A 54,548-nucleotide genomic window follows, 5' to 3' on the forward strand; every position below is an offset into this window, starting at 1 on the left:
GCTCAGGCTGATCAAGTCCGAGCTCCTGCGCCACGGCGGCAACCCGATCATGCGCTGGATGATCGACAACCTCGCCACCGTGGCCAACCCGGATGGCCTGGTCAAGCCCGACAAGGCCAACTCCGGCGACAAGATCGACGGCGTGTCTGCCCTCCTCAACGCCATGAAGGAGTGCATGGACGCCGAAGCCGCGGCCGCGCCGCCGGCCACTGCGCCGGCCGCCCAGGCCGCTGGGGGAGAGCGCGACCTGTGGCGCCCCACATCCCGACTCGGCATCTGAATGGAGGCTCGATGCGCGTACGGCTCACGCCAGCCGCGATAGGCGACCTGATCGGCGCGACCGGCCTGGTCTGCCTGGTGATCGCCGCTGGCGCCCTGCTGGGCTCCTGGTGGTGGTCGCTGGCCGCCCTGGGCCTGGTGCTGGTCGGCATCTCCTACAGCGTCCACACGCGCGTGACCGCGGGCGGGTCGGCGGCCGGCGACATTGACGCGGTGCTCCGGGCGGTGTCATGAGCTGGCTCTGGCCCGCGCGGCGCGCCGTCGAGGCCACCGCCCAGCAGGTTGCCGTGACCGGCGCGGCGGCCAGCTCGTGGAATCACGACCCCCTCGACGGCGACGCCGGATGGAAGCCCGCCGGCAGCCGCGGCCGCCCCGTGCCCGACTGGACGCTCGAGCGCAGCCGCATGTACTCCGTCGCCGCCTACCGCTGCAACCCGATGGCCCGCGCGATCATCGACACCTACGTGGCCTTCGCGGTCGGCGACTCTGGCGTCACCTTCCAGGCCACGAACACGCAGGTGCGCCAGGTGGTCGAGGAGTTCTGGCGCGACCCGCGCAACCAGATCGCGGAGGGCCAGGAGCTCGGACTCCGGAGCCAGCTCCTGCTGGGGGAGACCATCCGCGAGCTCATGGTCGGCGAGCTCTCCGGTGTGGTCCGCTACAGCCCAATCGATCCGACCGCCGTGGTCGACGTGCGATGCCGCGGCGGCAATCCGCTCTGGCCCGAGGTCCTCGAGCTGCGCGCCGATGCCGTCTCGGTGACACGGCGCGTGGCCGGCGTCGACGACACCACCGGCCTGCGCGACGGCGAGATCATGTTCTGGGCGCCATTCCGCTCGCTCGAGACCGACATCCGGAGCCTGCCCTTCCTCACGCCGGTGCTCGACTGGCTCGACTCCTACGACACCGTCCTGTCCAACCTGATCGACCGCACAGCCCTGGCCCGCTACATGGTGTGGGACGTCACCGTCGAGGGCGACCAGCCCGCCGTCGACAAGTTCGTCCGCGACCGCGGTGGTCTCCACGTCCCGCCATCGGGCAGCGTCGAGGTACACAACAGCGCGGTCAAGTGGGAGGCCAAGAACGCCCAGACCGGCTCGTACGAGGACACCAACGCGGCGCGCTCGGTGCTCACCTCCGTGGCCGCTGGCGCCGGCCTGTCGAAGGTGTGGCTCGCCGAGCCCGAGGACGCCAACCGGGCGACGTCGCTGACGATGGCTGAGCCGGTACGGCGCCGCGTGCAGGGCGTCCAGAAGATCTGGCTGGCCTACCAGACCGAGTTCACGCGCTTCGCCGTCGACCGCGCTGTTGCCGCTGGCCGGCTCCCGCGCACGGTCCAGGCGTCCGATCCGAAGACCGGCGAGTCCTACGAGATCCCGGCCTCGCAGAGCGTCGTGGTCACCGGCCCGGAGATCGCGGCCGCTGACAGCCAGGTCACCGCCCAGGTCCTGCTGAACCTGTCGACCGGCATCGAGCACCTGGTCGCCGTGGGCGCGCTCACCCGTGAAGCGGCCGCGGTGGCCGCACGCAAGGCGTGGGAGGACTACATGGGCATCCCCTACAGCGCCGACCTGGGCAAGCCGGATGCCGACCTAGACGACGTCGCGACGGCCGTCGACGACGCAACCACCACCGCGAAGGCTCAGCTCAAGCTGGCCGCCGTGGGCAACTCGTAAGGAGCGAGGATGAGCAAGGCAGACGACCGGGCGGCCGAGGCGCGGCTCAACGAGCGGCAGCACTACGCCCAGAAGCTCGGCATGAAGGTCTCCGAGATCCTGAGCGTCCAGGTCGACGACGAACGAGCGCTCGTCACCACGCACGACGGCCAGCGCGTCCTGGTCACCGACGACGGGGTCTTCCCCTACGACGACGCCCAGCCCGTCGCCGCGCCGGCGACGGATGAGACCGCCGTCGACAACCCGGCCGGCCCGATCGAGCCGGCCGTCGACGGCGCGATGACGAACGCCGCCGGCAGCCGGTCGGACACGAGCGGATCGTCGCCGGCGGTCGACGGCACGATCGAGCAGATCATGACCTGGGTCGACGGCGACGCCGAGCGCGCCCGCGAGGCCCTGTCCGGCGAGCTGGCCAAGGCCAAGCCGCGCCCCAGCCTGGTCGCCCAGCTGCAGAAGATCCTGGACGGTCAGGAGGACGGCCAGGGCCAGGGTGAGGGGGAGTGACCCAGCACGACCTGAGCACGTGCCCAGGGCCTCCCACGTGCGGCGAATGCGCCCAGCAGGCGTGCACGGAGGCCTTCCAGGAGGTCGCCGGCAGGCCTCCCGTGGGTGAGATCCAGTGCCCCCGCTGCGGCCAGCGGTTCGGGCTCGGTGAGCGCGTCCAGGAGTCCGCGCCGGTCTCTGAGGCGATGATCGACGGCGAGCGCTCATTCGACGACGTCCGCCAGCTGGTGCGCAAGGCCATCGCGGACCGGCTGCAGGGCCAGCTGGGCCTGTCCTACGTGTGGGTCTACATCAGCGACCTCACCGGCGCCGCCGTGGTGTACGCGGCCAACGACGACGACCTCTACCAGTGCGACTACGCGATCGACGCGGCCGGTGTGGTGACGCTCGGCACGCCGGTCAAGGTCGTGCGCACCTATGCCCCCGACCCCGCGGCACCCTCCGAGGCCGCGGGGTCGGGCACCAGCCCCGATGTCGTCGAGACGCGCGTCCAGGTCGCAGCCGGCGCCCGCGTCATCGAGGCGAAGGGCACCGACGCGGACGGCGGCCGGATCTTCCGGACCCGGATCATCGCCTACGGCGACTCGAAGAACGGTCGGCGGTATCCCGAGTCGGTGCTGCGCGCCGCGGCGCCGCTGTACGAGGGCGCGAAGGCCTTCGACCACCACAGGACGGAGGCGGAGCTCGCCAGCGGCACGATCGTGGGGCTGGTCGGGCACTTCCGCGCCGTCGAGGCAGAGGCCGACGGCCTGTATGCCGATCTCCACCTGTTGCCGTCCTGCACCCACGCAGCGGAGGCCCTCGACGCCTCGCTCGGCGCCCAGGCCGACGACCTGGACCCCGTCGTCGGCCTCAGTCACGACGTGATGGCGCTGTTCAAGCCCATCAGCGAGGGCGGCCGCCGTCTCCAGGAGGCGACGGCCATCACTCGCGTGTACTCCGCTGACCTGGTGGCCGACCCGGCCGCCGGCGGCAAGGCCTCCCGCGTGCTCGCAGGAGGCATCGACCCGGGCGCGGACACCGACCTGCCCGACCACACGAAGGAGGAAACCGTGCCCCCGACTCTCAAGGACATCCTGGGTGCCCTGAAGGACGCGACACCGGAGGAGCTCGCGGCCGCCGGCCTCGCCAAGGCCGCGCCGGCGAAGGAGACCGACAAGCCCGAGGAGCCTGCGGTCAAGGCCGTCGAGGTCCAGGAGACCCCGCAGACCAAGGGGAGCTTCCTCGCCGGTCTCATGGTCCGCCAGCTCGTGACCGATGCGGGCCTGCCCGAGTCGGTCGTCGAGGCCGTCACCACCGCCCTTCCCGAGCGCTTCACCGAGGCCGACGTCGCCACGCAGATCGCCGCGATGAAGGCCGGCCTCGCGCTGGTCGAGCGCGCCGGTCTGACCCCGACCGTCAGCGTCCAGGTCACCAAGGAGACCCACGACAAGAAGATCGCGGCGCTCGACGCGATGTTCGATGGCAACTACCGCGAGGGCTACCGTAGCTTCCGCCAGGCCTACGCCGACTTCACCGGCCGCCACCCCAAGGCCTGGGATGAGGACTACAACAGGCAGATCCTGCGCGAGTCCATCGGCGGTTTCTACGACTCGGCGGCGCGCTCGAGCGAATCGATGAACAGCGCCACCTGGGACCAGGTGCTCGGGGACTCCATCACCCGCCGCATGATCCGGATGTACTCCCAGCCGAGCCTGCAGACCTGGCGCCAGATCGTCTCGGAGATCACGCCGGTCTCCGACTTCCGCCAGCAGCGCCGCGAGCGCATCGGCGGCTACGGGCTCCTGCCCGTGGTCGGCGAGGGCGCGCCGTACCAGCCGCTGCAGTCGCCCACCGACGAAGAGGCGACCTTCGCGGTGATCAAGCGCGGTGGTACCGAGGATCTGACGATGGAGATGATCGCCAACGACGACCTGCAGCAGGTCCGCCAGATCCCGCGTCTGCTGGGCCTCGCCGCGGCGATCACCCTCTACCGGTTCGTCTGGGACGTTCTGCAGACCAACCCGGCGACCACATACGACGCCACGGCGCTCTTCCACGTCAACCACGGCAACACCGACTCAGCGGCACTCTCGCAGTCGGCGCTGACCGTGGCGCGGCGCAAGATGCGCAAGCAGGCCGCGTACGGCAACGCGGTCAACATCCTGTCCACCGTGCCCAAGTTCCTGGTCGTGCCGTCCGAGCTGGAAGAGCTCGCCTGGCAGCACAGCGTGTCGCCGAACGCGATCCCCGGCGCCGCCAACGACCCGGCCGACCGGCCGAACCTTCACCGCGGGCTCGAGCCCATCGTGATCGACTACTGGACCGACGCCAACGACTGGTTCGAGGTCGCCGACCCCAACATGTGCCCGACCATCGAGGTCGGTTTCTACCAGGGCCGCGAGGACCCGGAGCTGTTCACCCAGGCGGACCCCAACGTCGGCAGCATGTACAACGCCGACAAGGTCACGTACAAGATCCGGCACATCTACGACCTCGTGGTCCTGGACCACCGCGGTTTCTACCGCGGCACGCAGTGACCCGAGCTCGACCCGCCAGGCCATCCACCCGAGGGCGCCGCGACCACCGCGGCGCCCTTCGCCGTACCAGGAGAGGAACATCATGACCGCGCTGCAGGAGCTGTCCGGCGACCACATCTTCGCCATCCCCGTCGCCGGCCAGGCCACCGCCAGCACCCCCGACGAATTCACCGCGTTCGTTGCCCCCTTCAAGATGAAGATCACCCGCGTGCGGTGGGTGCCCAAGGCGGCCATCACCGCCAACGTGACCAACTACTTCACCCTCACCCTGCGCAACCGCGGCGCCGCCGGCGCCGGCGCAGGCCTGCCCGCCCAGCGCTCCTACGCCGCCGGCAACAGCTCGGCGTTCGTCGGCGAGGACATGACCCTGTCGGGCACCGCCGCCGACCTCCTGCTGGCCGCCGGCGACGTCCTCACCGTCGAGAAACTGGTCGCGGCCAGCGGCCTGGCGATGCCCGCCGGCACCGTCCAGATCTACGCCCAGGCGCGCTGATGGCCGGCGCCATCATCCGCTCCGTCGCGCTCACGGGCTCCGACCAGACCGTCCGCGCCGCGTCGAGCGTCTACCGCGGCATCACCGTGCGCGAGACCGGCGCCGGCGCGGCCACGATCAGGCTGTTCGACCACGCCAGCGCCGCCTCAGGCGTCCTGCTGGAGACCATCGCCCTGGCCCAGGGCGAATCACTCTCGCTGGCGTACCCGGCGGGCGTGTGGGCTGAGAACGGCATCTACGCCGACATCACCGGCAGCGTCGAGGGATCGGTCCGCTACGGATGAGCACCGCCCTGCGCATCCGCCGGACCGCTCCCGCGCTCCTGGCGCACACCTTCTACGAGGGAGAGACCCCGGCCGACGCCGCCGGCGCCGTGGCGGTGACCGTCACCGACGCCGCCGGCGTCAGCGTCGCGACCGGCGACGCCACGCACGCCGGCGCGGGCACCGGCCGGTACACCTTCCATCTGGCTGGCCAGGCTCAGCTGGCACTGCTGACGGTCACCTGGTCGGGGACGATCGGCGGCAGCGCGGTGACCGAGTCGGACCAGGTCGAGATCGTCGGCGGGCACCTGTTCACCCTCGTGGAAGGCCGCGGTTCAGACGAGACCCTGGCCAGCCCGGCCAAGTACTCGACCGCTGACCTGATCGAGGCCCGCCAGGAAGTGGAGGAAGAGCTCGAGAGGATCACCGGCCGATCCTGGACGCCTCGCTACCGGCGGCTGATCCTTCCCGGCACCGGCACCTGGGACCTGGTCCTACCGGACGGGGGAGATGAGTACGTCGCCAGCATGCTCCTTCGAGGCGTGCGGAGCATCCGCTCAGCGGGAATTCAGCACGCCCCGGGCGCGGCCGTGACCCCGCTGAGCGCCGGCGAGCTCGCCGCCCTGGCCGTCGCCGGCGACGGCCAGGTCCGCCGCACCGATGGCCGAACCTGGACCTCCGGCGTCGGCAACGTCGTCATCGAGTACGAGTACGGCTCGGACGCGGCGCCGGCCGACCTCGTCAAGGCCGCCCTGGTGCGCTTCCGCTCGCGGCTCAACATCGCCAGGTCGGGCGTGCCCGACCGAGCGATCTCCTTTCAGGTCACCGAGGGAGGCACCTACCGCCTATCGACGCCATCGGCAGACCGGACCGGTATTCCGGAAGTCGACGCGGTCTACCACCGGTACGCCCGCGGCGCTGGAGGCGGCCAGGGAGGCGGGCCCGCGCCTGCCTCCCGCACCCTCGACTACACCCCCCAGCACCGCAGCCTCTTCCACGGCGGCCACCCATGACCGCCACCAACGCCGTAGTCATCAAGCGCGCCCTGCTGACCCTCATCGAGGGCCTGGCCCTCGGAGACGTGCAGGTCGGGTACGGCCCGCCAGCCAACCCAGAGAGAGACTTCGTCTACCTCGGAGGCCTGCGAGGGCCCCTCACACCGCTGACCTTCCGCGCAGGCGGCCGCCTCCCGCGCGAGGAACAGCTGACCCTCGACCTGCACCTGGTCGTGACCCGCCCAGGCGGCACCGAGGAAGAGACCGAGACAGCCGCCGCCGACCTGATCACGCCCATCCTCGAGGCCGTGTCCGCCGAGCCGACGCTCGGCGCCACCCCCGGCCTGCTGTCCATCGTCCCTTCGCGGCTCGAGCTGCAGTCCGGCCGCGACGACGACGCGTGCAGTACCTGGCTCACCCTGACCTGGACCATCCGCTCCTACGTGAAATGAGGGACTATGTCCGACAAGATCAAATGCAAGGTCGTCGGTACGCAGGAGATCGACGGCGTACCTCCGGGCGAAGAGGTCGAGCTCGACCCGACCATGATCAACGTTCGCGCCCTGGTCTACGCCGGTCTGGTCGAGGTCGTCAGCAAGGGCGTCGACGTCAACGCGCTGCCCGACCCGACCCCCGACCGGCGCGTCCGCCAGGCGGTCCTGACGGCTGAGGAACCGCCGGCGTCTCAGGCGCAGTCGGCGCGCGGAAGCCGTACCGCGAGCGGCTCGAGCTCTGACGCGGGGTCCTGATGGCGCCCACGGTCCTGACAGACGCGTTCTGCTACGTCCAGGGGCACGACTTCACCACCGACACCAACCGGCTCGGCTTCAGCGGGGAGGCCGTCGCTCAGGACCGGTCGACGTTCGGTACAGACGGCTGGACTGCCCTGATCGCCGGCCTGAAGTCGCACACCTTCGACATGGCCGGCTTCTGGGAGTCGGCGGCCGCCGACGCGGTCGACCCGGAGGCCTTCGCCGACATCGGCGTGCCCAACCGCGTGTTCACCTTCGGCCCGATCGAGACCGAGGGATCGCCCGCCTACATCTGTCAGGCCGGCCACTTCAACTACCAGCTCCTGGGCGCTCACGGGGAGATCGCCCCGTTCTCGCTGACCAGCCAGGGCAGCGACGGCGCCGGCATCCTGCGCGGCCAGCTGGCCAAGGCCAAGGGCGCCGTCAACGCCACGGGTGTGCTCGGCAGCGTGCTCGCCCTGGGCAACGTCCCGGCCGGCCAGTACCTCTACGCGACCTTCCACGTGTTCGCCGCCGGCACGACCATCACCGCGCAGCTGCAGTCCGATGACGCGGTGGGATTCGCCTCGCCGACGCTGCGCGCCACCCTGGGCCCGATCACGGCCCGCGGCGGCACCTGGGCCGTGCGCGTCCCCGGCCCGCTGGCCGAGACTCACTACCGGCTCAACATCTCGGCGATCACCGGCAGCTTCACCGTCGCCGGCGCCATCGCCATCGGCAAGTAGTCCTCGCTCGCACCCGCCAGCCCTGGCGGGCCTTCGTCATGCCCTGGAGGTACATCGTGTCCGTGATGGTCCTGTTCAACGCATTCGTCGAGATCAACGCCGTCAACATGTCCGGCTGGGGCAAGCAGGGTGCCCTGGCCATGGAAGCGGCCGCGCTCGACGCCTCCGTCTTCGGCGACGGCTGGGTCAAGAACGTCGCCGGCATGAAGTCCGGCACGCTGAGCGTCGACTTCCTCGACGACTTCGCCGCCTCTCAGCTGGACTCGCTGCTGTGGCCGCTGTTCGGCACCGTCGTGGCCTTCAAGGTCCGCCCCGACGCGGGGGCGATCAGCACCAGCAACCCCCAGTACAGCGGCAGCATCCTGCTCAACCAGCACAACGTCGGCGGCAGTCTCGGCGAGCTCGCCGCTAAGAGCCTGAGCCTGCCCCTGTCGGGCGCCGTCACCCGGGCAACGGCATAACCAATGTCCGCCGAGCTCAAGAAGCTCATCGCGGACTTCGGCAAGCTCCCGCCGGACCTGCGCAAGGAGATCCGCCAGGGCGCCAACGAGATCGGCCAGCCGGTCCTGTCCGCTGTCCGAGCGCGCGCCTCCTGGTCGAGCCGCATCCCTGCGGCCACCCGCATCAGCACGCGTTTCGGAGCCAAGACGGCCGGCGTGACGGTGCGCACGTCGGCCAGGCGCGCACCGCACGCCCGGCCGTACGAGCACGGCGGCATGGCCGGCACCTTCCGCGTGCCGGTCTACCGGCGCAAGGGCCGCCGCACCCCCTGGGTAGACCGCGCCGCTCGCCCGTTCTTCACCCCTGGCGTGCTCGCCGCTGAGGGCGACGTCGTCGACGCCTTCAAGTCCATCGTCATCCGCGTCGGCCGTGCGAACGGCTGGCATTGAGAGAAAGATCCACATGACCAGTTCGAGAGACCGCATCCTGGGCAGACCCGCCCCCACCGCGGTGTACAAGCTCCGCGTGGCAGACACCGCCGCGGCGGCGCAAGCTCTGACCGACGCCCAGAGCGAGCTGGGCATCCTCCTGGTATCGGGGGAGGGCGATGAGGCCACACTCGAGCGCGCCCGCGACCGGCTGGCCAGCGCTCGGGCCGACCTTGAGGCGTGCTTCGAGCCCATCGTGTGCACCGCCATGGCGCCGGCCGACTTCGAGGGCCTGGTCGCCAAGCACCCGCCCCGCGAGGACCACCCCGAGGACGAGACGTGGAACATGAGCACGTTCCCTCACGAGCTCTTCGCCAAGTGCGCTCCGGACTACCTGACCCCGGAAGAGTGGGCGGAGTGGCTGAAGACCCGGGTCAACGAGGGTGAGCAGGTGGGCCTGGTCAACACGGCAATCAAGGCCAACACCAGGTCCATGGACGAATCTATCCCAAAAGACTGGACGTCGATGCTCAGCTAGAGCTCGAGCTCGACGTCGCGGCCGCCTACCGCATCCCGCACAGCCAGTTCCTGCGCTGGCGTGAAGACGACCGCGACAAAGCGATCTGGCAGCACATCCGAGCTGGCCAGACATGCGGCGCGTGTGGAACCAGGCGCGCTGAGTGGGACCCGGCCCAGGGCGGCCACCCCGCCGCCTACATCGCGACCACGGAGCGGTGCGAGGGCTGCCATCAGCGGCACGCGGCAGGCAAGGACCTCGACCCCGGCATGTACATACGGCTCAAGCGCAATCCGGAGGTGGTGACAAAGCGTGAAAAGGCAAGTCGACCTCGAGACGAACATCGACGGTGACCCGAAAGGGTTCAACACCGCCGCCAGGTCCGCCCAGGAGTCAGCCCGGCGCCTCGAGCGGGAGAACGCCAAGTTGGAGGCACGGCTCAAGACCCTGAACCGGCAGATGGCCACCAGCGGCAAGAGCGCCTCTCTCATGCGCGGCGAACTGCGCACGCTCATCGCGGCAGGCGCGCTACTTGCGCCGAAGTTCGCGGCCGCCGGCGCCGGCGCCGTGGCGTTCGCAGCCCTCGCGGCGCCGGCCATCATGCGCGTGGTCGCCGCCCAGTCGGAGATGGGCGACAACTGGGGCAGCATGTCGCGCCAGGAGAAGATCGCCGCGTCCGGCTTGCGGCAGCTCATCGACCGCTACAAGACCCTGGCGAAGTCCGTCGAGCCCGAAGTACTCGGCGCATGGAACGCAGGCCTTGGCGTGACCAACAGCCTGTTGCCGCGCCTGGTACCGCTCACCAAGGCCATGGCCAGCGAGCTCAAGGAGTTCGCCAACGAGGCCGAAGACGCCCTCAACTCCGAGCGCGCCGACCAGTTCTTCAGCTTCCTCGAGCGCGAGGCCGGTCCCGCGATGGACCAGCTCGGCGACACCACCGGCAGCGTCGTCGGCGCCGCGATGTCCCTCACCGAGAGCCTCGCCCCGCTGGCCACCGCCGGACTCGGAGTCGTCGGCATGGCCGCCGACCTGGTCAGCATTCTGAGTGACATGTCGCCCGAGCTGGCCCAGGCCGCCGTGCTCACCGCAGCTCTACACGGCCCGATCGGCGGCGCCATCGACGGCATGGGCCGTCTGGCTGGCCGTACGAAGGAGGTCGCGGCCACCCAGAAGGGCGCGAGCCTGGCCACGAAGGCGCTCAACCTGGCGGCCGCCGCGGGCCCGAACCTGTATGTCGCCGCCGGCGTCGCGCTCGGCTTCCTGGCCATCAAGGCCATGTCGGCCAAGTCCAACACCGACAAGCTGGTCGACTCGCTGACCGTCGCCAACCGCGCGACCGGCAACAACGTGAGCGGCTACGAGAAGCTGGCCAACGTCCTGGGCGTCGAGGTCAACAAGCGCCTGGACCAGCAGGCGACCCTCTACAAGAACATGACGGAGGCGTACAAGGCCAACCGCAACAGCGTCAACGCTGAGGTCGTCGGGCAGGCCCGCGCCGCCTACGCCGCTGAGCAGGAGGCCAAGAAGCTCGCGGAGGCTCAGCAGGAGGTCCTGGAGTCCTACAACAACACCGTGCAGGGCGCCGACGCCCTCGCCGCGAAGTATGGCCTCACCCGCGAGCAGGCCTTGCGCCTGGCGGACGCGGTCGGCGTGAACCTGTCCAAGGGCGTGCTGGAAAACGGCCAGATCACCGCTGCCACGGCGGCCAAATTCGATCGCTACCGCGCCGCCGTCGAGATGGCCCAGAGCCCCACAGCCGTGCTGAGCCAGGCCTGGAAGGACGCCTCCAACTCCGGTCTCGACTTCAAGCTCAACGTCGAGGGCCTCAACAACGCGCTCAACGCGATGTTCAACCCGTCGATCGCGGCCTACAACGCCACGACCCAGCTCGCGGAGGCGATGGCCCGCGCCAAGGAGGCGGTCAAGGAGAGCAAGGGCTCCCTGGACCTGGCGAGCGAAGCCGGCCGCAACGCCCGCGCCGCCTTCGGTGCGTACGCCAAGCAGACCGCCGACACCGCCGCGTCGATCTACAACATGAACCTGCGCACCAAGGGAGCCGAAGCAGCGACCAAGGCCGCCCGCGAGGCTGTGCTCGCGCAGCTGCCCACCCTGGCCGACCTCGCCGGCAAGAACGCGTCCGCGCAGAACCAGGTGGCGCGACTGGCCGCGACCTTCGGAATCAGCGGCAAGCAGGCCCAGGACGCAGGCGTCAAAGTCTTCTCCCTGGCCCAGAAGATCAACCGGCTGCAGAGCAAGACCGTCAGCATCAAGGTCCAGACCGGAGCGGCGACCGCCGCCGTGCAGGACTGGGTACGCGACAACAGCGGCAAGACGGTCAACGTCTACCTGCGCACGGTCGGAGGCGGCCGCATGGTGGCCAGCGCAGGCGCGACCGGCGGCCTGGTCAAGGACGGCATCATCCGGCGCAGCGCCGGCGGACCCATCTCAGGCCCCGGCACCGGCACCAGCGACGACGTGCCCGCCTGGTTGAGCAACGGCGAGTACGTCATCAACGCCGCGTCGACCAAGAAGTACAAGCCGCTCATCGAGGCGATCAACCGGGATCGCTACGCCGCCGGCGGACCGGTCACCCGCCGCGGCGCCGGCGTCATCCGCGGATACGCCGAGGGCGGCCTGGTCGAAGACGTCCCTCTCGGCGAGATGGTCTCGCGGTTCATGGGCGGCAAGGCGATCACCAAGTCGACGTGGAACAAGACGGTGCGGTCCTACCACGACGCCGTCGACCAGCTGCGCCGCGCCGAGCGCAAGCTCGCTGCGGACCGCAAGGCCGGCAAGAGCGCGAAGACGATCGCTGACGATGAGGCCCGCGTGCGCAAGGAGCGGCGAGACCTGGCCACCGCCACCGAGAAGCTCAGGGCGACCGAGGCCGCCTACCGCAAGGCCAAGCTCACCCCCGCCGCCCGGCTCGGCGCGTCCCTGACGCTCGGCATCAAGAACACCGCGGCCTTCATCAAGAACCTCGAGACGATCGCCTCCAGAGGCTTCCCGGAGCTGGCCCAGCAACTGCTGGCCATGGGCGGCGCCGACGCCGAGAAGTACGCCGCCAGCGCCGCCAAGCTCTCCACCAGCAAGCTCGGCGCGCTCAACAAGCAGGTCAAGACCGCGGCCAAGCAACAGGAGCGCCTCGAGCAGATGCCGGCCATCCTCGCGGTCAAGGCCGCGCGGAAGAACGGGGCGACCACCCTGGCCAAGATCGTCGCTACCACCGGCCTGAGCGAGCAACAGGTCGGCGAGGCCTACGCCGCGATGGGGTACGCCCGCGGCGGCATCGTGACCGGCCCCGGCACCAGCCGCTCCGACTCCATACCGGCGATGCTGAGCCGCGGCGAGTACGTCGTGAACGCCGCGGCGACCGCTCAGCACCGCCAGCTCCTGGACGCCATCAACAGCGGCCGCGCCACCTCGCCGGCCGCCGCCGGCGGTATCGCTGAGGTCCGCGTGGTCCTCGACGCCAGCGGCGCCCACTCCAATCACATGCTCCGCGCGTTGCGTGAGATGGTCCGCCTCCACGGCGGCGGCAACGTGCAGGTCGCCCTGGGGAAGGTGAGATAAATGCCCTGGCCCACCGACCCGCTCCCCGTCAAGGTCGAACTCCAGCTCGGTGGCATCTGGACGAACGTCACCAGCTACACGAAGCTGGCCAGCGACATCGTCATCAGCCGCGGCCGCGACGACGAAGCATCCGGCCTCGACCACGGCAAGATGACGCTCTCCCTGCTCAACACGGACGGCCGGTTCTCCCCGCGCAACCCCACGGGCCCGTACTACGGCCTGCTGGGCCGCAACACCCCGGTCCGCGTCTCCGTGCTCGGCGGACCCACCGCCCTCGAGGTCGACGGGACCGCCACCTCCAAGGCCACCACGCCGGACAACGCCGCGGTGTCCATCACGGGCGACCTCGACGTCCGCCTGGACGTCACGCTCTCCTCCTGGCGCGCAGAGACGGGCCTGGCAGGAAAGTGGGGGACCGCCACCAACCAGCGCTCGTGGGTCTTGTACCTGGCCCAGAGCGGCAGCCTCGTCTTCGCCAGGTCGCCTGACGGCACGGCCGGCTGGCCTGCCCAGGTGTCCACCGTGCCCGTACCCATCCCCGCCAGTGGCCGCCTGGCCGTCCGCGCCACCATCGACGTCAACAACGGCGCGTCGGGCTTCACCGTCGCCTTCTACACCGCGCCGACGATGGCCGGCCCGTGGACCCAGCTCGGCGCATCCGTCGTCGTCGCCGGCGCCACGTCCATCTTCGACTCGACCGCCCCCATCGAGGTCGGCGAGGTCGACGGACTGCTACCCCTGGGCATCGCCGGCCGCGTCCACGCCTTCCAGCTCCTGAACGGCATCGCTGGGCCCGCGGTTGCCAACCCCGACTTCACCGCCCAGACGCCCGGGGCCGCCAGCTTCGCCGACGCCGCCGGCCGCACATGGACAGTCAGCGCGCCCGCAGAGATCACTAACCGCATCGCCCGCTACGCAGGCGAGATCTCGGAATGGCCGTCCTCATGGGATCTCACCGGTACCGATGTCGAGGTCTCCGTCGAGGCCGCCGGCATCGTGCGCCGCCTGAGCCAGGGAGTCTCGCCGCTGGAGTCCGCCCTACGCAGGGCCATCACCAGGAGCACCACGAACCTCGTGGCCTACTGGCCCTGCGAGGACGGCGACCAGGCCACCGAGCTCGCCTCAGGCCTGGTCGGCGGAAGCCCGCTCCGCATCGTCGGCACGCCCGATCTGGCGAGTTTCACGGGATTCGCAGCCTCCGCGCCGCTGCCCCTCTTGAAGGGCTCGGAGTGGTCGGGCACCGTGCCCTCCTACCCGGTCTCCCAAGCCGTCCAGACCCGATGGTTGCTCGCGGTCCCCGCTGCAGGAGTCGGCAACCAGACCCTCATCAGGGTGCGCACATCCGGCTCGGCGAACATCATCCACGCCGACTACGGCACCGGCGGCACTCTGCGCGTCCAGGTGTTCAACGACAGCACGGTCCTGGCCGACTCCGGTTACCAGCCTTTCAACGTCAACGGCAAGCTGTTGCGCGCCAGTCTCGAGCTGTTCCAGAACGGCGCGAACGTCGACGCCACGCTGGCCATCGTGCCTGTGGGAGAGAGCACCGGTTCCACTGTCACCGTCACCGCCACCGGCCGGACCCTGGGCCAGGCCAAACGCGTCGTCGTCTCCCCTGACGGCGGAATCGATGATGTGGCGATCGGCCACGTCACCGTGCAGTCGGTGGTCACCACGCTCTTCGATCTCGGCGCCCAGTCCGGCGGGTACGTCGGCGAGACGGCCGGCCGACGTATCCAGCGCCTGTGCCTCGAGGAAGGGGTCGCGCACGCCAGCGTGGGCGACCCCGACGACACCGTCCCCATGGGGGCCCAGCCCGTGGCCACCTTCGTGGACCTGCTCACGGAGGCGGCCGCCACCGATGGCGGCCTACTCTACGAGACCCGCGAACGGCTCGGGCTCACCTACCGGCCACGCAGCGCCCGCTACAACGCGGCCGTCGCCCTGGCCCTGTCCTACCCGGGCGGCCACATCAGCCCGCCGTTCAAGCCCACCGAGGACGATGCCGACGCCCGCAACGACATCACGATCTCCCGCTCGGGAGGGAGCTCGGCGCGAGCCGTACTGGAGTCCGGCCCGTTGTCGGTCCAGGCGCCACCCGCAGGCATCGGCCGGTACGACTCGGGCGCCACGATCAACGTCCGGTCGGACGGCCAGCTGCCCGATCACGCCTGGTGGCGCCTGCACCTGGGCACCTGGGACGAAGCCCGGTATCCGCGCGTGGGCATGGACCTCAACCGCAACTCGGCGCTCCTGCAGCAGGTGTCCGCGCTCGACTCCGGGGACCGCATCACGATCAGCCACACCTTGCCCTGGCTGGCGCCCGGCCTGGTGGATCTGGCCGTGCTCGGCTACACCGAGCGCCTGGCCGCCTTCGAGTGGGGACTGGAGTTCAACTGCAGCCCGGCCCGGCCGTACGACGTCGCGGTCTACGGCACCGGCCGGTACGGCAGCGCCGGCGCCCAGCTGGCCGCCGGCGTCAACACCGTGGCGACCTCGCTCAGCGTCGCGACCACGCTGAGCCCGCTGTGGACCACCGATGCCGCCGACATGCCCTTCGACATCGTGATCGGCGGGGAGCGCATGACGGTCACCGCCATCTCGGGCGCGAGCTCACCCCAGACCTTCACGGTTACCCGGTCGGTCAACGGGGTCGTGAAGGCACATCTGACCGGCGCGAAGGTCGACCAGTTCGCCGTCGCCCGCTACGCCCTGTAGGAGGCCCGATGCCGCCCCTGCTCGCAGGAGCCAAGATTCGGGGCGCGGACTTCCCCGCGTCCCAGTACGCCGCTGACACGACCACGATCAGCGGCATCGTCTCGACGACGCCGGCCGCCGGCAGCCCCGAGGTGTCGGTGACGTTCATCGCGCCGACGTCGGGCAGTGTCCTGCTCAGCGTCGGCCTGTCCGCCCGTTGCGCCACCGGCGGCAACCGCACGTTCCTCGCGCCCGAGGTCCGCCTCACCAACGTGGCCGGCGCCGTGGTGGTCGCCGCGAGCTCCGTCGCGCCGCGCGGGGTCTCCTGCCCTGGCGAGCCGAGCGTGTTCCCCTACCGGACCAGGACCACCTTGCTGACCGGCCTAACTCCTGGTCAGCAGTACTTCGCCCGCACGATGCACTGGGCCAGCGCCGCCAGCCCGGCCGTCGACCTCCAGGTCCGCGACATCACCGTCACGCCCACCCCACTCGGCGGCAACCGAGCCGGCACACCGATCAACGCCCTCGACTTCAGCCCGGCGGTATTCGCCCAGAACACCACGCAGATCGACAACCCGGTCAACACCGCGTACGCGTCGGCAGCGCCTGAGGTGAGCGTGACCTTCGTCGCGCCCACGAGTGGCCGCGCGCTCCTGGTCGTCGGAGGCGGCGCCGGCAACAGCGCCGCTGGCAACAGGATCTTCCTGGCGCCCGAGGTCCGCGTCGGCACGGTCGCCGGCGACGTCGTGCTCTCCCCGTCCGTCACCCTGCGCGGTTGGAGCTCGGACCGGTCGGCGGCCGCCTTTAACTACGGATCACGGGAGTCGCTCTTGGAAGGCCTCATCCCCGGCACCACGTACTTCGCGAGGGTCATGCACGCGGTCAGCGCGGACGGCGGCACCAACACCCAGGACATGGCCGCCCGTGACATCGCCGTGGTGCCCTGCTCATGAGCGGAGTCGACGGGCAGATCGTCCGCGCGGGGGAGACCCCGCCATCCGCCTCCGACGCCGACGACACGGTCCTCGCGCAGATCACCAACGACGTCTACCTCCCCGGCATCCCCGAGGTCGGCACGACGTTCGTGGCGCCGGCGAGCGGCCGCGTGCGCATGACCGTCAGCGCGGGCCTGCGCGACAACGGGACCGCGCCTCGCGCCAGGATCTTCGTCAGCCCTCAGGTCTTCCGCGGGACGTCGGCCGCTGGCGTCGAGGTGCTGGCCCCCAGCGTCACCTTCCGCGGGGTCGCCTCCAACCGCGAGAACGTCGAGTTCCAGTACGGCTCACGCGTCGCCCTCATGACCGGCCTGACCCCCGGCGAGACGTACTACGCGCGGCTCATGCACCTGGCCACGCCGATCGCCGACCCCTCCGACACCGCCGACATCGCCGTCCGCGACATCACCGTCATCCCCGTCCCCTGACCAGGAGTCGCCGCCGATGATCATCCGTCGTCTGGTCGCCCGCCTGCCCGACTGGGTCCAGCGTCAGCCCATCAGCGTGATGTGCGCCCTCCTGGGCTTCCCCAGCGGCCTGGCGGCGCTGATCGGCCCGGTCAGCTCGCGAGCCCTCGACACCGTCCTACCGTCCTGGGCGCGCCTGCTCTGGGCTGGCTGCCTGATCGTGGGCTGCCTCGCATGGAGCGTCGGACTCACCTCCATGAAACGCATCGCCGACCGGCTGGTCATCACTCGCGAGGCCTCCATGATCTTCGGACTGCAGCTCATCAGCATGGCGGCCATCGTCTACGCCACCACGATCATCATCACCGCCGGCTGGGCAGGCGTCCTGGCCGCGTGGCCCCTCACGGTCGTCGCCGGCGGCACCGCCGTACAACAGGCCGTCCTGGCCAACGACAGGGACGCCTCGCGTGGCCGTTGACATCGGCCAGCTACTCGGACTGTTCATGACCGGCGGCGCCGGCGCCGCGGTGGTGAGCCTGATCGCCAACCGGCGCAAGGCGGCATCGGACGTCAACGTCGCCACCTTCGCCACGTTGAAGGAGATGAACGGCCTACTCACGACCCAGCTGGCCGACGTCCAGGCCCAGCTGGACGCCGAGCGCACCGCTCGCCGCGACCTCGAGGACCAGCTTGCCGCTGAGCGCCGAGCCCGGCGTGCCGACGTCGACGCCCTCACCGCGCGCATCGCCGCACTCGAGCGCACCCTCCCCAAGGAAGGAGAGCCGTGACCGTCATCCACGGCAAGCTGCACGTCCCCGGTGGCGGCCAGGCGCACGGCGCCGCGGTCGTCATCACTCTGGTCGACCAGGCCGGCTGGCCGACGCCCGGGTTCCGCGCGCCAGACCTCGAGCTGGTCGGCCAGGCCGCGCCTGCCGTACAGCCAGACGGCTCATGGAGCGTCGACCTGCTCCCGAACGGCTCCGTCGTCGCGGCCGCCGGCGGCACCCTCTACCGCGTCGAGGAACGCGTCGCGGTCGGGGTCGGCGCCGTCTACTACATCAGCGTCCCAGCATCCGGAACACCCTGGGTGGGAGACCTGCGCGTCAGCCTCCCCGGCGAGGCGCCCGCGCTGATCACGGGGTATCTGCCGCTCGCCGGCGGGACGCTCACCGGTCCGCTGATCCTCGCTGACGACTCGCCGGCGGCATCCCAGGACTGGGTCACCGAGAACGGGCCCGCAGGCCCACAAGGACCCCAGGGTCCTGCTGGGCCGCAGGGCGTACAGGGGGAGACCGGACCGGCCGGCGCGCAGGGCTCCCAAGGCGTGCAGGGTCCGCAAGGTGTGCAGGGACCGGCTGGCCCAGCTGGCGAGACCGGTCCCGCCGGCGCTCCCGCGCCCGTGCCGTACGTCCGCGCCGCCTACGTCACCGCGGGGGACCTCACCTATCCCGACACCGGCGGCAACTGGCAGGTCCTGTCCGGCTTCCCCACGCTGCAGGTGCCGGCCGTGGCGGGCGAACACGTCGAGCTCTCCGTGACGTGCATGCTCAACCCTCCCGGCGACGCCCTGACCGACTTCGCCGTGGTGGTCGACGGCGCTCCCGTCCGGTACCTGTCCAACGGCAGCGCCTCGCCGGCCTTCGAGGGGGAGCCGGCGCTCCATCCCTTCCCTGGCACCTTCCGAGCGCCAGGAGTGACGAAGGGCTGGGCCGTCACCTCCGGCGACCTCGACGACGGCGCCGTCACCGTCGCCGTGGTGACCAAGAGCGCCGGCGTCGGGACCATCTACGCCTCCGCGCTGTGGCCCTGGTACTGGCGGCTGATCAACTACCGATCGACCCTGTGAGGGAGTCCCGCATGACCATCAGCATCGTCACCCGCAAGGACTGGGACGCGCGCCCACCGCGAGACGAGTACGTGCCCCTCTCGGGAACGAAGGGTGTGAAGATCCACTACACCGGCGGGTACGTCGACCCGCGGCTGGTGAGCGACCACGGCAGGTGCCTGGCCCTCATGCGGCAGATCCAGAACCATCACATGGACGTCAACGGCTGGGCCGACTTCGCCTACTCCTACGCAGCGTGCTGGCACCGGAAGGTCCTCCTGGGCCGCGGGCCCGGCATCCTCGTGGCCGCTAACGGCAAGGGCCTCAACAGCGCCCACTACGCCGTGATCGGGCTCGTGGGCGACAGCGGCCTGACCGCCCCCAACGACGACATGCTCCACGCCATCCTCGACGCCGTACAGCTCCTGCGCGAGCGAGGCGGCGCCGGCAACGAGATCAAGGGCCACCGCGACGGCTACAACACCGACTGCCCTGGCACGCCCCTGTACGACTGGGTACGGCGCGGCGCACCGCGGCCTGGCTCCCTGCCGACCAAGAAGCCTGGCAAGAGCGCGCCGGCGTTCCCTGGCCGGCTCCTGCGCTACCCGCCGTCCATGCACGGCGCGGACGTCTACGTCTGGCAGAGCCAGATGAGGGACCGCGGCTGGAACCTGATCCCGGATGGCACGTACGGTCCGCGGTCCAAGGAGGTGTGCGTCGCCTTCCAGACCGAGTGCATCGCCGAAGGGGTCGGCATCGGGGCCGTCGACGGCATCGTGGGTGAGAGGACCTGGCGGGCCAGCTGGGAGAAACCCGTCACCTGAGAGTCCCCGACATGGGTAGGGCCCTCGACCTCTGCGGAGGTCGAGGGCCCTTTTTCTGCGCGTACTGGGCCAGGGGGGAGCCCCTCCGTCGCCCCGCCTGGCCAGTTCCCACATCCCTCGCGTGCGCTTCATGCCGCCGGTGATCGGCATGTAGCGACCGATACGGACAGTATGCGCGCCTACACGGCCAGTCCATATCGCCACGTGTAACGCATCGCTAACAATCAGCCACGCCTGCCGCTGCAGTCCCCGAGCCGATCGTCAACGCGAGCGGCTCCCTCGGACGGCGCCAGCAGGCGTGGCCTGAGCGCCGCGTCGAAGGGCATAGCGAAGAGCACGCCAGCTTCCTCGACGACCAGTGCGCAGGCGGACAGATCAGCGGCCGGCGGCTCGGCTTCCGCGGATGAGCACGCCGCGATCGGCAGCGCCACGGCGACGGCGGCAAGAGCTTTGGTGATCTTCACGGGTCGTCCCTTCGTGTGGGGGTCGTGGGGGTCGGTCGGTGGGGGCATCGAGGGCCTTGAGAGCGCGAACCCCCAGGGAGGCGTGGCACCCCCACACCCCCACAGCGAGGTGGCTTCCGCTGGTGAGCGCCTGTGTGGGTGCCACGCGGCGGCTGTGGGGGTGTGGGGGGCCACGTGTGACCCTCACGGGCCTGCTGTGGGGGTCAGGCTGCGGTCCATGCCGCCACCTCTGGCGGTACGGCGAGCTCGCCGCGCCGGATGGCGTCGGCAGCGTCCTCCAGGTGGCCGCGCTCGTAGCCGCGGCGCCGCCGGCCTCCGCGCTCGAAGGCGTTCGGGAGGGGCTGGACGCCGAGCGCGCCCAGGAGCGCGCCGAGCTCGGTGTCGGTGACGTCGAGCAGGCGCGCGAGACGCTCGGTGTGCAGGCGCCCCTGGTCCCAGCGCACCTCGAGGGCGCGCTCGAGGATCTCGGGCAGCGGCTCGCCGCCGTCGACCGCGCGCACCTGCTCAGCGCGCAACGGCGGCCGCGACTCCTCCCGCGCCGCGTCCCGCATGGTGGGACTGGTCGACGGGCGCCGCGTGACGGGCGTTCCCCATCCTGCGGTGACGCCGTCGCTGGGGAGCAGGCGCAGGTGGTCGCGGCGGGAGACGGTGCCCGGCCGGCGACGCTCGGGCAGCAGGTCCTGGCCGTCGACGTCGACGGGCTCGTTACCAGCCGGGTACCACAGCTCGCCCTCGCCGTACGGCAGCTCGACCGGCTCGGGAGGCGTCAGGCGCCCGCGCTCGGCGGGGGTGGAGAACAGCCAGCGCATCCGCTCGAGGCGCGTCTCGTAGGCCTGCCCGGCGACTCGGACCGCGTCGCCGTCGACGTCGGGCCTGTGTTCGGCGATCTGCACCGCGGCGGTCTCGATGTCGCTGGGCAGCATGTAGTAGGCCTTGAAGACGCGCACTGGCCCGCCGGCGGCCTGCAGGAAGCCTGAGCCTTGCTCGGTGGCGTCGGCAGGCGTGACGCCCTTGCGGTAGCCGAAGAGAAAGTCGATCTCGGACTGGTCGAAGACACGCATCGTGGCCCGGTTGGCGCACTGCTTGAGCACGTCGGTGCTGAGCGCCGTCGAGATCGACCTCAGAACGCTCAACACGGCGTTGCATGCCTCGTTGCCGCCGATGTCCACGAGCGTCTCCAGCCGCTTGCGGATCTGGCGCGTGACCTCATCGGTGATTTTGGTACCGAGGACCTCTTTGCCCTCATCGAGAATCAGGAGGATCTGGGGCAGCTCGCGCGAGACGGGCAACAGCTGGACGTTGGCGCGGGCCTTGAGCTCGCTGTGGGCGCTCTTGCGGTCGACGGCGATGTCGATGAGGGCCTGGACCATGAGGAGCGCCTCCTCCTTGCATGGCGCCGCCCAGTCGATGGCAGGCCGCTCGGTACGGCCCTGCAGCCAGGGACGCAGCCACGCCCTGCTGATGCCGCCGCCGTTGAGGTCCAGGTGCCAGACCACGCAGTTGTCGGCGGCGCCGGCGTCGTTGGTGACGTTGTGCAGGGTGCCCGACTTCCCGCTGCGCTTCTGGCCGGCGAGCACCGTGGTGTTCTCGCGGACCGCGATGGTCGCGGTGGTGCCGTCGCGGTGAAGTCCGAGCCGAATGGTGTCGGGGTCGGTGATGGACCTGCCGAGCCGGATGCCGGGGTGCGGGATGACGTCGGCCAGCCGGTTGACGGTGGCCACGTCCATCCACAGCGAACCCCGGTACGGCCCCGGCCGGAACGCCACGTTGCAGCCGTGCGGCAGACGCGCATCTTCGGCCAGGCCGGTCGTGGCGTTGGCGAGCGCCGCGGTGGAAGAGCTGCCGAGCGGCTGCACCACCAGAGCCGAGAAGCCCGCGTCGGCCGGTCAGGTGATGATCTCCTCAATGGTGACGCGCAGGCGGGCTACGCGCCGGATGCGCGCTGCCCAGTCGGCCGCCAGGGCGACGTGACGTCTGGCCAGCTTCCCGCCGAGCACCTGGTCGTTGTGGAGCGCGCCCGTCACGGAAGGCCGCGGCTTGGGCGGCCTGGTGAGCACGGGAGCCCACAGCGCCGCGGCCAGGGCGCCAACGCCGAGCACGCCCAGGGTGATGGCGTCGAGCACTCCGAAGGCCAGACCCCAGGTCATCCACCCGCAAGCGCCGAGCCAGAACACCAGCTTGTAGGCCAGTGCTGAGGGCGCGGCATCCTGACCTCCGAAGAACGTGGCCAGGGCAGCCAGGAACGCGATCACGAGCGGCCAGACCCAGCTGACCCCGACCTCATGCCCGATGCCGGCGGCCGCGGCCACGGCGAGCGCCGCCAGGGCGCTGGCACTCCAGCGGCCACGCGGCCGGATCGACCAGTCGGCGCGCGGCTGCGTGCGTGCTGAGGACGTCTTGCTCACCCGAAGTGATCCTTTCTGAGACGGCAGGAGGGCGTCGGTGGCTAGCCACCGACGCGCTGGTCCCACTTCTCCTCACCCACGCGCGGCTGCATGCGGCGCGTGATCTCGACCTCGTGGCTGGCCTCGAACGTCGTGGCCACCTCATCGCAGGCCTGTCCGGCCGCGCTGAGCGCATCATGGACGCGCCTCAGCTCTTCCACGACGTTCTCGTGGAGCGGGTACTCGGCGGCCAGCCGTTCGGTGAGCAGCCGGATCGCCGCGGCGGCAGCGAGCGGCAGCTCGCTCAGCAGCTGCAGGTGGCCGCGAACCTGCATCATGTCCTCGCTCTCGTAGCGCGCGGCGATGGTCGGGAGCTCGGTGGCGTGGGTGACAAGGGCGAAGTCGCTCATGACGGTCTCTCCTGAAGATCGGGTGGTCCAGCTCGCGGGCGGCTCGGTGATTGCGGTGGGCGTGGTGACCGGCGCGGCCGCGGTATCCGGTGGGGTCGCGGGGTCGGTATCTGCTGGGCTCTGGTTCGCGCGACGCCGCCGCACCCTGGTCCAGAGGCGGGCGAGCCGCCCGCCGGTCAGGCGGTTGAGCCGGCGGCCGGCCGCGCGTGCCGTACGGCCGATCGCCTGCCGTACGCGACGCAGGACACCGCCCGCCCGTCCCCAGAGCCGGGACTTGCGCGCTCGAGCGAGCAAACGCCTGGGGATCAGGCGCCTGCCGAGAGCGCGCAGCCGCCGCGTTGGGGCCGACCGAGTGATGCGCCGGCCAGTGGCACGTGCCGTCCGGCCGACCGCCCGCGCGGTACGGCGCAGGCGTGCGCCCACCCGTTTACGTGCCCTGGAGACAGGACCAGGGCCAGCGTTGGCCTGACGCGCCCGTCTCGCTGCGCGGCGGCGCTCGCGCTTGGCCTCTCGGCGATCGGCGCGACGCTGCCGGCTCGCCTGCCGCCGGCCAGCACGCTCAGCACGACCACCCGCACGACCTCCTGCCCGGCGATCCGCTCGAGGGCGCCCGCCGAACCCGGGCATCCGAAACCCAGCGGTACGGCCACCACCGCCCCTGGCTCCCCGTCCAGCTGCAGACCGTCCCGCGCCAGCCGTACGGGAGCCGCGCCCCCAGCCGGACCAGCGCAGGCCAGACCCACCTGTCCGGGAGCCAGCGCCTCGAGACGTCGACTTCAGCCAGCCGCGCCGGATGGCCAGCGCGAGCACGGCCAGGGCGACCAGGCCGACCGCGAAGTAAATGACCCAGAGCCAGCCGCCGACGCGATACAGGAGCCAGCCACCGAGCGCCGCCACCACGGCGGCGCCCGCGGCCAGCTGCCCCACAGGCGTGCCGAATTCGAGCGTCTCGGCGTCCGCCGTCGACGGCCCATCGCCGTCACGGACGGTAACCGGGATCGGCGTGGTGTCCTCGAGCTCCGGCGCTGGCTCGGCGCGTGCCACGTCCGGCTCAGGCGGCTCGTGGGGTGGCGCGTCGTGCGCCTGGGCAGTCATACGTCACCCGCCCCGAGCGCGGTCTGAGCGTACGGCTGGCCGTTGACGGCCTTGAGCGGAACCAGATGGAGCTGCCGCTCGGGAGCGGTTGGCTCGTGGTGCGCCACGGCTGGCTCAGCCTGTGCCAGCACCTCACCCGCTCGTGCCTGCGAGATGCCGAACTGGGTCACGAGGTCCTCGACGGTGAGGGCCTCGCCGCCGCTGGCGATGTAGGCGATGTACCGCTCGGAGATGACGGTGACCACGATGGACGCGGCTGCGCGCCGGCTGATGCCGAAGACCTCGCTGAGGGCGCGCTCGCTGATCGGCTCGCGCCGGTCGAGGCTCGCGCCGTACTCCCGGGCGGCCTTCTCCTCTGCGCTCATCGGGGGAGCAGGCGGCACCTGTGCCAGCGCTGGCTCAGGCTGTGCCACGGGCGGCGCGACGTCCTCTTGGCGGTCGTCGACGGACTCCTGGTCGACGACCACGGGGGGCTCACCGGTCGCCAGGGCCTGGGGGTAGAGGTGGCGGAAGACGTGCATGAGGATGTGAGAGCCGAACGCGATGGCGCCGACCAGCTGGAAGGCGATCAGGCCGGTGACCTGCGGAGCCAGGGGAGTGACCAGCACCTCCGTGCCTGGGTGGACCTCGAACGCGCCGCGGCCGTGCAGGTGGTTCACGACGTAGCTGGTCATCGTGAACAGGGCGACGACGAACAGGCAGTAGACCCGCGGCCAGAACCTGTGGCGCAGGACCACCGCCGAGATCAGCGCCAGGACGATGAGCCCGTCTGGCGCGAAGGGGTAGAGCCACGCGCCGTGGGTGTCGAAGTGATTGGCACGGGCCGCGTCGCTGTGGGCGGTCCATGAGCCGCGGAACGCCACGGCGATGACGAGGGTGAGCAGGATCGCCAGGACGCCGGCGATACGGCGAGCGGCGCGATCCGGCGCTGGCACGGCCTGTGCCACCGCTGGCACGGCCTGGCGCACGGTGGTCATCGGTGGCGCCTGGTGCGCGCGGCCGCCGATCCATACGGTGCGCAAGCCGAAGATCTTGCCCATCAATCCGCCGGCCTTCGGAGTCCGGGGGCTGGCGGACGGCTCGGCGTGTGCCGGGAGTGGCTCACTCTGTGCCACGGATGGCATGGGACTTCCCCTCTCTCGGAGTGAACGGTGTCCAACACCATACGCCGGTGTTGAACACCGATCAAGCGAGGGGTTTGATCGTGAGTGCCGAAACCACGTACCGTGACCTTGTGCCGAACAAGCCTCGCCCTGGGTCACGCGTCGGGGGCATACGTGTTGATCGCCCGGAGTGGGAGGCGTTCAAGATCGCCGCGGACTTGCTCGGCTCCGACCGATCGAAGATCCTCACCAGCTGGATCGACTGGGCCCTGTATCGGCCAGGAGCTGATGCACCACAGCGGCCACCTCTCGCCGCTCTCGCTGCAACCGTCCGTGCGGCCGCGGATGCTGCGCGGTCCGACACGGAGGAAGAGCGGCGCCACAAGGAGGATCTAGAGATCGCGGCGCGAGAACTTGAAGCCCGAGCCAGCAAGAGTGCGGAGTAGCCCAAGAAAGGGAATGCCCTCGCCGCGCGCACGGCGAGGGCATTCCTGGTCAGCGGCACCCCCTCCGGCGCCAGCCTGACCTCTCCTCAACCGGCTGCGCGCCCTACGCGCGCCTCCGGGTGAGAAGCTCAGGTCATGACGACCGGCCCGCGGCTACCTCGGGCGATGTAGACCGCATCCGCCTGGTCGCGGATGGCCGCCTCGATGGTCTGGCGCGTCGACGCCGTGAGCGTGTGCCGCACGTCGCTGGGCTCTGGGATGTCGGGCAGGGGCGTGGTGCGCTCGGCGTGCCACTTGCCACCTTCCTCCCAGACCTTCCAGTCGCCGTAGCTGAGGCACTCCTTCGGGATTGTCATGGCAGGTCCTCACGCTGGAGTCGCTGGCCCAGAGCGGCCAAATCCGGAGCGAAGAGCGTCATGGAGTAGTCCTTGCACTCCTCTGCGGTGAGCGGACGGCGCCGCGTGGCCGACGTGTGGGGCTCATCGCGGATGACCCAGCGGTCCCCGTATTCGGCGATCAGGTCGGCGAGCGTCATGGCGGCAGGGTACGTCTGGTGGCTTGGTGGCCACAAGGCTTAGCTCAGGGTAAGCCTCTAGGCGACGTCTCCTTGTGGCTGTTTACCCTCATGATCGTGTCGATTGATCGCGAGAGCTACATACCGGTGCACCAGCAGGTAGCGGCCATCCTGCGCCAGCGCATCGAGAGCGGCGAGCTCCGTCCTGGCCAGAAGATGCCGTCCGAGACCCAGGTGAGCCAGGAGTTCGGGATCGGTCGCGATACGGCCCGCGACGCCTTCGGCGTGCTACGGGCGGAGGGGCTCATCGAGACGGAGAAGAGGGTTGGTTCCACCGTCCGCGTGCCGCCGCCGGTCGAGCCGGTCGATGTACCTGGGCCAGCGCGCATCACGTTCCGCCTGCCGAGCCCAGAAGAGCGCCGCCGGCTCCCTGTAGGACAGGGCGCGGTTGTGGTTGTGATTGAGCGTGAGGGCGAGGCGCCCGTCCTGTTGGCCAGCGACCGGACAGAGCTGGTCATCCCCAGATAGCTGAGGCGCGGTGGGGGTCGAACGGCCGCCCCGCCAGCTCCCTACGAGGGCGGGACAGCCGCTCACCTGGTAAGACGCCGATCATGTAAAGAAAGTTGACACCGCTGACGGGGGACAGGTCAGGCCATGAGTGTTTTAGGTGACTCATGGAAACTGCTGTCGGCCATCGGTATGGGTGTCCTCTCTTCTTCCCCTCCGACCTTAGCGTCCTTCGGGAGGTCGGCTGTGGGACAAACCGGTGTCACGTACACCTCGGAAGTCCGCTATGCTTCTACCTGTCGCCGCGAGAGTGGAAGACACGGCAGGTTGCCCGAGTGGCCAATGGGAGCGGACTGTAAATCCGTCGGCTTAGCCTACCCAGGTTCGAACCCTGGACCTGCCACACCTCATGAAAGAGGCCCTGGAGCTGCATCAACGCGCTCCGGGGCCTCTTTCGTCATGTCCCGGTCATCCCCGGCCATCAGCGGGTTTCCACGGGTGATCGTGCTGAATACGTGCTGAAGTTTCGACCGCTGCCCCTGACGCCTCTGTCCTTCGAAAACTCGAAGCAGTAAGGCCGACCGCGACGCCCGAGAACGGCGAACTGCTGGAGCTGCGCGAATGGGGGCGGAATCTCCCCGGCGATGACGAGGCTGGACGGCAGTTTCAGCTGGACGGCGTAGCTACCCGTGGGCGTGGACGTACCTCCGAGGCGGCCTGGCGACGGGAGGGTGGTGGCCAGGAACGTCGTCTGTGTAGAGGGGCTCACCCACGAAGGATCAGCGCTACCTTCGCGACGGCCGGGAGGCGGCATCACCCGATAGCGGTGTTGCGGGACGCCGCTCCTGGAGACCTGTATCAGGGGAGGTCATCCCCGGGAGTCTGCGTCTGGGACGAAGCACTTCCGGAAGACCTGGGGTACGGTGGACATACCGAGGTCTTTCCGAGCGTTGGCATCCAGGTCCGCGTCGCCCCCGGCGAACCACCACCGGCCTCTTTCGCAGGGGCCTGGACAGGCCACATCATGACGCCGATACCTCGCTATCCGCGCACACCGCTCAGTTCCTTCTCCGCCGCGATTCCTCGGTTCGATTCCGCACTGCGACTCAGTCTCCGACCAGTACTGGATGCTCGTGCTGTGGTGGATGGGGCCTGGTGGCCCTACTCCCGCGACGCGGCGGCCGAACTCCCGCATCTCATCGCCGCCGTCGACCAGAGACTCGGCCGGATCACCCGGCGGGTGAACCTCTGGCGGGATGCGTGGCAACGCGTCCCGAGCCACATCCCGGCACGCGGGCGTCAGGTCAGGATCGGCTGGCCGCACCGGGACGACCCGCGCGTGATCACATTGGGCTTTGTCATCGGCGAGCCGGTCGTCCTGCTGGTCATTCCTCCGGGCACGACGGCAGGCGCCGCCGAGGCTGCGCTCGCTCTCACCGCTCAGACGGCCGCAGGCCTGAGCATCGACGCCCTGTTCACGCTCGCACGCCTATCGGCGTACCCTCCGCCGCGGGCGGAGGCGGGCCGTACAAGCTCTCGGAAGAACGAGGGCGGCTCGATCACCGGGCAGCGGGCGGAGTCCTTGACCGGACGGCAGACCACTTCGTAGTAACCCCACGTGCCGCCTGCCGGCCGGATCGAGCGGTCCTGGCACCGCCCTATCTGGCGGCCGACCGATCTTCGGCCGGCAGGTGTCCCATGACACTTCAGCTCTCTCCTGTGAGGAGACTTCCATGTCCATCATCGACACCGCCTCGCACACCTGGCCAAGCGCCGCGACGCCCACGCACCTGCAACTGTCTGGAGACATCGACATCTTCACCACGGATCGGCTGCGGCAGCGGCTGATCAGCACCCTCGCCTACAGCACCGACCTGCTCGTCCTGGACATGTCCCGTGTCACCTTCTTCGGCGCCGGTGGACTGGGTGTGCTGATCGGCGTACAGGCCCGCGCGCAGAGGCAGGGCATCACGGTGGCACTGACCGGAATCCCCCCGCGTGTCGCACGGCTGTTGCGCATCACCGGACTGAACCACCGCTTCCCGACCATCGGGTGACCTGATGCCGGTCACCGCGCGCAGAACCGGGACACGACGGTGGCAGCCGCCTTCTCCGCGGTGAGCTGGATGGGGTCATGGCCAGCCCACCGCCGGCGCCCGCCGTTCCTTCGCCGCACGTGGTTGTGCATCGCTCGCGCCCGGGGGCCGGACGACCGTAGTAGACGCCGGTTTCGGGAGCGGGCCAGGCAGTACGGGACGATGGTTGCCGGCGCGTAGGTGCCCGGAGGAGTAAGCCGATGTCAGGAGCGTGAAGCGGATCTTTCATCTCCCCGCAGAGACAACGGCACCTCAGGGTGCGGGCTGCTGGCTGAGCCCCAGGTCCGTGCCCTTCGGCTCTTTGACCGCCGTGACCGCCGCCAGCGAAACCACGCAAAGCACCATGATGTAGACCCCCACCGACAAGGCAGTCCCCGTGCTCTGCACCAGCGCCTGGGCGATCGTGGGTGCGAAAGCCCCGCCCAGGATGGCCCCCAGCGCGTAACCGATGGCGACGCCCGAGTAGCGCACCGACACGGGGAACATCTCGGCGTACATCGCCGACATGGGCCCGTACGACAGGCCCAGCCCGATGGTGAGGACGACGATCGCCGTGGCGAAGAGCCAGATGTTGCGCGTCTCCATCAGCAGGAACAGCGGGATCATCCAGACGAAGACGAGCGCGTACCCGATCTGGAAGGTGCGGACGCGGCCGATCCGGTCGGACAGCACGCCGCCGTACATGGTGAAGATCAGCCAGCCCACCGAGCCGGCGACGGTGGCGAGCAGGACGGACGGGCGTGACAGGCCGAGCGTCGTGGTGCCGTAGCTGATGAAGTAGGCGATGAGCAGGTAACCCGCCGCGTTGTTGGCCACGAAGATCAGCGCGGTGAGCAGCACGTTCTTGGAGTTGTTCCGGAACAGGTCGCGCAGCGGCGCCGAGGAGGTCTTGGTGCGCTGCTGCAGTTCCTTGAACACCGGGCTCTCCTCGACGGCTCTCCGGACGAGGTAGCCGATGATGATGAGCGTCAGGGAGAGCAGGAACGGCACCCGCCACCCCCAGGCCTGGAACTGCTCGGGTGTGGTCACCGAGGTCATGATCCACAGGACGCCGGTGGCCAGGATGAGCCCGATCGGCACGCCGATCTGGGGGAAGGAGCCGAACAGTCCGCGGCGGTCGCGTGGCGCGTGTTCGACGGAGAGCAGGGCGGCGCCGCCCCATTCGCCGCCCGCGGAGAAGCCCTGCAGGATGCGCAGGAGGATCAGTGCGATGGGGGCCGCGACGCCGATGGAGGCGTAGGTCGGCAGCAGGCCGATGACGGTGGTGGCCGCGCCCATGAGGAGCAGGGTCAGGACGAGCATGCGCTTGCGGCCGAGCCGGTCGCCGAAGCGGCCGGCGACGATGGCGCCGAGCGGGCGGAACAGGAAGCTGATGCCGATCGTGGCGAGGGAGATGAGGGTGGCCACGCCGGGGGAGCCTTCGTTCACCGGGGCGAAGAAGAGCGGTCCGAACACCAGGCCGGCCGCCTGGGCGTAGATGAAGAAGTCGTACCACTCGATGGTGGTGCCGGCCAGCGTGCTGGCCAGGACCTTGCGGTCGTCGCGCGTCATGGACCGAGATTCACTCGTCATGCTTGAACTCCGTTCTCCTTCTGGGGGGTTCTGGTGGCGCGCTCGAGCGCCACCAGGGCCGATTCGTAGGGGTGCCCGCTGGCGTGCTGGAGGCCGATCTCGCACGGGCGGTTCCCGCTCAGGTAGGCGTCGGCCGCGATACCGGCGAGCTCGGTGACCTGCGCCCGGGTGGCGCTCTCGGTCAGTTCGCGATGTAGGAAGCCGCGGTCTCCGGCGAACCCGCAGCAGGTCGCCGTGATGGGCTCGACCACCTCGTGGGCGATCGCGGCCGTGATGGCGCGCAGGTCGCCGGTGTTGCCGAGATGGCTCATCGCGCAGCTCGGATGCAGGACGGCTCGTGCCAGGCGACGGGTGACCGTGAGTTCGGGGAGCAGTTCGGTGCGTGCCCAGGTGAGCGCGTCGACGACGGTCAGAGCCGCATGCCGTACACGGTCTTCGGGATCCAGTACGGCAGGCAGGTCGCGCAGGATGCCGAGCGTGCAGGAGCTGGAGTCGACGACGACGGGCAGCGTGCCTTCGTCGGTCCACCGCCACAGCCGGGACACCAGGTCGGCGGCGGTGTAGGCGTGCGCGGCGCGGTGGCCCTTGCTGTTCCATACGGTGCCGCAGCAGGTTCCGGCCACGTCGGGCGGTGTCCACAGCACGACACCGGCCCGTTCGGCGAGGGCGGGCAGGGCTCGCGTGACCGTTGTCGGGTCCGTCGCGCCGGGAGGGGCGCCGAAGATCCGGTTGATGCACGACGGGAGATAGACGGCCGTTGTTCGCGCGGGCCGTACCTCTTGCCCGATGGCGGACGACGGGGCGGGTCCCGGTGTCGCGGGCAGCCATTCGGGGACCCGGCCGGCTCCGAGAAGCCTGCGGGCCAGCAGGCTGATCGCGCGGACGGGCCGGTCGCCCATCAGGTCGGCGAGGGTCCTCGCCAGGAACAGCAGGATTCTGGCCAGCCGTTCCGTGGCGGCCCAGTGTCTCGCGACGGTCAGCGCGACACGTTCCGCCAGCCCGCTGTGCCGTACGGACCGCAGGTCCTTCATCGCGTGCCCGGTGTCGATGCCGACGGGACACGCCCCCGCGCAGGATCCGTCGCCGGCGCACGTGTCGACGGCCGCGTAGCCGTACTGGCGTTCCAGATCCCGGGATCCGCCCCGCCGGGCGATCTCGCGTTGCAGGACGATGCGCTGACGCGGGGTGGTGGTCAGGTCGCGGCTCGGGCACACCGGCTCGCAGAAGCCGCATTCGATGCACTTGTCCAGCACCGGGTTCACGGCCGGGAGGGTCTTGAGGTCGCGCAGGTGGGCGCGGGGGTCGTCGGTGAACAGCACGCCCTGGCCGAGGATGGCGTGGGGGTCGAAGGCGCGCTTGACCCGGCGCATCAGCTCGGCGAGCCGGCGTCCCCACTCGCGTTCGAGGAAGGGCGCCATGTTGCGGCCGGTGCCGTGCTCTCCCTTGAGGGAGCCGTCGAAACGGTCCACGACGAGCGCGACGACCTCCTCCACGCATCGGGCATAACGTTCGACGTCGGCTGGATTCGCGGGGTCGAACACCATGCTGAAGTGCAGGTTCCCTGCCGAGGCGTGCCCGGCGACCGAGGCGTCGAACCCGTGGGCGGCCAGGATGTCGCGCAGCGCGACCGCCGCCTCGGCGATCCGCCGCGGCGGCACGCAGACGTCCTCGCCGAGCAGGATCGTGCCGGGTGGACGGCTCGCGCCCAGCGCGGTGAGCAGCCCCTTGCGCACAGCCCAGAAGCCGCCGGCGATCGCGGCGTCGCGGGTGAAGTCACCGGTGACCAGCTTGCCCGCCTCGTGCTCGAACCGGTCCAGGTCGGCCGGGTCGCTGGAGCGGAACTCGACCAGCAGCCCGGCGTCGTCCTCGCCGATCTCGTGCATCCAGCCGGGCGCTCCTCCGATCGAACGGGTCGCGCGGAGCGAGAGGTTGTCCATCAGTTCCACCGCCCGCGCGCCGAGACCTGTGAGCGCAGGGACGACCGCGGCGGCCGACGCCAGGTCGGGGAAGCGGAGGAAGGCGGTGCTCGCCCACCTGTGAGCGGGGACCGTGGTGAAGGTGATCTCCTCCAGGAAACCCAGCGTGCCCTGTGACCCGACGAGCAGGCCGCGCACGATCTGCGCCGGGGTGTCGCCGTCGAGGAAGGCGTCGAGCCGGTAGCCGCTGGTGTTCTTGATCGCGAACTTGGCCCGGATCCGTGCGGAGAGCTCCGGATCGGCGCGGATTTCGTCGCGGATCGTGAGCAACTGGGCGACCAGGTCGGGTTCGGCCTCGGCCAGGCTCTGGTCGGCGTCCGGCGCCGAGGTGTCCACCCGGGTCCCGGACGGCAGCACGATCCGCAGTGATTCGACCATCCGGTAGGAACTGGCCTCAACGCCGCAGGTCATCCCGCTGGCGTTGTTGGCCACCACGCCGCCGACGCACGCGGCCGAGCTGCTGGCCGGGTCGGGGCCGAGCATGCGCCCGTGGCGGGCCAGCCGGGCGTTGGCGCGGGCCAGAACGACTCCGGGCGAGCTGCGCAGGATCTTGCCGTCGTCCTCGACCGTGGCCCGGTCGAAGTGACGCCGGACATCGAGCAGGATGTCGTCACCCTGCGCCTGGCCGTTGAGGCTGGTCCCGGCTGCGCGCAGGACGACCTGGCGCCCGTTCCTGGAGGCGAACCGGAAGACGGCCGCGACGTCGTCGCCGGTGCGGGCCACGACGACGACCCGGGGGAGCTGGTGGTAGGGGCTCGCGTCGGCGGAGTAGCGGACCAGGTCGGTGGCCGATGTCAGGACGTTCTCGGCGCCGACCGTCGCGATCAGCTCGCGCTCCGGACGAGGGCGTACGGCACGCCGGGATGTCATGACGATCCTCCTGGTCAAGCGGACACAACCGAGTGGGACAACAGTGCGCGAAAGCCGTACGTGAAACAATGTCGAGCTCAACCCTCATCTACCTGTCAGGGTGTCGAACTCCACACCAGGAGAGGCGTGCGCATGGCCACCACGACCCTGGGAAACCTGCTCGCCGCGTTGCGTCCGGAGCTCGTTCAGCTCGGGATCGGGGACGCGCACCTCGCGGTGGCGGGCGTCGAACTGCTCGACACCGGCGCGCTCGAACCGGCCGCACCGCGGTGCCTGCTCCTCGCTCCCGGCCTGGACCTGTCCTCGTCAGCAGCCGTCGATCAGGCGCTTCGTCACGCGGCCGAGACGGGAGGCGCGCTGGCCGTCAAATGCGCGGACGGCCTGCCTGCCGCCGTCATGGAGCGGGCACGTGAGGCCGGAACCACGGTGGTGAGGGTGAATCCGGACATCGCGTGGAGCCGCCTCTACGGACTGGTCTCCACGCTGCTCGCCACCCAGCCCACCACCACGGGCGAGCCCGCGGCCACCCTCGGCGGTGGCGATCTGTTCTCCCTGGCCAACTCCGTCGCCGCGATCTGCGGCGGCGCCGTGGCGATCATGGACACCGACCAGACGATCGTCGCCTATTCCAACCTCGCGGACCAGCCGATCGACGAGACCCGGCGACTCGGCATCCTCTCCCGCCAGGTTCCCAGCCACGCCCTGCCCCACCATCTGACCGAGGAGCTGTGGCGCAGCGACTCCGTGCGGCTCATCCGCCGCGACGGCTACCACCCGCGACTGGCCGTCGTGATCCGCGCGGGTGACACGGCGCTCGGCTCGTTGTGGGCGGTCTTCCCCGACGAGGACGCGATCACCGACTGCGAGGCCGTCCTGGCCGCCGCGGCCAAGCTCGCCGCGCTGCACCTGCTCACCATCCGCCGGCGCCTGGACGCCGACCAGGAGAGCCGCAACGCCGTCCTTCAGACGGCCCTCCAGCACCCGGGTCACGCCGATCATGCCCTGCCCCTGCCGGGAAGCCTGCTGTGCCTCGCCGAGGCCGCGGACGCCGGCCATCGGGCCGACCGTCGCGCGAGCCTGTTGCGCACGATCGGCCTGCTGGAGCTCGACGCCCGGTCACTGGGCCACGAGCCGGCCCTCAGCATGATCAAGGATCGGCTGTACGTGCTGGTCCCGACCGCGCCACGAGGAGCCGTCACGGTCGCCACGCTGGCCGCCCACTTCCACCAGCGGGCCGCCCGGCTGCTGCACACGGACCTGCTGCTCGTCCGGAGCGAGCCCGTCGAGGATCCCGACGGGCTGCGCCAGGCGCGCGACGACCTCGATCGGGCGATCAGCCACCTGCGCGAAGCCGCGGCCCCGCCGGGCGGCTACGCGGCGCGGGACCTGCATGCCGAGATCGTCCAGCAGCGGCTCTTCCACGCCGTGCGGACGGATCCCGCGCTGCAGGCAGGCTTCGGCAGGGTCATCGCGGCCCACGATCTCGCGCACGGCACCGCCTATCGGGCGACGTTGTTGTCCTATCTGAGGAACTTCGGAGACGTGCGAACGGCGAGCGCGGAGCTGACGTTGCACGAGAACACGGTTCGCAAGCGGATCAGGCGTGCGCAGGAGCTCTTCGGGATCGTGCTGGACAACCCGACGCACCGGCTGCTGCTGGAGCTGGAACTGGGGGCCGGCGCTTCAAGCACCGCAGCCGATGCATAGCCGACACGTCAACGTTTGATCACCCACAGTGATGGAAATCTCACCGAAAGGCTCTGTATCGGGGGGATGCGCCATGAGCTCTGATTCGGGAGACGTTCCCAAGCCAGGCGTGACCGCGAAACCGGCGACGGCCTGGATCTCGTGGGTCGCGCTGGCCTTCATGATCACAAGTTCGGTGGCGAGCCTGCGCGCCGCTCCGAGCATGGCGGTGTACGGCCTGGCGGCGATCTTCCTCTACCTCGTGCCGGCGATCGTGTTCCTGCTGCCCACGGCGATGGTCTCCGCCGAGCTGGCTTCCGGCTGGACCGGCGGTGTCTACAACTGGGTCAGCCAGGGACTGTCCAAGAAGCTCGGCTTCCTGGCGGTCTGGTGCCAGTTCGCGATGACGATCTTCTACTACCCGACCCTGCTCGGCTTCGTGGCCAGCACGTTCGCGTACGTCATCAACCCGGCGCTGGCCAACAACGGCCTCTACACCGCGATCGTCATCGTGGTCATCTACTGGGCCGGTGTCTGGGTCTCCAGCCAGGGCACCAAGACCGTGGCCGGGCTGTCGAGCGCCGGACTGATCATCGGGACGCTGATCCCCGGAGCCGTACTGGTCCTGCTCGGCATCGTCTTCCTGGGACAGGGCAACCCTTCGGCGGCCCCGATGGACGCGGCCCACATCCTGCCGCCGTGGACCGGCATCGCGAGCCTGGTGCTGATCGTCAACAACTTCCTGTCCTACTCGGGCATGGAGATGAACGCGGTGCACGTCTCCAGCCTCAAGGACCCGCGCAAGGAGTTCCCGCGCTCGATGTTCCTGGCCGTCGGCCTGGTCCTGCTGATCTTCATCCTGCCCGCGCTGGCGATCAGCTGGGTGGTCCCGGCCGACAGCACCAGCCTCACGGCGGGTGTCATGCAGGCCTTCGACACCATGTTCGCGCACTTCAACGTGCAGTGGCTGACCCCGATCTTCGGCCTGATGATCATCGCTGCCTCACTCGGCGGCATGCTCACCTGGCTGGCCGGGCCGTCCAAGGGCGTGCTGATGATCAGCCGCGAGGAGGGCTGGCTGCCGCCGTCGCTGCAGAAGCTCAACAAGCACGGCATCCAGCAGAACATCCTGGTCGCGCAGGGTGTCGTCACCACGATCATCGCCCTGCTCTACGCGTTCATCCCCAACGTCTCCAGCGCCTACTGGATCCTGTCGGTGATCACGACGCAGATCTACCTGATCGTGTACCTGCTGATGTTCGTGGCCGCGGTACGGCTGCGCAAGACGCAGCCCGATCACCCGCGAGGTTTCCGGGTCCCGACGCTGGGCTTCATCTGCGTGGTCGGCTTCATCGCCTCGGCCGCCGCGATGATCATCGGTTTCGTGCCGCCCTCGCAGTTCGGCTCCGGCAGCCCCTTCGTCTACTTCCTGATCGTGGGCGGCGGCCTGGTGTTGGTCGGCCTGGCCGTGCCGTACCTGTTCATCAAGCTCAGCAAGCCCTCCTGGCGCAACCCCGAGCGGGCCGCCGCAGTCGAGGAGATCTCATGACCCGGTCAATGCGTGGGCGTTGGGTCACCTACACGGCCGCCGGACTGCTCCTGGTGGTCCTGCTGATCATCATGGCGATCATGTGGGGCACCCGGCAGACCAACACCACGGCCACCGCCCAGAACAAGGCCACCCAGCTCAACGAGCAGCTGGTGGCGGCCGGGCTCAAGCCGATCGACCAGGACGTGCTCGTCCAGGCACTGGGCAAGGACGGCGGCGCGCTCTGCGCCGACCCCGAGCAGACGATCTCCAAGGCGGTCGCGCTCACGACCGGCGCCGCCGGGCCCGGCCTGCGGCCCGTCATCGCCGAGCGGCGGCTGCTCACCGGGGCGAGCCTGGTGATCGAGGTCTACTGCCCCGACAAGCAGGAGGAGTTCGCGCAGGCCCTGGCCGGCCTCAACCTCGAAGGCGAGCAGTGATGGAACTGCGGGAGCGCATCGCCGGCCTGATGCCGCGAGCCAAGAACGACCTGGCCGAGCTGGTCGCGCTCAAGTCGGTCGCCGACGCGCGCCAGTTCCCGCCGGAGGAGTGCGACAAGGCCGCCCAGTGGGTGCTCGACGCCTTCGCCGAGGTCGGCTTCACGGGCCTGCGCCTGGTCGAGACCGCCGACGGCAGCAAGGCCGTGTACGGCGAGCGGCCAGGCCCGCCCGGCGCCAAGACCGTGCTGCTGTACGCCCACTACGACGTGCAGCCGCCTCTGGACGAGGACGCCTGGAACACCCCGGTCTGGCAGCTCACCGAGCGCGACGGCCGCTGGTACGGCCGGGGCACGGCCGACTGCAAGGGCAACATCCTCATGCATCTGACCGCCTTGCGCGCCATGCTGGCCTCCGGCGACGACGTGCCGGTCACCCTCAAACTCATCGTCGAAGGCTCGGAGGAGCAGGGCACCGGCGGCCTGGAGGACTTCGTCCCCAAGAACGCCGACCTGCTCAGAGCCGACACCATCCTGGTCTGCGACACCGGCGGCGCCGCAGTCGGCCGGCCCGCGCTCACCATCAGCCTGCGCGGGCTGGCCAACGTCATCGTCTCGGTCGAGGCGCTCAGCAGCGAGATGCACTCGGGCATGTTCGGCGGCGCCGCCCCAGACGCGCTCGCCGCGCTCATCCACATGCTGTCCACCCTGCGCGACGACAGGGGCAACACCACGATCCAGGGCCTGGACAACACCCAGACCTGGTCGGGCGCGCCGTACCCGACCGAGCAGTTCGCCGCCGACGCGCACGTCCTGAACGGCGAGAGCCTGCTCGGCGACGGCACCGTCTCCGACATGCTCTGGGCGCGGCCTGCACTGACCGTGCTCGGCATCGACTGCCCGCCGGTCGTCGGCTCAGCAGCCGCCATCCAGCCGCACGCCAAGGCCCGGCTCAACCTGCGGGTGCCGCCCGGCATGGACGCGGGCCACGCCCAGGACGCGCTGATCGCCCACCTCAAGGCGGTGGCTCCATGGGGCGTGCACGTCACCGTCGAACGGGAAGCGTCCGGCCAGCCGTTCCTGGCCAGGACCGACGGCCCCGCCTACACCGCGCTGCGCGAGGCGATGCACGAGGCCTACGGCGTCGAGTCGACCAGCCTCGGGCAGGGCGGGTCGATCCCGCTGTGCAACGTCTTCCACGACACCTTCCCTGATGCCGAGATCATTCTGATGGGCGTGGAGGAGCCGCTGACGCTCATGCACGCGCCCAACGAGAGCGTGCACCCCGACGAGATCGCCAACATGGCGCTCACCGAGGCCCTCTTCCTGCAGAGGTACGGCACCGCATGAGCTACACCGACCGCATGGCCCGCGCCCTGCAGCACGCCCGCGACAGGAACCTCACCGGCCTGCTCATCGCACCGGGCCCGACCTGGTCTACCTGACCGGCTACCTGCCCGTCGCGATCACCGAGCGGCTGACCCTGCTGGTGCTCTCCGCCGGCCACGAACCGACCATGATCGTGCCCCGGCTGGAACGGCCTGACGCGGAGAAGGCGCCGGTCAAGCTGATCGACTGGGCCGACGGGAGCAGCCCTTACGAGGCCGCGGCGCCCCTGCCGACGAGCTGGAGCGCCTGGCCGCGGCGGGCGCCGCCGCCGACCAGGCGTACGAGGAGATCCTCAAGGTTCGCTTCTCCGGTCGCAGGGAGACGGAGGTCGCCGCCGACCTCGCCGCCCTGCTCACGAAGTACGGCCACAGCCAGGTCGACTTCACCGTGGTCGGCTCCGGGCCCAACGGCGCCAACCCGCACCACGAGGCCGGCGAGCGCACCATCGCCGAAGGCGACACCGTGGTGCTCGACCGCGTCGCGCGCAGGGTCATCACCGACGCCGGTTACGGCGAGTACTTCATCCACCGCGTCGGCCACGGCATCGGCCTGACCACCCACGAACCGCCCTACAGGGGCGAGGGCGAGACGCAGGAGCTCGTGCCCGGGATGTGCTTCTCCATCGAGCCGGGGATCTACCTGCCCGGCCGGTTCGGCGTGCGGATCGAGGACATCGTCACCGTCACCGAGGACGGCGGCCGGCGGTTCAACAACACCCCGCACGAGCTGCGAACGGTGAACTGACCGGGCGCGCCCGCCGAGACCTAGCCGATGGGCCGGGTGACGGAGTCCACCCGCTCCACCCGCCCATCCGCTGCGTACCGGGCGAACAGGTAGATCTCCATCTTGATGACCTTGTCCTTCCTGGTCACCGCGGTCATGGTGTACCGGGCTCCGGCCCTGCCGTCCTCGACCAGCGTGTCGTGGACCTCGATCTCCAGGCCCTTGGTGGTACGGCGCGCGGGGCCGATGTGGTCGATCAGGCGCCGGCGGTCCAGCGTGATGCCGTTGTTGTGATACCGCACATCGGGCGTGTAGTAGCGGTCGATGATCGAGGCGGGATCGTCCTGGCTGAAGGCCAGCTCGTAGGGAAGACGGGTCAGGAAGGCGTGGAAGTCCGGTGTCGCCATGACTCCTGATCGTCGCCGGACGGCTCGGCGGGCACGTCGTCTCCAGGGGTGCTCTGCCGTACTTCTCCGGGAGTAGCGGCCGACTTGACCTCGACGAGTACCACGTTCACGTCACCGGCCAGCAGTTCCCACGAGTGGTCGAAGGCGTCGTCCTGCCAGACGACCGCGCCGGGGTTGAGGTCCACGATCCGCGTGGTGCCGTCCGCCCAGGTCACCTTCTGCCGTCCGGTGCCGAGGTTGACCACCAGCATCGGTAAGTGCGAGTGCATCGCGCTCTCCCAGCCGTGGGAGGCGCGGGCCTGGATCACGCGGACGTGCTCGTTCTCGAAGAGCACCTGGTGGGCGTCGGGGTCCACGATCGTGGCGTGCGGCTGAATGCTCATGGCGGAACAGTAACCATCTTGAGTTGTTAAAAACAACCATCAAAGGTTTAGAATTGCTGGCATGCCAACCAGTCGCAGCTATCGAGACCAGTGCGGGGTCGCCCGGGCGCTGGACATCGTCGGAGAACGATGGGCCCTGCTGGTCGTCCGCGAGCTGCTCTTCGTGCCCCAGCGCTTCTCCGAGCTGCGCCACGCCCTGCCCAACGCCAGCTCGAACCTGCTCGCCGACCGCCTGCGGGAGCTGGAGCAGCACGGCGTGATCCAGCGCAGGAAGCTCTCGGGCGCGCAGGTCTACGAGCTGACGGAGCGAGGGCGGAAGCTGGAGCCGATCGTCCTGGCGCTGGGCGACTGGGGGAGTGAGGCGCCCGGTCCGCCGGAGCCCGCCGCGCTGAGCGCCACCTCGGCGCTGATCTTCCTGCGCCGCGGTGTCCGGCACGACCCGGACGCGCCGCCCATCGTCGGGCGTCTCGATCTCGACGGGTCGGTCTGGACCGTGCGGGTGGAGGCCGGACAGGTCGAGGTCAGAAGCGGTGAGCCCGTCACGGCCGACGTCTCGCTGCGAACGGACCCCAGGACGCTCGGACGGCTGATGGGCGATCGGGCGATGCTCGACGGGGTGCTCGCCGAGGGAGGTGCCGCGCTGGTGGGCGACAAAGGTGTCCTGGAGCGGCTGCTCTACGGCGGCCGGTCCTAGCGGAACGAGCGGCGGTAGGCCGCCGGGGTCGTGTGGAGCGCGGTGTGGAAGCGGCGCCGCAGGTTGACCGCCGACGACAGTCCCACGCGGGCCGCGATGGTCTCCACCGGCAGGTCGGTGTCCTCCAGCAGCGCACGCGTGGCCGCGAGGCGGCGCTCCAGCAGCCATCGCGCCGGTGGCACGCCGAGCTGGTCGGTGAACTGGCGGGTGAGGGTGCGCGGTGACACGCCGGAGTAGGCCGCCATGTCGTCCACGGTGATCGGCTCGCCGAGGTGAGCCAGGAGCCATTCCAGCAGCCCCGCCAGCGAATCCGGCATCGGTCCCGTGGTGGGCAGCGGCGGGTACTGCCGCTGGCAGCCCTCGCGGTGGGGGCCGGCGGCGAGCTGGCGGCCGATGCGCATGGCGTGCGACGCGCCGTGCTCCTGCAGCACCTGGTGGAGGCAGAGGTCCAGGGTGGCGGCCGAGGCGCCGGCGGTGGCGATGTCGCCGTGGTCGACGTAGATGACGGTGTCGTCGGGGATGATGCGCGGGTGGCGCGCGGCCAGGTCGGCCCGCAGCTCCCAGTGCACGGAGGCGCGGCGGCCGTCGAGCAGGCCGAGGGCCGCGGGGATGTAGATGCCCGCCGCGACGGCGACGATGCGGGCGCCCCTGGCGTGGGCCGCGGCGACGGCGTCGAGTACGGCAGGCGTGGGGGCCAGCGTCCAGCCGGCGATGACGACCGTGTCGGCGGTGGTGAGGGCGTCGAGGCCCTGCTCGACGTGGATGGTCGCGCCGAGGGTGGTGGTGAGCGGCCCCGGATGCTCGGTGCTGAGGCTGAAGCCGTAATGCTGGGGGATCAGCCGGCCGTGGTAGCCGAAGACGGCGGACGCCGAGGTGACGGGATAGAGCTCCTGGTTCTCGCCGACCAGGGCGACCACGCGGTGCGGGTCGGCCGGTGGGGCGGGCACCGGGAGGCACACGGGGAGCGGCGCCGAGACCATGGCGTAAATGTACCTAAGGATGTCATCTGGGACACCGGCGCTCTGATCAGGAAATATCAAGAATCAGTGGTCATGTGGACCAGGAATTTCACTCTCTACTTCGGCGCCAGAACCGTCTCGTTGCTCGGCGACGCCATGATGCCCGTCGCCGCCGCCCTCGCGGTCGGCCAGGTGTACGGCATCGCGGGAGTGGGCTACACGCTGGCCGTCTGGACGACGTCGGCCATCCTCGTGATGCTCTTCGGCGGGGTTTTCGCCGATCGGTTCGGCGCGCGGACCATGATGATCACTGCGGACGTGTTGCGTATCTTCTCCCAGGTCACGGTGGCGTTCGCCTTCCTCGACGGTGCCCCGCCGTTCGCCCTGCTGATCGCGATGGCCTTCGTGTCGGGCATCGGGGCCGGGCTGTTCGAGCCCGGCGTGAACGGCATGGTGCCGCTGGTCGCCCGTGACCCTCAGCGTGCCAACGCCACCTTGAAGATCGCCGAAGCGATCACCCAGCTGGCCGGGCCGGCGCTGGCCGGGATCCTGGTGCTGGCCGCGGGCCCCGTTTTCGTGTACGCCTTCGACGCGGCGACCTTCCTGGTCAGCGCGATCTGCCTGGTCCTGGTCCGCGTCGCCGTACCGAGGCCGGAGCCCGCGAACGTACTGGCCGACCTGCGCCGGGGGTGGCACGAGTTCAGGGCCAGGAGCTGGATGTGGTCGGTCATCCTGGTCTGGGTGTTCTGGGGTGTGCTGGTGATCGGGCCGTCGGTGCCGTTGTCGTCGCAGGTCATCGGGTCCGACTACGGCTGGGTGATGGCGGCGCTCGGGCTGGGCACGGTGGCCGGTGGGCTGGTCGCGATCAGGCTGCGGCCGCGACGGCCGCTGGCGGCGGGGGCGATGGCGTTGTCGGGATACGTGGCCGTGCCGCTGACGGTTTCCCTGGGGGTGCCGCTGCCGGCGATGATGGCCGGGCACGTGCTCGGCGGGATCGCGCTGGCGTTCTGGTCGGTGATGTGGTCGACGAGCGTGCAGACGCAGGTCGCCCCGGACGTGCTCAACCGCGTGTCGGCCTACCAGATCGCCGGGTCGGTGGCGGGCATGGCGGTCGGCCAGGCGCTGGCGGGACCGGCCGCGGTGGTGATGGAGCCGCGCACGTTCCTGCTGGGCTCGGCGGTGGTGACGCTGGGCGTGGCCGCCGCGTTGCTGCTGATCAGGCCGGTGCGGGAACTGGGCCGCCGGTCGACGGAGGATCAGCCCGCCCAGGTGCCGGTCGGCGCCTGAACGCTCAGCCCCTCCACGTCCCGGGCGGCGCCTGGTCGCCCAGCAGCCGCCTGGCCTCCGACCTGTGACCCGCGAGCTCGATCAGCGTCTCGCGCACGCTCCCCACGATCGCCCCCCGCTCCCCTCGCCCGTGCCGGAGCGCCAGCGCGGTGGCCTTGACCAGCCTGCCCAGGGCGAGCGTCTCGCGCGGATCGCGGATGCGTGAGTACACCTCCAGCACCCGCCGTACGCCACCCGCCGGCGCGGTCAGCAGCCGCAGGAGCTCGAACTGCACCGGCGCGAGCCCGTCGCCGCGCCCGAGCAGGTTCGTCCACTGGTAGGTGTGCACGCACTGCGCGTCCCTGGTGCGCTCCCACGACCGCGTCGCGCGGTCGAGTGCCTCGGGCGGCCCGGTGAGCACGTCGCGCACCCGCTCCCCGAGCAGGCGGCCGAAGCGTACGGCGTCGCGGATGCCCTGCGCGGTGACCGGGTCCTTGAAGTGTCCCGCGTCGCCCGCCAGCGCCCAGCCCGGTCCTGAGGAGCGGCGGAAGAACGACGGGTGCTCGGCCGAGCTGACGATCTTCCCGGTCCTGGTGCAGCCCGTGAGGCGCTCGGCCAGACCGGGCACCAGGCGCACGGTCCTGTCGAACTCCGCCTCCAGGTTGCCGCGGAAGTCGGCCGCCCGCGCGGCGGGTGGCATGAGCAGGACCAGGGTGAGGTCGTCGTCGCAGGGGAAGGCGTTGCCGAGCTCGCGGCCGGTGAGCCACATGGCGGCGGTGTCGCGCCACTCGTGGTGCGGGTCGTCGTAGTAGGCGTAGTAGCAGGCCCGGCCGTTGGCATGGGTCAGGCGGGGGCGGTCGGCTCCGGCGAGCCTGGCGACCGTGGAGCGGCGGCCGTCGGCGCCGATGACGAGGCGGGCGCGGATGTCGTACTCCTGTCCCGGAGTCTCGCGACTGGCGACGCGGACCCCTGCGACGCGGTCGTCCTCCCAGATCAGGCCGGTGACCCGATGGCCTTCCCTGACCTCGGCGCCGGCCTCGCGGGCCGTCTCGACCAGGGCCGCGTCGAGGGGCGCTCGCCGTACGCACAAGCCGTAGTCGATGCCGTCGACCGGGCTGTAGGTGCCGGACGAGGCGTGGCCGGGTCCGCCGATGAAGGCGCGCGGTAATCGCGGAGCGCCGATCTTGTCGACGCGGTCGAGGGCGCCGATGCGGGCCAGCTCGGCGACGCCGGCGGGGAACAGCAGGTGGGTGGAGACCGTCGTGGACGGGAACCGGGCGGGGTCCACGACGATCACGCGGTGCCCGGCGCGGGCGAGCGTGGCCGCGGCGCCGGAGCCCGCGCAGCGCGCCCCGGCGATGACGACGTCGGCGTGCTCGGCCATCGGCACTCCATCCACGACCTAACCAACGATACTGTCGGTTGCTTGCGACGTTAAGCCGCCGGAGCCGGCGCGTCAACACGGGTAGTGTGCACCGCATGGCGAGCAAGGAGCTGAAGAAGCGCATGCCGGGCTCAGCCCGCCGAGCTCGCATCACCCAGGCGGCGCTGGAGGTCTTCGCCGCCCGCGGCTACCACGCCACGGCGATGGAGGAGATCGCGAGCGCGGCGGGGGTCACGAGGTCGGTCCTCTACGACCACTTCCCGTCGAAGCGCGTCCTGATGATCACGGTCCTGCAGGAGCAGAACGCCCGGCTGGTCGAGCACGTCGGCGCGAGGATCACGGGCACCGGATCACCCGGGCGCCGCCTGCGCGCCACGCTCGACGCCTACTTCAGCTTCGCCGAGAGCAGCCCCGCCGCCCGCTGCCTGCTGTTCGACCACACCGACGAGGACGATCCCGAGATCAAGGCGGTGCGCTGGGGCATCAGGGAGACCCGCACCCGGTCGGTCGCGGTGATGCTCGGGCGGGATCTGCGCAGGCTGGGGCTCGACCCCGAGACGGAGGCCGCCCAGGCGGTGGTCGAACTGCTCATCTCCGGCACCGACGGCATGGCCCAGTGGTGGGCGCGCCACCCGTCGATGCCACGCGAGCAGCTCGTCGAGTCGGCCATGCTCGTGCTCTGGAACGGCCTGTCCCGGCTGCCCGACCCGTATTGACAGAAGTGGTCCACGCGTTCATCGTTCCGCCTAACTGAACCAACAGCAGTGTCGGTTAGGTGGGAGGTTCACCCGTGGACGACAACAACACGGTCGGACGGCGCCGCTTCGTCACGGGCGCCATGGCCACGGTGGCCGGAGCGGCGACGAGCCCCCTGTGGGGCACGCAAGGAGCCAGAGCGGCGGCCCCCTCCCTGGTGGGCGCCGCCGCCGGCCGGAACGTCGCGATCTTCGGAGCCGGGATGGGCGGCCTCAGCGCCGCCCACGAACTCGCCGAGCGCGGCTTCCAGGTCACCGTCTACGAGCGCAAGACCCTGGGCGGCAAGTCCAGGAGCATCCCCGTCCCCGGCACCGGCGCGGGAGGCCGCCAGGATCTGCCGGGCGAGCACGGCTTCCGCTTCTTCCCCGGCTTCTACCAGAACCTGCCCGACACGATGAGCCGGATCCCGTTCGGCTCAGGCACCGTGCGCGACAACCTCGTGGCCGCCACCCTGGAGGTCATCGCCTACAAGGGCAAGGAGTTACGCGTCCCGATCCCCGGCGACGTGGGAGGAGTGCTCACCCCCGAGGCGATCAGAGACTACCTGCGCACCGCCCTGACCGCGCTGACCACCGTGCCGATCCTGCAGATCGACTTCTTCCTCTCCAAGCTCATCACCTTCGTCACCAGCGGTCCGCGCAGGCGGCTGGGCCAGTGGGAGAACATGGCGTTCTCCGACTTCATCAAGGCCGACATCATGTCGCAGGAGTACCGCGACCTGCTGGTGCACATGTTCACCGCCTCCCTCGTGGCCGCGCAGCCCGACAAGGCCAACACGCGCACCATGGGCCTGATGTTCGAGGCGCTCATCTTCAGCGGCCTCGGCCTCGGGCCGTACGGACCACCGGACCAGGTGCTCAACGGGCCCTCGAGCGACGTCTGGATCACCCCCTGGATCAACCACCTGACCAGCATGGGCGTGCAGTTCAAGGTGGGCTGGACGGCCACCGGCCTCGACTACTCCGGCGGGCGCATCACGGGCGTGCGCGTCACCGACCCCAGCGGTGCCGCCGGCACGGTCACCGCCGACCACTACGTCGCCGCGATGCCGGTCGAGCGCCTGCAACCCCTGCTCACGCCCGCCCTGAAAAGCGCCGACCCCGCCCTGGCCAGGCTCGGCCTGCTGGAGACCGACTGGATGAACGGGGTGATGATCTACCTCAAGGAGCCCAGGCCGATCGCCGAGGGCCACCTGATCTACGCGGCGACCCCGTGGGCGCTCACCTCGATCAGCCAGGCGCAGTTCTGGAGCAACGACTTCGCGGCGACGTACGGCGACGGCCGGGCGACCGACTGCCTCTCCCTCGACCTGTCCGACTGGAACACACCTGGCATCCTGTTCGGCAAGACCGCCAAGCAGTGCACTAGGCCGCAGATCGTCCAGGAGGTCCTGGCGCAGGTGCGCTCGGCCCTGCCGGGCGGTGCGGCCATGCTGCCCGACTCGATCGTGCACTCGTGGTTCGTCGACCCGGCCATCACGGGCGAGGGCACTGCGGCCGTCGCCAACGAGGAGCCGCTGCTGATCAACACCCCGTCGTCGTGGTCGAACCGGCCAGGCGCGACGACCCGCATCCCCAACCTCTTCCTCGCCGCCGACTACGTGCGCAACAGCATCAACCTGGCCACGATGGAGGGCGGCAACGAGGCCGGGCGCATGGCCGCCAACGCCATCATGGACGCCGCGAGATCCTCGGCGACCAGGGCGCGGCTGTTCGAGCTCTACCTGCCGCGCGAGTTCGACGCGATCTACGACAGCGACGACATCCGCTACCTGCTGGGTCTGCCGAACAGGTTCGACCTGCTCAGCCCCTACTGGCCGGGACGCACCTAGAGCCGGGTCGCGGCGATCATGCGCTGACCGATGTCCAGGACCGCCGCGCGGAGCTCGGGGCACTCGACCACACGGAACGGCACGGGCAGGACGGCGAGCTGCTCGGCGTACCACTGCGGGTTGCTGGTGCTGCCGAGCAGGCGCGTCGTCGCCGGGTCGACGGGTTCGAGTGTGCCCATGATGCGCGGCAGGCAGCGGCCGGCGTCCGGGAGCGGCGCCTCGATGATCACCTCGACCTCGAACTCCCACCCGGCCGACAGATTCGTCTCGAGCATGGCCACGGGATCCAGGTCGGGGGGAGGGGTGAAGGGAGCGTCGAGGACGGCGGCGGACCGCACCCGGTCGACACGATAGGTGCGGACGGCGCCGGCGGAATGGGAGTGGCACAACAGGTACCACCGGCCGTGCCGTACGACCACGGACCAGGGGTCGACCTCGAAGTCCCGCTCCGAGCCCGCCTCCGAGCGGTAGCCGATGCGTACGCGGCGGCGCTGGGAGCAGGCCTGGACCAGGGTGGTCGTGATGTCGGGATCGGGCCGCGCGGCGGCCCGGTCGGGCGCGGGGGCGGCCGCCCGCCGTACCGCCTCGGCCTGGGCGGCGACGGGCGCGGGCAGGGCCCTGATGATCTTGCCGAGCGCGCTCCCGACGAGGTCGGTGGGGTCGCTCGCCGCGTGGTGGCCGTCGAGCACCGCCATGACCAGGCCGAGCGCCTCGGTCGCGGTGAAGGTCAGCGGCGGCAGGCGCAGGCCGCGCCCCACGGTGAAGCCGCCGAACGGCCCGCGCGTCGACTCGATGGGGATGCCCGCTTCGCGGAGGATCGCGACGTAACGGCGGGCGGCGCGTTCGGAGACGCCCAGCTTGTCGGCCAGGCGCTCGGCGGTGATGCCGGGTGAGGCCTGGATCAGTTCGAGGGCGAGCAGCGCTCGCGCGGTGGGGCTCATGTGTGATTCCGGAAGGGTAACGTCCGGATCGGAATCTAGCATGGCGCGCATGGAGCTCGAGTTCAGCGGCGAGGTCTGGTACTGGCGCGGCCCCGCCCCGTGGTTCTTCGTCACGGTGCCGGAGGAGCAGAGCCTCGACCTGCACCAGGTGTCCGCCGGCGTCACCTACGGCTGGGGCATGATCCCGGTCAGCGCGCGCATCGGCCGCACCGAGTGGACGACCTCGTTGTGGCCCAAGGACGGGCTCTACGTCGTGCCGGTCAAGACGGTGGTGCGCAAGGCCGAGGGCATCGACGAGGGCGACGTCGTGACCGTACGGCTCAGCACGGGCTGAAGCGGCCGGGCGTCCAGGTGTACTCGATGACCGGCATCACGAACCCGGCGGGGAAGGTCTCGTCGAACTCCCGGGTGACCTGCCCGCCCATGCGCTCGTAGAAGGCGATGGCGGGCGTGTTGTCGCGCAGCACCTCCAGATAGAGCGACGCTCCCGGATGGTGCGCAGCCGTCCAGGCGAACGCCTCCCGCATGAGCGAACGCCCGATGCCCGAGCGCTTGAGTCCCGGCTGGACGTGCAGGTTGTCGAGCAGCACCCGCCCGTCGTGCTGGGGGACCAGGTAGGCGAATCCCTCGTGAGCGCCCGCGATGAGCAGGCACGCGTCGTCGGCCGCGTAGGTGAGACGGGCGTCCCAGAGTTCGAGCCGCTCCTGGAGCAGCGGCCCCGCCAGGTACTCGTCGGGCAGGATGCCCGCGTAGGCGTTCACCCAGCTGTCGACGTGCAGCGCGGCGATCTGTGGGGCGTCGGCGAGTGTCCCGAGTCTCATGCGGCGGAGCTTACGCGAGCTCCTCCAGCAGCTCGTCCACGAGCCTGCGGACGGGCTCGGTGACCTCGTCGACGTATCTCTCCAGGACGGCGATCGCCTCGTGCAGATCGGGCAGCAGCCGGACCGGCATCGACAGCAGGGCCTCGTCCTCGACCGCGGCCGTGCCCTCGATGCGGAAGGCGCCGTCCCTGAGCGCGAACGACACCGAGAAATGTACCTCGCGGCCGTCCGGAAGAGTGAAGACCGTGCCCGTGGCCGCCCCGCCGTCGGGGATGAGGTAGGAGAACGCCTGGTGGCGCACGTGGGGGTGGTCGAGGTGGAAGAAGACCTCGCTCGCCCGGCCCAGGGACACCAGCAGCGCCGCCGCGCCCTGACCCTCGATGTCCACGGTGACGAGCGTAGATGATATTCGTCCACCGTTGCGGGTGTGTGCGCGCTTACGTCAGGATCTTCGACACCCCTCCGTGAAAGGAAGCACCCCGTGAAACGTATGGTGCTGATCGCCGCCCTGGCGGCCCTGGGAGTGCCCGCGCTGAGCGGCACCGCCGAGGCGAGCAACGGCGTGCCCGGCGTGGACGTGAGCAACTGGACCGGCGAGGTCGACTGGTCCACGGTGACCTCGGGCGGCGGCAAGTTCGCGTTCGTCCACGCCACCGAGGGCAGCGACTGGACCAGCCCGGCCTTCCAGAGCCAGTACGGCGGAGCGGCCGGCGCGGGGCTGGTGCGCGGCGCCTACCACTTCGCGCTGCCCAACTCCTCTGAAGGCACCCAGCAGGCCGAGCACTTCCTCGCCAACGGAGGCGCCTGGGTCGCCGACGGCCTCACCCTGCCCGGCGTGCTGGACCTCGAGGACAACCCGTACAAGGACCGCAACGGGCTCAACACCTGCTACAACCTGACGCCCGAGCAGATGGTGACGTGGATCAAGGACTTCACCACCACCTACAAGCGCAGGACCGGGCGGAACGCGATCATCTACACCACCACGAGCTGGTGGCGGACCTGCACCGCGGACTCCACGAAGTTCAAGGCCAACCCGCTCTGGCTGGCCCGATGGGGCACCGAGCCCGGCGAGCTGCCCAAGGGCTGGACCAAGCACACCTTCTGGCAGTCGGCCGACAAGGGCACGCTCGTCGGCGGGCAGGACTCCTTCAACGGCACCGAGAGCCAGCTCAAGGAGCTCGCCAACCCGCCCGCCGAGGTCAGCGTGGGAGGTACGGCACGCGGGCGCAAGACGTTCGTGCTCTCCCTGGCCAACACCGGGCCGCACCCGCTCACCGACATCCGCGTCGACGGCCGCGCCTTCGGAGGGAAGATCTCCAAGGCCCCCAAGGGCTGCAAGTTCAGCGGGACGGCGGTGAAGTGCCTGATCCCGAAGATCAACGTGGGGAAGAAGCTGAACCTCGTCTTCTCGATCAAGCCCAAGCCCGCCGGTTCGGTCGGGATCCGATTTACCGTGGGAGAGGTGAAGGTAACCCTTAAAGCATGATTTTCCGGGCGCTGCCAGGTCCAGCCAGGCACGGCGCGGCGGCCAGGGCCGGCGCGCTGGCCGTCCTGCTCCTCACCGCCGCCAGCGCCCCCGTCTGGCGGCAGGTCGACCCGGCCATCGTGACCATCGCCTACGAGCTGGAGAAGCGCGACATCGTCTACTCCTGGGGCGGCGGGCACGCGTCCCGGCCGGGTCCGTCGCGGGGGACCTGCCTCGGATACCGGGGGAAGATCAAACCGTGCCCGGCGGCCAAGACCCGCGGGCTCGACTGCTCGGGCTTCGTCCGCTGGGTCTACGCGCTGGCGCACGGCACCGACGTCCTGGGTCCCGGCACGACCGACGACCACATCGCCAAGTTACGCAAGGCCGCGATCCCGCGCCCCGGTGACCTGGTGTTCTTCGGAAAGAACGCCGCCAAGACCAGCCACGTCGGGATTTATCTGGGTTCAGGCGAGATGATGAACGCCCCCGAGACGGGCGCCAAGGTCCGCATCGACAAGATCGCCACCAAGAAGGGCCTCATCGGCTTCTACCGGCTCTGAACCATCTTGGTATGGCTGGTAACGCATGGGTCTGCCGAAAAATGAGAGACCCGGTCGCTACTGTGAGCCGCTATGGACAGGCGGTGGATCGGACCCGACGGCTACGAGGTGGCTCCCGCCACCCGCGCGGGGCGCCAGGTGCTCAGGATCCGCAGACACGGCTGGCTGATCGCCGACTGCGTCTCGGTCGAACAGGTCGCCCGGTTCGTCGCGCTCGCCGATTTATGCGAGGTGGTCCGGCTGCCGGTGGGCCGTCACTACCAGGGTGCCGGTTCCAGTTCGCATCATGGGTGAGTGCCGTGTATGGTTACACCTGTCCGCAGCGCCCAAGGGCGCAGCGAGACAGGCCCCTATAGCTCAGTCGGCAGAGCGTCTCCATGGTAAGGAGAAGGTCAACGGTTCGATTCCGTTTGGGGGCTCCACTTCCAGCAAGGCAAGCGCTCGGTCCGAGTCACTCGGAGCCGGGCGTTCTTCGTTTTGCTAGATCAACTCTCCTGCGCTCTCGACAGCGCCACTTCACGCCGCAGCGCCTCGTACGGCTGGTCCGGGGGCTGCCAGGCCGCACCGCATCGACATTGATGAGAACCGGCGCTCCGCCGCGCTCTACCAGGCAGCCCAGCGGCATCGGCTCCGGGCGGACCTTGGCCGCGCTCCGCGCTCTCAGAGCAGCCCCGCAGAATCCCATGGGTGACTTTTTGTCATATTTCAGACACCAGGCGTAACGATATCCGGTCCCCCAAGGACAACCAGTCATGAAGCGCATCATCAGCCTCGCAGTCATCGCCGCAGCCCTCACCGCCTGCGGTGGGCAAGAGCCAACGCCGGTCGGGAATCGCGCCGCACAGCCGGAAACCGTGGTCGCTACCCCCGTGCAGCCCACGCAGGAGCCTGTCGCCGAGCCTGATATCAACCCAGAGGCGATCGAGATGCTGGGCAAGCCGCGCTACTGCCCCGACTCCATCGGATCCAAGATCGTGTGCGTCAAGTTCACCAACAAGCGCGATGCCAAGACCGGCATCGAAGTCGAGTTCGAGGTCACCACCAGCAAGGGCGTCTTCACCGCGACCACGGTCGAGTACGACGTCCGCCCAGGCGTGTCCAAGACTCTGACCGCCTATGTCCACGACCAGGAGGCAGAGGGCGCCAAAGTGAAGAGCTTCAAGCTCGTTGCGGCTGACTTCGTGTGACACCCTGGGCGAGCTGCTCGATGACGCCGACCAGCGGGCGGTGGTCCGCCGTTGCCCGCTGCCGAGCCTGCAAGCGAACCCTCCGAGACCCTGAGTCGCTTGGCTGCATGATCGGCCCCACGTGCCGTACCAGCTAGGAATCGATGTCCGCTCGCCGGAGTCCAGTCTGATGGAGATCGCGGCTGTCGAGGCGTGGGCGTTTCTGCTGGAGTGGTTCGACACCGTCGTGGAGTAGGCAGGATGGTCAGGGCTTGGGCTTGAAGTCGACCTTCCACTTCTCGTTGTCGGCAGCTGCGATGGCCAGCTCGTAGATGCCGTCGTACTCGCGTGTGATCGTCACCGTGTTCTTCCGCTTGTCCCGGTCCTTGAGGATGATCGCCTCTGGGCTATCGACGTCCTCGTAGACCCAGGCGATGAAGAAGAGAAACGCTTCAGGGTCGTCGCCTGCGTCGTGGCTGATCGTGATGTCGTATTCCCCGTACAGCTTCAGGCCTGGCATGTCCTTACTCCCTGACCCGGCGAAAGAAAGGGGAACGGGCGGCGTTTCGGGAGCCGCGCTGCACGCGGCGGCGGTGAGGGTGAGGACGGCGACGATGGCGTAGGCCAGGATCTTGCGCAACGAGGTCCTTAGAGAGGCGTGCCGGGGGCGATAATCATGCCAAAGCGGCCATGACGGCGCATCTGGGAATGCTGCGGACGTGCCGGCTGCTCGGTGCCGAAAACGGCTTCGCACTGCCGCGGAGCCGGGGCATCCTCGCCTGGCCGGACATCGCCCTGCCGTCCGCCCAGAAAGGTGTCCGCCTGGTACGGCAGGCGGTCTGCAATGGCGGCCCGTGAGCCGCGCCGCGTCTCCAAGCACCTGTGCTGCCATGCCACCTGGCGACCCTGGCTCAGTTGGGATGACGAGAGTGCCGAAACCGGGACTGCGCCACCACTCGAGGCGGTCCTGCGGTGTTGGCCTTGGACAAGGACGACGCCCTCGTAGAGTGCGTACGCTCCACCTTCGGGAGGGCGTCGTGATCAAGTGCCCATCGCGCCGTGGCGCCGACCTCCTGCCTGCAGGGAGCGCTTCAGCGCATTGCTCGCGGCGACGCGCTGACCCGGCTGTTCGACGTCACCGCTGTTCACCGAGGACATGGTCGTCGGCTACTGGACAACGGTCGCCTTCTCCGGCGCTGCAGGACGCGGTGAAGTTCGCGCGCGAGGAGGTTAACGGCACCGAGATCACCGATTAGAAGATCGGTGAGAAGGTGTTCGCCTACCTGCTCGGGTAGGCCCCACAAACCCCCTCGTCTGAGTGCGAGGGTGCGTTAGGAGGGCAAGCTGAGGCTGAAGGTGACAACGGGCCACAGTGGAGGTTCGAAGCCTCCCTCGGGCTCTCGTGGGCGGGTAGCCCAAGAGGTAGAGGCGGCCGATCAAGTTCAGACTCTCGCTCCAGATTCAGCATTCCCGTCGAGCGCCAGATCGACCGGGGGCAGGCTGTGCTAGTGAGATGCCGGTTCGAATCCGGTCGGGACCTCTCCATGGTTCCGTGGCTCAACGGCAGAGTGCACATCGTGAGGACTGACCTGCTCTCTTGCATGCCGCTGGCGCCGTCATGGCGGGCGGCACTTCGAAGGCCCCCGCTTGGGTGGTCCGGGGGACCGCTGTCTTTCAGGTCGCGGAGACGTGGGCCCCGATCTGGAAGTGATTGAGGCCCGGAGTTTTCATGTGCTGAGGGAGGCGGCAGTGGGCCGGCCTCGACGATCCCTCATCATTGCGCCCTGGGGGCGCCGCTAGAACCCCTGTGAACGCGCGATCCTAAGCCGTGTAGTGGGCTCTTGATCTCGGACCAGCCCTTGTTCCAGAAGGAGTTGTACTGGTTCCCGAAAACCGGCACCTCTTGATACTTGCCGTCGATGTAGCCGTAGTACCAGCCGTGCAGCCAGTAGTTGAAGGCCTCGTGCGGTACCAGGCGCGCCAGGTGTTGGCCAGGTCGCCGTTGATCTGGCACGAGGGCCCTACGGCCAGGGTCACGGGCCGCGGCTGCGCGAAGGACAGGCATTCCCGCCATGGTGCTCAAGCAACGGTACGAATGGCGTTGGCATGCGTTCATGAAGGCCAGTCCCGATCCGCCTCTCCGTCCCACCTACTTTGTGGGCTGTCAAGTCGCTTGTCACTTCTTCTCACGGATGTGAGTAAAGAATCATGAGCTTTCGTCATATAAGCACATAGGCGCACTTCGGGATCCGATTTATCGTCCCGGGCATCCCTGTTTGGAGGTGCACATGCGCTTACCCCGCGCCACTCTCGTCACGCTCCTCGCCGTCCCGACGCTCGCGCTCACGGCCACCCCCGCCTCGAGCGCCGTCAGGGACGACCCCGCCCCCTCCAAGTCCGCCGCCGCGAGCTCGTCGGCCCAGGAGCGGGTGCGGCAGTTCTGGACTCCCGAGCGGATGGCCTCCGCGCGGCCGATGGAGATCAACCGCCGAGCCCGCGTCAACGGCCCCCTGCCCGAGGCGGGCACGCCCACCGTCGTCGAGCCGCTGCGCGCCAACAGCCCCGGCGAGCCCTGGACCGCCGGAGGTGCGGTGACCAGGACCGAGGGGCGCGTCTTCTTCACCTACCAGGGCAGGACCGCCTCCTGCTCCGGCAACGCCGTGACCAGCGTCAACAAGAGCGTCGTGATCACGGCCGGGCATTGCGTCAAGCTCGACGGGGCCTATCACACCAACTGGGCGTTCGTGCCCGGCTACAACAGCGGCAACGCGCCCTACGGCACCTGGGCGGCCACCAC

At 69.9% G+C, this 54,548-nt stretch carries 59 protein-coding genes and 2 tRNA genes (2 of these 61 cut by a window edge); 43 read left to right on the top strand and 18 right to left on the bottom strand.

Annotated elements, in window-relative coordinates:
* From HNR30_RS43510 to HNR30_RS43615, 22 genes are all read left to right on the top strand, one after another.
* Positions 1-280, top strand: the 3' portion of a protein-coding gene (locus HNR30_RS43510) for a terminase large subunit (RefSeq protein ID WP_181616092.1). 1,502 nt of this gene lie to the left of the window's left edge; 280 of the gene's 1,782 nt are visible here — the last part of the coding sequence; its start codon lies beyond the left edge, outside the window; the stop codon is at positions 278-280.
* A gap of 11 nt (positions 281-291) precedes the next feature.
* The gene (locus HNR30_RS43515; protein WP_181616093.1) at positions 292-513 is read left to right on the top strand and encodes a hypothetical protein; all 222 of its coding nucleotides are present in this window, start codon (positions 292-294) and stop codon (positions 511-513) included.
* A complete protein-coding gene (locus HNR30_RS43520) occupies positions 510-1,955 on the top strand; it encodes a hypothetical protein (RefSeq protein WP_181616094.1) in 1,446 nt (481 codons plus the stop codon). Before HNR30_RS43515 ends, HNR30_RS43520 begins: the two co-directional genes overlap by 4 nt.
* Before the next feature lie 9 nt (positions 1,956-1,964).
* Positions 1,965-2,459, top strand: coding sequence for a hypothetical protein (locus HNR30_RS43525; protein ID WP_181616095.1), 495 nt, complete (start codon positions 1,965-1,967; stop codon positions 2,457-2,459).
* Entirely contained in the window at positions 2,456-4,978 is a 2,523-nt protein-coding gene (locus HNR30_RS43530; RefSeq protein ID WP_181616096.1) for a phage major capsid protein, read from the top strand. Before HNR30_RS43525 ends, HNR30_RS43530 begins: the two co-directional genes overlap by 4 nt.
* 82 nt (positions 4,979-5,060) lie before the next feature.
* On the top strand, positions 5,061-5,471 hold the full coding sequence (locus HNR30_RS43535) for a hypothetical protein (RefSeq protein ID WP_181616097.1): 411 nt from the start codon (positions 5,061-5,063) through the stop codon (positions 5,469-5,471).
* Entirely contained in the window at positions 5,471-5,755 is a 285-nt protein-coding gene (locus HNR30_RS43540) for a hypothetical protein (RefSeq protein ID WP_181616098.1), read from the top strand. Before HNR30_RS43535 ends, HNR30_RS43540 begins: the two co-directional genes overlap by 1 nt.
* On the top strand, positions 5,752-6,747 hold the full coding sequence (locus HNR30_RS43545) for a hypothetical protein (RefSeq protein WP_181616099.1): 996 nt from the start codon (positions 5,752-5,754) through the stop codon (positions 6,745-6,747). The genes HNR30_RS43540 and HNR30_RS43545 overlap by 4 nt, the downstream gene beginning before the upstream one ends.
* On the top strand, positions 6,744-7,181 hold the full coding sequence (locus HNR30_RS43550; RefSeq protein ID WP_181616100.1) for a hypothetical protein: 438 nt from the start codon (positions 6,744-6,746) through the stop codon (positions 7,179-7,181). The genes HNR30_RS43545 and HNR30_RS43550 overlap by 4 nt, the downstream gene beginning before the upstream one ends.
* A gap of 6 nt (positions 7,182-7,187) precedes the next feature.
* Positions 7,188-7,478, top strand: coding sequence for a hypothetical protein (locus HNR30_RS43555; RefSeq protein WP_181616101.1), 291 nt, complete (start codon positions 7,188-7,190; stop codon positions 7,476-7,478).
* Complete coding sequence (locus HNR30_RS43560) at positions 7,478-8,206, top strand: hypothetical protein (RefSeq protein WP_181616102.1); 729 nt, start codon at positions 7,478-7,480, stop codon at positions 8,204-8,206. Before HNR30_RS43555 ends, HNR30_RS43560 begins: the two co-directional genes overlap by 1 nt.
* A gap of 56 nt (positions 8,207-8,262) precedes the next feature.
* On the top strand, positions 8,263-8,667 hold the full coding sequence (locus tag HNR30_RS43565; protein WP_181616103.1) for a hypothetical protein: 405 nt from the start codon (positions 8,263-8,265) through the stop codon (positions 8,665-8,667).
* 3 nt (positions 8,668-8,670) lie between these two features.
* Complete coding sequence (locus HNR30_RS43570) at positions 8,671-9,096, top strand: HK97 gp10 family phage protein (protein WP_181616104.1); 426 nt, start codon at positions 8,671-8,673, stop codon at positions 9,094-9,096.
* Between the two features lie 13 nt (positions 9,097-9,109).
* On the top strand, positions 9,110-9,613 hold the full coding sequence (locus HNR30_RS43575; protein ID WP_181616105.1) for a hypothetical protein: 504 nt from the start codon (positions 9,110-9,112) through the stop codon (positions 9,611-9,613).
* 291 nt (positions 9,614-9,904) lie between these two features.
* Complete coding sequence (locus HNR30_RS43580; RefSeq protein ID WP_181616106.1) at positions 9,905-13,165, top strand: hypothetical protein; 3,261 nt, start codon at positions 9,905-9,907, stop codon at positions 13,163-13,165.
* Positions 13,166-15,883 (top strand): hypothetical protein, encoded by a 2,718-nt coding sequence (locus HNR30_RS43585; RefSeq protein WP_181616107.1) that lies wholly within the window; start codon positions 13,166-13,168, stop codon positions 15,881-15,883.
* An 8-nt stretch (positions 15,884-15,891) separates the two neighbouring features.
* Positions 15,892-16,815 carry a hypothetical protein gene (locus tag HNR30_RS43590; protein WP_181616108.1) on the top strand — a complete coding sequence of 308 codons (924 nt, stop codon included), beginning with the start codon at positions 15,892-15,894 and terminating at the stop codon, positions 16,813-16,815.
* A complete protein-coding gene (locus HNR30_RS43595) occupies positions 16,812-17,285 on the top strand; it encodes a hypothetical protein (protein ID WP_181616109.1) in 474 nt (157 codons plus the stop codon). Before HNR30_RS43590 ends, HNR30_RS43595 begins: the two co-directional genes overlap by 4 nt.
* 16 nt (positions 17,286-17,301) lie before the next feature.
* Positions 17,302-17,742 carry a hypothetical protein gene (locus HNR30_RS43600; RefSeq protein WP_181616110.1) on the top strand — a complete coding sequence of 147 codons (441 nt, stop codon included), beginning with the start codon at positions 17,302-17,304 and terminating at the stop codon, positions 17,740-17,742.
* Positions 17,732-18,052: a hypothetical protein gene (locus HNR30_RS43605; protein ID WP_181616111.1), complete on the top strand. Its 321-nt coding sequence runs from the start codon at positions 17,732-17,734 to the stop codon at positions 18,050-18,052. The genes HNR30_RS43600 and HNR30_RS43605 overlap by 11 nt, the downstream gene beginning before the upstream one ends.
* Complete coding sequence (locus HNR30_RS49790; RefSeq protein WP_220134691.1) at positions 18,049-19,110, top strand: collagen-like protein; 1,062 nt, start codon at positions 18,049-18,051, stop codon at positions 19,108-19,110. The genes HNR30_RS43605 and HNR30_RS49790 overlap by 4 nt, the downstream gene beginning before the upstream one ends.
* Positions 19,111-19,121: 11 nt before the next feature.
* Positions 19,122-19,913: a peptidoglycan recognition protein family protein gene (locus tag HNR30_RS43615; RefSeq protein WP_181616112.1), complete on the top strand. Its 792-nt coding sequence runs from the start codon at positions 19,122-19,124 to the stop codon at positions 19,911-19,913.
* 224 nt (positions 19,914-20,137) lie between these two features.
* Here the strand turns inward: HNR30_RS43615 and HNR30_RS43620 are convergent, their stop codons facing one another.
* From HNR30_RS43620 to HNR30_RS43650, 7 genes are all read right to left on the bottom strand, one after another.
* Positions 20,138-20,377 (bottom strand): hypothetical protein, encoded by a 240-nt coding sequence (locus HNR30_RS43620; RefSeq protein ID WP_181616113.1) that lies wholly within the window; start codon positions 20,375-20,377, stop codon positions 20,138-20,140.
* Between the two features lie 203 nt (positions 20,378-20,580).
* Entirely contained in the window at positions 20,581-22,233 is a 1,653-nt protein-coding gene (locus tag HNR30_RS43625; RefSeq protein ID WP_181616114.1) for a hypothetical protein, read from the bottom strand.
* A gap of 30 nt (positions 22,234-22,263) precedes the next feature.
* Positions 22,264-22,782, bottom strand: a complete 519-nt coding sequence (locus HNR30_RS43630; RefSeq protein WP_181616115.1) for a hypothetical protein — start codon at positions 22,780-22,782, stop codon at positions 22,264-22,266.
* A 41-nt stretch (positions 22,783-22,823) separates the two neighbouring features.
* A complete protein-coding gene (locus HNR30_RS43635; RefSeq protein ID WP_181616116.1) occupies positions 22,824-23,465 on the bottom strand; it encodes a hypothetical protein in 642 nt (213 codons plus the stop codon).
* Between the two features lie 797 nt (positions 23,466-24,262).
* Positions 24,263-25,288: a COX15/CtaA family protein gene (locus HNR30_RS43640; protein ID WP_181616117.1), complete on the bottom strand. Its 1,026-nt coding sequence runs from the start codon at positions 25,286-25,288 to the stop codon at positions 24,263-24,265.
* A 655-nt stretch (positions 25,289-25,943) separates the two neighbouring features.
* Entirely contained in the window at positions 25,944-26,171 is a 228-nt protein-coding gene (locus HNR30_RS43645; protein ID WP_181616118.1) for a hypothetical protein, read from the bottom strand.
* On the bottom strand, positions 26,168-26,350 hold the full coding sequence (locus HNR30_RS43650; RefSeq protein ID WP_181616119.1) for a hypothetical protein: 183 nt from the start codon (positions 26,348-26,350) through the stop codon (positions 26,168-26,170). The genes HNR30_RS43645 and HNR30_RS43650 overlap by 4 nt, the downstream gene beginning before the upstream one ends.
* 96 nt (positions 26,351-26,446) lie before the next feature.
* Between HNR30_RS43650 and HNR30_RS43655 the strand changes: the two genes are divergently transcribed.
* From HNR30_RS43655 to HNR30_RS43670, 4 genes are all read left to right on the top strand, one after another.
* Positions 26,447-26,857, top strand: coding sequence for a winged helix-turn-helix domain-containing protein (locus tag HNR30_RS43655; protein ID WP_181616120.1), 411 nt, complete (start codon positions 26,447-26,449; stop codon positions 26,855-26,857).
* A gap of 300 nt (positions 26,858-27,157) precedes the next feature.
* A tRNA-Tyr gene (locus HNR30_RS43660) sits at positions 27,158-27,239 on the top strand.
* A 621-nt stretch (positions 27,240-27,860) separates the two neighbouring features.
* Positions 27,861-28,445, top strand: coding sequence for a DUF5994 family protein (locus HNR30_RS43665; protein WP_246380249.1), 585 nt, complete (start codon positions 27,861-27,863; stop codon positions 28,443-28,445).
* A 124-nt stretch (positions 28,446-28,569) separates the two neighbouring features.
* Positions 28,570-28,893 carry an STAS domain-containing protein gene (locus tag HNR30_RS43670; protein ID WP_181616122.1) on the top strand — a complete coding sequence of 108 codons (324 nt, stop codon included), beginning with the start codon at positions 28,570-28,572 and terminating at the stop codon, positions 28,891-28,893.
* Positions 28,894-29,184: 291 nt separating this feature from the next.
* On the opposite strand, the gene HNR30_RS43675 is transcribed toward HNR30_RS43670, so the two are convergent.
* Together HNR30_RS43675 and HNR30_RS43680 are read right to left on the bottom strand one after the other, a co-directional pair.
* The gene (locus tag HNR30_RS43675; RefSeq protein WP_246380250.1) at positions 29,185-30,483 is read right to left on the bottom strand and encodes an MFS transporter; all 1,299 of its coding nucleotides are present in this window, start codon (positions 30,481-30,483) and stop codon (positions 29,185-29,187) included.
* Between the two features lie 17 nt (positions 30,484-30,500).
* Positions 30,501-33,350 carry an FAD-binding and (Fe-S)-binding domain-containing protein gene (locus HNR30_RS43680; RefSeq protein ID WP_181616124.1) on the bottom strand — a complete coding sequence of 950 codons (2,850 nt, stop codon included), beginning with the start codon at positions 33,348-33,350 and terminating at the stop codon, positions 30,501-30,503.
* A gap of 132 nt (positions 33,351-33,482) precedes the next feature.
* On the opposite strand from HNR30_RS43680, the gene HNR30_RS43685 reads away from it, so the two are divergent.
* The 4 genes from HNR30_RS43685 to HNR30_RS43700 all read left to right on the top strand — a co-directional run bounded on the left by HNR30_RS43685 (position 33,483) and on the right by HNR30_RS43700 (position 38,350).
* Positions 33,483-35,057 (top strand): PucR family transcriptional regulator, encoded by a 1,575-nt coding sequence (locus HNR30_RS43685; RefSeq protein ID WP_181616125.1) that lies wholly within the window; start codon positions 33,483-33,485, stop codon positions 35,055-35,057.
* 73 nt (positions 35,058-35,130) lie between these two features.
* Positions 35,131-36,585, top strand: coding sequence for a glutamate/gamma-aminobutyrate antiporter GadC (gadC, locus tag HNR30_RS43690; RefSeq protein ID WP_181616126.1), 1,455 nt, complete (start codon positions 35,131-35,133; stop codon positions 36,583-36,585).
* 8 nt (positions 36,586-36,593) lie between these two features.
* Positions 36,594-37,004: a molybdopterin-binding domain-containing protein gene (locus HNR30_RS43695; RefSeq protein ID WP_181616127.1), complete on the top strand. Its 411-nt coding sequence runs from the start codon at positions 36,594-36,596 to the stop codon at positions 37,002-37,004.
* Entirely contained in the window at positions 37,004-38,350 is a 1,347-nt protein-coding gene (locus HNR30_RS43700; RefSeq protein WP_181616128.1) for a dipeptidase, read from the top strand. The genes HNR30_RS43695 and HNR30_RS43700 overlap by 1 nt, the downstream gene beginning before the upstream one ends.
* 246 nt (positions 38,351-38,596) lie before the next feature.
* Here the strand turns inward: HNR30_RS43700 and HNR30_RS50530 are convergent, their stop codons facing one another.
* Positions 38,597-38,758: a hypothetical protein gene (locus HNR30_RS50530; RefSeq protein ID WP_312895054.1), complete on the bottom strand. Its 162-nt coding sequence runs from the start codon at positions 38,756-38,758 to the stop codon at positions 38,597-38,599.
* Between HNR30_RS50530 and HNR30_RS49795 the strand changes: the two genes are divergently transcribed.
* A complete protein-coding gene (locus tag HNR30_RS49795) occupies positions 38,678-39,133 on the top strand; it encodes a M24 family metallopeptidase (RefSeq protein ID WP_312895060.1) in 456 nt (151 codons plus the stop codon). The genes HNR30_RS50530 and HNR30_RS49795 overlap by 81 nt on opposite strands.
* A gap of 20 nt (positions 39,134-39,153) precedes the next feature.
* On the opposite strand, the gene HNR30_RS43710 is transcribed toward HNR30_RS49795, so the two are convergent.
* Together HNR30_RS43710 and HNR30_RS43715 are read right to left on the bottom strand one after the other, a co-directional pair.
* Entirely contained in the window at positions 39,154-39,519 is a 366-nt protein-coding gene (locus HNR30_RS43710; protein ID WP_181616129.1) for a nuclear transport factor 2 family protein, read from the bottom strand.
* Positions 39,489-39,902 (bottom strand): hypothetical protein, encoded by a 414-nt coding sequence (locus HNR30_RS43715; protein ID WP_181616130.1) that lies wholly within the window; start codon positions 39,900-39,902, stop codon positions 39,489-39,491. The genes HNR30_RS43710 and HNR30_RS43715 overlap by 31 nt, the downstream gene beginning before the upstream one ends.
* Before the next feature lie 61 nt (positions 39,903-39,963).
* Here HNR30_RS43715 and HNR30_RS43720 point away from each other — a divergent pair, with 61 nt between their 5' ends.
* Positions 39,964-40,596: a winged helix-turn-helix transcriptional regulator gene (locus tag HNR30_RS43720; RefSeq protein ID WP_181616131.1), complete on the top strand. Its 633-nt coding sequence runs from the start codon at positions 39,964-39,966 to the stop codon at positions 40,594-40,596.
* Here HNR30_RS43720 and HNR30_RS43725 read toward each other — a convergent pair.
* Complete coding sequence (locus HNR30_RS43725; RefSeq protein ID WP_181616132.1) at positions 40,593-41,576, bottom strand: GlxA family transcriptional regulator; 984 nt, start codon at positions 41,574-41,576, stop codon at positions 40,593-40,595. The genes HNR30_RS43720 and HNR30_RS43725 overlap by 4 nt on opposite strands.
* A gap of 72 nt (positions 41,577-41,648) precedes the next feature.
* On the opposite strand from HNR30_RS43725, the gene HNR30_RS43730 reads away from it, so the two are divergent.
* A complete protein-coding gene (locus HNR30_RS43730) occupies positions 41,649-42,842 on the top strand; it encodes an MFS transporter (RefSeq protein WP_181616133.1) in 1,194 nt (397 codons plus the stop codon).
* A 4-nt stretch (positions 42,843-42,846) separates the two neighbouring features.
* Here the strand turns inward: HNR30_RS43730 and HNR30_RS43735 are convergent, their stop codons facing one another.
* On the bottom strand, positions 42,847-44,205 hold the full coding sequence (locus HNR30_RS43735; protein ID WP_181616134.1) for an NAD(P)/FAD-dependent oxidoreductase: 1,359 nt from the start codon (positions 44,203-44,205) through the stop codon (positions 42,847-42,849).
* Between the two features lie 95 nt (positions 44,206-44,300).
* On the opposite strand from HNR30_RS43735, the gene HNR30_RS43740 reads away from it, so the two are divergent.
* A complete protein-coding gene (locus HNR30_RS43740) occupies positions 44,301-44,921 on the top strand; it encodes a TetR/AcrR family transcriptional regulator (protein ID WP_246380251.1) in 621 nt (206 codons plus the stop codon).
* 74 nt (positions 44,922-44,995) lie between these two features.
* Positions 44,996-46,792 carry an FAD-dependent oxidoreductase gene (locus HNR30_RS43745; RefSeq protein WP_312895055.1) on the top strand — a complete coding sequence of 599 codons (1,797 nt, stop codon included), beginning with the start codon at positions 44,996-44,998 and terminating at the stop codon, positions 46,790-46,792.
* On the opposite strand, the gene HNR30_RS43750 is transcribed toward HNR30_RS43745, so the two are convergent.
* Positions 46,789-47,733: a helix-turn-helix transcriptional regulator gene (locus HNR30_RS43750; RefSeq protein ID WP_246380252.1), complete on the bottom strand. Its 945-nt coding sequence runs from the start codon at positions 47,731-47,733 to the stop codon at positions 46,789-46,791. The genes HNR30_RS43745 and HNR30_RS43750 overlap by 4 nt on opposite strands.
* A 49-nt stretch (positions 47,734-47,782) precedes the next feature.
* Here HNR30_RS43750 and HNR30_RS43755 point away from each other — a divergent pair, with 49 nt between their 5' ends.
* Entirely contained in the window at positions 47,783-48,067 is a 285-nt protein-coding gene (locus HNR30_RS43755) for a DUF1905 domain-containing protein (RefSeq protein WP_181616136.1), read from the top strand.
* On the opposite strand, the gene HNR30_RS43760 is transcribed toward HNR30_RS43755, so the two are convergent.
* Together HNR30_RS43760 and HNR30_RS43765 are read right to left on the bottom strand one after the other, a co-directional pair.
* Positions 48,054-48,554: a GNAT family N-acetyltransferase gene (locus HNR30_RS43760; protein ID WP_181616137.1), complete on the bottom strand. Its 501-nt coding sequence runs from the start codon at positions 48,552-48,554 to the stop codon at positions 48,054-48,056. The two genes, HNR30_RS43755 and HNR30_RS43760, sit on opposite strands and share 14 nt — an antisense overlap.
* Before the next feature lie 10 nt (positions 48,555-48,564).
* Entirely contained in the window at positions 48,565-48,942 is a 378-nt protein-coding gene (locus HNR30_RS43765) for a hypothetical protein (protein WP_181616138.1), read from the bottom strand.
* Between the two features lie 102 nt (positions 48,943-49,044).
* Between HNR30_RS43765 and HNR30_RS43770 the strand changes: the two genes are divergently transcribed.
* The 6 genes from HNR30_RS43770 to HNR30_RS50730 all read left to right on the top strand — a co-directional run bounded on the left by HNR30_RS43770 (position 49,045) and on the right by HNR30_RS50730 (position 51,909).
* A complete protein-coding gene (locus HNR30_RS43770; protein ID WP_246380262.1) occupies positions 49,045-50,043 on the top strand; it encodes a lysozyme in 999 nt (332 codons plus the stop codon).
* Positions 50,040-50,585, top strand: coding sequence for a C40 family peptidase (locus tag HNR30_RS43775; RefSeq protein WP_181616140.1), 546 nt, complete (start codon positions 50,040-50,042; stop codon positions 50,583-50,585). Before HNR30_RS43770 ends, HNR30_RS43775 begins: the two co-directional genes overlap by 4 nt.
* 72 nt (positions 50,586-50,657) lie before the next feature.
* Positions 50,658-50,879 (top strand): transposase, encoded by a 222-nt coding sequence (locus HNR30_RS43780; RefSeq protein ID WP_181616141.1) that lies wholly within the window; start codon positions 50,658-50,660, stop codon positions 50,877-50,879.
* Positions 50,880-50,931: 52 nt separating this feature from the next.
* A tRNA-Thr gene (locus HNR30_RS43785) sits at positions 50,932-51,007 on the top strand.
* Positions 51,008-51,337: 330 nt separating this feature from the next.
* On the top strand, positions 51,338-51,772 hold the full coding sequence (locus tag HNR30_RS43790) for a membrane lipoprotein lipid attachment site-containing protein (protein ID WP_181616142.1): 435 nt from the start codon (positions 51,338-51,340) through the stop codon (positions 51,770-51,772).
* A gap of 20 nt (positions 51,773-51,792) precedes the next feature.
* Positions 51,793-51,909 carry a DUF6011 domain-containing protein gene (locus tag HNR30_RS50730; RefSeq protein ID WP_376771788.1) on the top strand — a complete coding sequence of 39 codons (117 nt, stop codon included), beginning with the start codon at positions 51,793-51,795 and terminating at the stop codon, positions 51,907-51,909.
* A gap of 107 nt (positions 51,910-52,016) precedes the next feature.
* Here HNR30_RS50730 and HNR30_RS43795 read toward each other — a convergent pair whose 3' ends face one another.
* Complete coding sequence (locus HNR30_RS43795; RefSeq protein WP_181616143.1) at positions 52,017-52,391, bottom strand: hypothetical protein; 375 nt, start codon at positions 52,389-52,391, stop codon at positions 52,017-52,019.
* A gap of 1,648 nt (positions 52,392-54,039) precedes the next feature.
* Here HNR30_RS43795 and HNR30_RS43800 point away from each other — a divergent pair.
* Positions 54,040-54,548, top strand: the 5' portion of a protein-coding gene (locus HNR30_RS43800) for a trypsin-like serine peptidase (RefSeq protein WP_181616144.1). Its footprint extends 436 nt past the window's final position; the window shows 509 of its 945 coding nt (coding positions 1-509); its start codon is at positions 54,040-54,042; its stop codon lies beyond the right edge, outside the window.

The organism is Nonomuraea soli (assembly GCF_013761175.1).
Lineage (GTDB): Bacteria > Actinomycetota > Actinomycetes > Streptosporangiales > Streptosporangiaceae > Nonomuraea > Nonomuraea soli.

What these genes read in the sequence shown, in the direction of transcription:
- HNR30_RS43515 (WP_181616093.1), top strand. Translation starts at nt 292, where the DNA reads ATGCGCGTACGGCTCACGCCAGCCGCGATAGGCGACCTGATCGGCGCG.
- HNR30_RS43520 (WP_181616094.1), top strand. Translation starts at nt 510, where the DNA reads ATGAGCTGGCTCTGGCCCGCGCGGCGCGCCGTCGAGGCCACCGCCCAG.
- HNR30_RS43525 (WP_181616095.1), top strand. Translation starts at nt 1,965, where the DNA reads ATGAGCAAGGCAGACGACCGGGCGGCCGAGGCGCGGCTCAACGAGCGG.
- HNR30_RS43535 (WP_181616097.1), top strand. Translation starts at nt 5,061, where the DNA reads ATGACCGCGCTGCAGGAGCTGTCCGGCGACCACATCTTCGCCATCCCC.
- HNR30_RS43540 (WP_181616098.1), top strand. Translation starts at nt 5,471, where the DNA reads ATGGCCGGCGCCATCATCCGCTCCGTCGCGCTCACGGGCTCCGACCAG.
- HNR30_RS43545 (WP_181616099.1), top strand. Translation starts at nt 5,752, where the DNA reads ATGAGCACCGCCCTGCGCATCCGCCGGACCGCTCCCGCGCTCCTGGCG.
- HNR30_RS43550 (WP_181616100.1), top strand. Translation starts at nt 6,744, where the DNA reads ATGACCGCCACCAACGCCGTAGTCATCAAGCGCGCCCTGCTGACCCTC.
- HNR30_RS43555 (WP_181616101.1), top strand. Translation starts at nt 7,188, where the DNA reads ATGTCCGACAAGATCAAATGCAAGGTCGTCGGTACGCAGGAGATCGAC.
- HNR30_RS43560 (WP_181616102.1), top strand. Translation starts at nt 7,478, where the DNA reads ATGGCGCCCACGGTCCTGACAGACGCGTTCTGCTACGTCCAGGGGCAC.
- HNR30_RS43570 (WP_181616104.1), top strand. Translation starts at nt 8,671, where the DNA reads ATGTCCGCCGAGCTCAAGAAGCTCATCGCGGACTTCGGCAAGCTCCCG.
- HNR30_RS43575 (WP_181616105.1), top strand. Translation starts at nt 9,110, where the DNA reads ATGACCAGTTCGAGAGACCGCATCCTGGGCAGACCCGCCCCCACCGCG.
- HNR30_RS43585 (WP_181616107.1), top strand. Translation starts at nt 13,166, where the DNA reads ATGCCCTGGCCCACCGACCCGCTCCCCGTCAAGGTCGAACTCCAGCTC.
- HNR30_RS43590 (WP_181616108.1), top strand. Translation starts at nt 15,892, where the DNA reads ATGCCGCCCCTGCTCGCAGGAGCCAAGATTCGGGGCGCGGACTTCCCC.
- HNR30_RS43595 (WP_181616109.1), top strand. Translation starts at nt 16,812, where the DNA reads ATGAGCGGAGTCGACGGGCAGATCGTCCGCGCGGGGGAGACCCCGCCA.
- HNR30_RS43600 (WP_181616110.1), top strand. Translation starts at nt 17,302, where the DNA reads ATGATCATCCGTCGTCTGGTCGCCCGCCTGCCCGACTGGGTCCAGCGT.
- HNR30_RS43615 (WP_181616112.1), top strand. Translation starts at nt 19,122, where the DNA reads ATGACCATCAGCATCGTCACCCGCAAGGACTGGGACGCGCGCCCACCG.
- HNR30_RS43645 (WP_181616118.1), bottom strand. Translation starts at nt 26,171, where the DNA reads ATGACAATCCCGAAGGAGTGCCTCAGCTACGGCGACTGGAAGGTCTGG.
- HNR30_RS43650 (WP_181616119.1), bottom strand. Translation starts at nt 26,350, where the DNA reads ATGACGCTCGCCGACCTGATCGCCGAATACGGGGACCGCTGGGTCATC.
- HNR30_RS43665 (WP_246380249.1), top strand. Translation starts at nt 27,861, where the DNA reads ATGACGCCGATACCTCGCTATCCGCGCACACCGCTCAGTTCCTTCTCC.
- HNR30_RS43670 (WP_181616122.1), top strand. Translation starts at nt 28,570, where the DNA reads ATGTCCATCATCGACACCGCCTCGCACACCTGGCCAAGCGCCGCGACG.
- HNR30_RS43675 (WP_246380250.1), bottom strand. Translation starts at nt 30,483, where the DNA reads ATGACGCGCGACGACCGCAAGGTCCTGGCCAGCACGCTGGCCGGCACC.
- HNR30_RS43680 (WP_181616124.1), bottom strand. Translation starts at nt 33,350, where the DNA reads ATGACATCCCGGCGTGCCGTACGCCCTCGTCCGGAGCGCGAGCTGATC.
- HNR30_RS43685 (WP_181616125.1), top strand. Translation starts at nt 33,483, where the DNA reads ATGGCCACCACGACCCTGGGAAACCTGCTCGCCGCGTTGCGTCCGGAG.
- gadC (WP_181616126.1), top strand. Translation starts at nt 35,131, where the DNA reads ATGAGCTCTGATTCGGGAGACGTTCCCAAGCCAGGCGTGACCGCGAAA.
- HNR30_RS43695 (WP_181616127.1), top strand. Translation starts at nt 36,594, where the DNA reads ATGCGTGGGCGTTGGGTCACCTACACGGCCGCCGGACTGCTCCTGGTG.
- HNR30_RS43700 (WP_181616128.1), top strand. Translation starts at nt 37,004, where the DNA reads ATGGAACTGCGGGAGCGCATCGCCGGCCTGATGCCGCGAGCCAAGAAC.
- HNR30_RS43710 (WP_181616129.1), bottom strand. Translation starts at nt 39,519, where the DNA reads ATGGCGACACCGGACTTCCACGCCTTCCTGACCCGTCTTCCCTACGAG.
- HNR30_RS43715 (WP_181616130.1), bottom strand. Translation starts at nt 39,902, where the DNA reads ATGAGCATTCAGCCGCACGCCACGATCGTGGACCCCGACGCCCACCAG.
- HNR30_RS43720 (WP_181616131.1), top strand. Translation starts at nt 39,964, where the DNA reads ATGCCAACCAGTCGCAGCTATCGAGACCAGTGCGGGGTCGCCCGGGCG.
- HNR30_RS43725 (WP_181616132.1), bottom strand. Translation starts at nt 41,576, where the DNA reads ATGGTCTCGGCGCCGCTCCCCGTGTGCCTCCCGGTGCCCGCCCCACCG.
- HNR30_RS43730 (WP_181616133.1), top strand. Translation starts at nt 41,649, where the DNA reads ATGTGGACCAGGAATTTCACTCTCTACTTCGGCGCCAGAACCGTCTCG.
- HNR30_RS43735 (WP_181616134.1), bottom strand. Translation starts at nt 44,205, where the DNA reads ATGGCCGAGCACGCCGACGTCGTCATCGCCGGGGCGCGCTGCGCGGGC.
- HNR30_RS43740 (WP_246380251.1), top strand. Translation starts at nt 44,301, where the DNA reads ATGGCGAGCAAGGAGCTGAAGAAGCGCATGCCGGGCTCAGCCCGCCGA.
- HNR30_RS43750 (WP_246380252.1), bottom strand. Translation starts at nt 47,733, where the DNA reads ATGAGCCCCACCGCGCGAGCGCTGCTCGCCCTCGAACTGATCCAGGCC.
- HNR30_RS43755 (WP_181616136.1), top strand. Translation starts at nt 47,783, where the DNA reads ATGGAGCTCGAGTTCAGCGGCGAGGTCTGGTACTGGCGCGGCCCCGCC.
- HNR30_RS43760 (WP_181616137.1), bottom strand. Translation starts at nt 48,554, where the DNA reads ATGAGACTCGGGACACTCGCCGACGCCCCACAGATCGCCGCGCTGCAC.
- HNR30_RS43770 (WP_246380262.1), top strand. Translation starts at nt 49,045, where the DNA reads ATGGTGCTGATCGCCGCCCTGGCGGCCCTGGGAGTGCCCGCGCTGAGC.
- HNR30_RS43775 (WP_181616140.1), top strand. Translation starts at nt 50,040, where the DNA reads ATGATTTTCCGGGCGCTGCCAGGTCCAGCCAGGCACGGCGCGGCGGCC.
- HNR30_RS43780 (WP_181616141.1), top strand. Translation starts at nt 50,658, where the DNA reads ATGGACAGGCGGTGGATCGGACCCGACGGCTACGAGGTGGCTCCCGCC.
- HNR30_RS43790 (WP_181616142.1), top strand. Translation starts at nt 51,338, where the DNA reads ATGAAGCGCATCATCAGCCTCGCAGTCATCGCCGCAGCCCTCACCGCC.
- HNR30_RS50730 (WP_376771788.1), top strand. Translation starts at nt 51,793, where the DNA reads ATGACGCCGACCAGCGGGCGGTGGTCCGCCGTTGCCCGCTGCCGAGCC.